This is a genomic window from Paracoccus aminovorans (assembly GCF_001546115.1).
Lineage (GTDB): Bacteria > Pseudomonadota > Alphaproteobacteria > Rhodobacterales > Rhodobacteraceae > Paracoccus > Paracoccus aminovorans_B.
In genome coordinates, this window is sequence record NZ_KQ955208.1 from 2,125,515 (window position 1) to 2,181,029 (window position 55,515).

A 55,515-nucleotide genomic window follows, 5' to 3' on the forward strand; every position below is an offset into this window, starting at 1 on the left:
ACCGATAATTTCGGTATGTGAATTTGTATCGACAAGTGCGATGGCACTCAAACTGCCCACGTCGGCTCGGGTTTTGCTACCACCGCGAATTTGATCGCAAGCTACCCGCTGGATGTTGACGATGATGCTGTTGATCTTCCGCATGTCGAAGATCAGGTAAAGCCTCGCTCTTTGTCCGTTTCTGAGATCCTCGATAATGCTCGCACTGAAATATCGAAGGTCACTGGAATCCCCGTTGAGGGTATCTCCCTCGATCTTCACATGAAAGCATAGGGCGGCATCGGGAGAGAGGTGGCTCCGGAAATCTGAACAGCCGGGATAAGTGGATTTTCCGCGTATGAGCCGGGCCAGAAATTGATCCAGTGGATCAATTTCCCGGCGATTGGGCAGCATGATGTTGCGAGCGAGGAGAAGACCATGGGAAGACGACCGCGCCGGAACCACACCCGGCCTTCAAGGCGAAAGTGGCGGCAGCTGCGATCAAGGGCGAGAAGACGCTGATCGAGCTGGCGCAGGATTTCGACGTGCATCCGAACCAGATCAAGCAGTGGCGTGACCAGCTGCTCGAGGGCGCGACCGGGGTGTTCGGCGAAGCCGCGAAAGCTGAGCCAGAACCGATCGTCGATGTGAAGACCCTGCATGCAAAGATCGGAGAGCTGACGCTGGAGAACGATTTTTTGTCCGGCGCGCTCGGCAAGGCGGGTCTGTTGCCGAGCGCAAAAAGATGATCGATCCCTCGGCCAAGCTGAGCGTCAGCCGACAGGCCATCGTGCTGGGGATCAGCCGGGGCAGCGTCTACTACAAGCCCCGCCCGGTGTCGGACGCGGACCTGAAGCTGATGCACCGCATCGACAAGCTGCACATGGAATTCCCCTTCGCGGGCAGCCGGATGCTGCAGGGCCTGCTGATCCAGGAAGGGTTCAAGGTCGGGCGGCTGCACGTTGCCACGCTGATGAAGCGCATGGGCATCGAGGCGCTCTACCCGACCTAACACCTCGAAGCCAGCGCCGGGGGCACAAGATCTACCCCTATCTGCTCAGGAAGCTGCCGATCACCCGCCCCAATCAGGTCTGGGCGATGGACATCACCTACATTCCCATGGCCCGCGGGTTCATCTATCTGGCTGCCGTGCTCGACTGGTTCACCGAAGCCGTGTCCTGGCATGCCGGGTGTCGATCACGCTGGAGGCCGAGTTCTGCAAGGAAGCCGTCGCGGAGGTACTGGCACGTCACGGCACGCCCGAGCTATTCAACACGGCTCAGGGAAGCCAGTTTACGTCCATCGACTTCATCAAGGTTCTGGCCGCCCGAGAGATCAAGTCCACATGGATGGCAAAGGCGCCTGGCGCGACAACGTCTTCGTCGAGCGTCTGTGGCGGACGGTCAAATACGAGGAGGTCTACCTGCGGGCCTATGCCAGCGTGTCTGAGCCCCGCGCCGGGATCGGCCGCTATCTCGGCTTTTACAACAGCCGCCGTCCGCATTCATCGCTTGACGGGAAAACGCCCGATCAGGCCTACTTCACCCCGCCAATGCCCGAAGCGGCAGCGGCATAACCGAGGCAGAAAACCACTTGGAAATCGCCCAGAACCTGTTCAGATCAATCGAACCACCTCTCTTCTACAACCCGCGCAAAGGTCATTCGAAACTGGGCTATCTCAACCCCATGGAGTTCGAGGCAAGCGCTATGCTGGCTTAACTCGCTGTCCACGAAACAGTCAGCAGGCCAGCATGGACGTGTCCGACGCCCAAAGGCTGGGCGCTGGAGGACGAGAACGGCAGACTGAAGCGCCTGCTGGCGGACGCGATGCTCGACAACATCGTGCTCAAGGCTCTGGAAACCGCCCCCGCAGGGCGGCCCCCGGCCCCGCGGCCGGAACGTCATCGCATTAATCTATGCGCAAACGGAATGACCAAGCCCCGATCGGCATTGGCCTTTCCGAAGCACTGCCTCTAAATCCTTGGCCACAAACACCGATCCGGCGCTATGCTGGACGGAACGCCAAGGCGTCAGCCGCAGGAGACCCCCGACCATGCCCCTAGACCGCGAGCCCAGCTTCCGCGAATCCGTCGACCTGATGTTCCAGCGTGCCGTGCGGCACATGGACCTGTCGCCGGGTCTTGCCGAAAAGATCCGGGTCTGCAACTCGACCTATACCGTGCGCTTCGGTGTCCGGCTGCGCGGCAAGATCGAGACCTTCACCGGCTACCGTTCGGTCCATTCCGAACATATGGAACCAGTCAAGGGCGGCATCCGCTATGCGCTTTCCGTCCACCAGGACGAGGTCGAGGCGTTGGCCGCGTTGATGACCTACAAATGCGCGCTGGTGGAAACCCCCTTCGGCGGCTCCAAGGGCGGGCTTTGCATCGACCCGCGGCAATGGGAGGTGCATGAGCTGGAGCAGATCACCCGCCGCTTCGCCTATGAGCTGATCAAGCGCGACCTGATCAACCCGGCCCAGAACGTGCCCGCCCCCGACATGGGCACCGGCGAGCGCGAGATGGCCTGGATCGTCGACCAATATGCGCGCATGAACACCACCGACATCAACGCCAAGGCCTGCGTCACCGGCAAGCCCCTGAACTCGGGCGGCATCCGCGGCCGGGTCGAGGCGACGGGCCGCGGCGTGCAATACGCGCTGCACGAATTCTTCCGCCACAAGGAGGACGTGACGCTGGCCAACCTGGAGGGCGCGCTCGAGGGCAAGACCGCCGTGGTCCAGGGCCTGGGCAACGTCGGCTATCACGCCGCGAAGTTCCTGTCCGAGGAGGATGGCGTCAAGGTCGTGGGAGTGATCGAGCGCGACGGCGCCGTCATCGACGAGCGCGGCCTCGACATCGAGGCGCTGAAGACCTGGATCGCCGAGACAGGCGGCGTGCGCGGCTTCCCCAATGCCACCTATGTCGAGGACGGCGCCTCGGTGCTGGAGCATGCCTGCGACATCCTGATCCCGGCGGCGATGGAGGGGGTGATCCACCTCGGCAATGCCGACCGCATCAAGGCCCGGCTGATCGTCGAGGCCGCGAACGGCCCGGTCACCTTCGGCGCGGACGAGATCCTGCGCAACAAGGGCGTGCTGATCATCCCCGACATGTATGCCAACGCGGGCGGTGTGACGGTCAGCTATTTCGAATGGGTCAAGAACCTGTCGCATATCCGCTTCGGCCGCATGCAGCGCCGGGCCGAGGAGGCGCGCTCGCGCCTGCTGGTGGCGGAACTGGAACGGCTTTCGGCCGACCGGGGCCTGGGCTGGGAACTGAAGCCGAATTTCAAGGAAAAGTTCCTGACCGGCTCGGACGAGCTGGCGCTGGTGCGCTCGGGGCTGGATGACACGATGCGGACGGCCTATCAGTCGATGCGCGAGCTGTGGCACAGCCGCAACGACGTGACCGACCTGCGCGTCGCCGCCTATATCGTCGCCATCGAGCGCGTGGCCAGCACCTATCGCTCGAAGGGGCTGTAAGGCTCGGGCCCGCGCGCGCCGTGCGGGACGCGCCGCGTCCTGCATGGAAATGCGGCCATCCTGATCTATGTTGTGACGGCGCCGGATCCTGGCGCGGATCCACGCAGGGCAGGGAGGAACGGCGCATGGCGATGATCACCGAGGTCGGGGATTTCTTCACCAAGGGCTGCGGCCGCTGTGCCCGCTTTGCAACCCCGGATTGCTCGGCCCTGGTCTGGAACGAGGGGCTGGTCGCATTGCGCCGGCTCTGCCAGGAGATGGGCTTGGCCGAGACGGTGAAATGGGCGCATCCGGTCTATATGCATGCCGGGCGCAATATCGCGATCCTGGGGGCGCTGCGGGGCGATTTCCGGCTGAGCTTCATGAATCCGGGCCTGCTTCGCGACACCGAGGGCGTGCTTGAGCCGCAGGGGCCGAACAGCGCCACGCCGGGCACGATCCGCTTCACCGATCCGGCGCAGGTCGCGGCGCTGGCGCCGGTGATCCGGGCCTATCTGCGGCAGCTGATGGACCACGCCGAGGCCGGGACCAAGCCGCCGAAGCCGGAAAGCCGGATCGAGATGCCGGACGAGCTGGCCGAGGCGCTGGACGCTGACGCGGAACTGGCCGAGGCCTTTCACGCCCTGACCCCGGGGCGGCAGAGAAGCTATTTCTTCAACCTGAACCAGGCCCGGCAATCCGCGACCCGGGTGGCGCGGATCGAGAAGTTCCGCGACCGCATCCTCGCCGGCAAGGGCGCGACCGAGCGTTAGGCGCCGGGTTCGGGGCTTTCCAGGAACGGCGCCAGCCGCGCGCGCAGCGCGTCGGGCACCCGCGTCGGCCGCATCGCGCTGTTGACGTGGACGAGGTCGATCTGGATCTCGACCAGCGCCTCGTCCCCCCGGAAGAAGGCGTGGCGGATGCGGATGCTGGCGCCGCGCGCATGCATCACCGAAGTCTCGCAGGTGATCAGGTCGTCCAGCCGCGCCGGCTTCTGCCAGGACAGCGCCGCCGCCCGGGCCACAAATTGCTCGCCCGCCGGGCCGACCAGCGGGTGGCCGACCTGGCGCAGCATCTCGGCCCGGCTGCGCTCGGCGAATTCCAGGTAGCGGGCGTGATAGACGATGCCGCCGGCATCGGTATCGGCGTAATAGATGCGGTAGGTCTGGGAAAACGCCCTGCCCGAGGGACGGGATGATGTCGGTTGCATGCCGGGCCTCCGTTCCGGTTGGCGATGGTGGCGGCGACCGGGTCGCGGCCGCATGCCGGTTCATGCCGCGAAGCTGTAAATTCTGCGCTAATATCCATGCGGGGCGGCAAGATGCCGCCAGATGCCGTGCTAGCCAGATCGCGCGCGCCGGTCAATGCGGCCCGGGGGCCGCGCGCCAGCCCCTGCGGCACTTGACGCAGATTTGACACCGGCAGGGTTTTGCCGCAGGCAGGCTTCTGCTACTTGCCCAAGGCAGAAGCCGCGCCGCAGCGGCCCAAAGGACAGGCCACATTCCATGGAACAACTCGCCGGAGCCGGGCAGCCGGTCGATTTCTCGCTGATCGCGCTGTTCGCACGCGCCTCGCTGACCGTGCAGATCGTCATGGTGATCCTGATCCTGGCCTCGTTCTGGGCCTGGTCGATCATTATCCAGAAATTCATCACCTATGCCGCCGCCCGGCGCGACGCCGACCGTTTCGACCGCGCCTTCTGGTCCGGCCAGCCGCTCGAGGATCTCTACGACCGCATCGGCGACACGCCCTCGGGCGCAGCCGAGCGGATCTTTTCCGCCGGCATGACCGAATGGCGCCGCAGCCACCGCGACGACGGCAATCTGATCGCCGGCGCCACCGCGCGCATCGACCGCGCCATGAACGTGGCGATCAACCGCGAGAACGACCGGCTGACCGGCGGACTGCCTTTCCTTGCCACCGTCGGCTCGACCGCGCCCTTCATCGGGCTGTTCGGCACCGTCTGGGGCATCAAGACCGCCTTCGAGGAGATCGCGATTTCGCAGAACACCTCGCTCGCCGTGGTGGCGCCCGGGATCGCCGAGGCGCTGGTCGCGACCGCGCTGGGCCTGCTCGCGGCCATTCCTGCGGTGATCTTCTACAACAAGCTCAGCACCGACAGCGACCGCATCACCGGGAATTACGAATCCTTCGCGGACGAGTTCTCGACCATCCTGTCGCGCCAGCTGGACGACGAATAGATGGGCGCCGGGGTCGTCAAGCGCGGACGCAAGGGCCGGGGCCGCGCCCGCAGCCAGCCGATGGCGGAAATCAACGTCACGCCTTTCGTGGACGTGATGCTGGTGCTCTTGATCATCTTCATGGTCGCGGCGCCGCTTCTGACCGTGGGCGTGCCGCTGGAGCTGCCCAAGACCGCCGCCCAGGCGGTGCCGGCCGAGCCCGAGGAGCCGCTCGCGGTCTCGATCACGCCCGAGGGGCCGATCCTGGTCATGACTTCGGAAGTGCCCGAGGACGAGCTGGTGTCGCGCCTGCGCGCCGTGGCCGAGGAACGGCAGAGCGACAAGATCTACCTGCGTGCCGACGGCGCCATTCCCTATGCCCGCGTCATGCAGGTCATGGGCGCGCTGAACGCCGCCGGCTTCAACAATATCGTGCTGGTCACCGATGCCGGCGGGCCGCGCATGGACGCGGGCGCCGGCGCGGGCGGGAATGGCTGAGCCCATGGAACGCGCGGATCGCATCGGCTACTGGGTCTCGGGCGTGGCGCATGCCTCGCTTCTGGGCGCGGCGCTGGTCGGCGGCGCGCTGTTCCGGCCGCAGCCGCTGGAAGCCGTGCGCATGGCCGAGGTCGCGACCATGACCGATGCCGAATTCCAGTCGCTGGCCGCCGCTGCCGCAGGCCACGGCCCGGTCAGCGACACCGCCTCGACCACCCCGGCCCAGCCGCGCGCGCCCGCCGACGAAAACCGCCCCGGCGCGGTCGAGGCCGTGAGCCCGCCCAGCCCGGACGGGCAGGCGGCCGATCTGGCCACGCCCGCGGACCGGCCCGAGGCGCGGCCGGACCTGTCGGATTTCCAGGGTGCCGCCCGGCCGGTCGCCGCCGCGACCGACGCGCCGCAGCCGGCCCAGCCCGACAATGCCGTCGAGCTGGCCGCCCTGCCGCAGCCCGCCGACCGCCCCGATCCGGTGCGCAATCCCGCGCAATCGCCGGCGCCGATCCCGCAGCGCTCGGCCCAGGCTCCGGTGGAATCGGCGCGCCCGCGCGGTCGTCCCGAGGGCTTGGCCGAGGCCGTGCAGGCCCGCCGTGCCAGCGCCGAGGCCGCCCGCCAGCGCGAGGCGGTGCTGGCCCGCGAGGCCGCGGAAGCCGCCGCCGAACAGGCCGCTGCCAAGAGGGCGCAGCAGGACGCCGCCCGCCGCGCCGCCGAGGAACGCGCCAGGGACGAGCGCCGCGAAGCCGAGGCGCGCGAGGCCGAAGCCGATGCCGCCCGCAAGGCCAGCCAGGCCAAGAAACGCGCCCGCCGCGAGGCCGAGGCGAAGGCCGAGGCAGAAGCCGCCGAGCAGAAGGTCGCCGCTGCCGAAAAGGCCGCCGAGCAGAAGGCCGCGGAACGCAAGGCCGCAGAACGCAAGGCCGATGCCGCCCGCCGCGCCGCCGCCGAAAAGGCCGCCGAGCAGGAGGCTGCCGAGAAGGCCGAGAAAGCCGCCGCCGAGAAGAAGGCCGCCGAGGCCAAGGCCAGGAAGGAGGCCGAGGAAAAGGCCGCCGCCGAGAAAGCCGCCGCAGCCAGGAAGGCTGCCGCCGAAGCCGCGGCAGAGGCCAAGGCCAAGGAAAAGGCCGAGGCCGAGCGCAAGGCCGCGGAGGCCGCCAAGAAGGCCCTGGCCGAGGCGCAGAAGAAGGGCGAGGGCTCGGCCGGTTCGGGCGGCGGAGGCGCCGCCGCCAGCGGCCCGCCGCTGAGCCAGGGCGAGAAGGACGGCTTCCGCGTCGCGGTCGAACAGTGCTGGAACCGCGGCTCGCTTTCGACCGAGGCCAGCCGGACCACGGTGTCGGTGCAATTCTCGATGGCGCCGGACGGCACGGTCGAGAAGGGCTCGCTGCGGATGATCGGACATGATGGCGGCTCGGACGCGGCGGCGAAACAGGCCTATGAGGCCGCGCGCCGGGCGATCCTGATGTGCGAGAAGGGCGGCTACAAGCTGCCGCCGGAAAAATACAACCGCTGGAAGGATGTCATCATCGACTTCAACGCCAGCGGCGGGGCGCGGGTCAAGTGACATGGCATCCCCGCCCGCGACACTCTATCCTGCAACCAAGACCTTACGAGGGCGATTCATGTTGCGACAATTTCTTCTGACTTCCGTCCTGGCCCTTGCCGGCCTTGGGCTTGCCGCGCCGGTCCTGGCGCAGGACGGTCCCCTGCGGATCGAGATCACCGACGGGGTGATCGAGCCGATGCCCTTCGCCATCGCGGCCTTCCACGACGAGGGCGGCGCCGGCGAATACCTGGGCCAGGTGCAAAAGCTGATCGCCGCCGACCTGACCGGCACCGGCCTTTTCCGCGAGATCCCGGCCTCGGCCCATATCGCGCGGCCCGAAAGCTTCGACGCGCCGGTCAGCTATGAGGACTGGAAGGCGATCAATGCCCAGGCCCTGATCACCGGCGCCGTCCGGGTCGAGGGCGGCAAGGTCATCGTCAAGTTTCGCCTGTTCGACGTCTTCGCCGGCCAGCCGCTGGGCGACGGCATGCAGTTCGACGCCGCGACCGGCAACTGGCGCCGCGCGGCGCACAAGGCCGCCGACCAGGTCTATTCCCGCCTGACCGGCGAGGGGCCCTATTTCGACAGCCGCGTCGCCTTCGTGCAGGAAAGCGGGCCCAAGGACGCCCGCAGGAAGCGCATCGGCATCATGGATTACGACGGCGCCAACGTGAAATGGCTGACCGACGATTCCGCGCTGGTGCTGAAGCCGCGCTTCTCGCCCGACGGCTCGCGGCTGCTTTACACCAGCTATGCGACCGGCTTCCCGCAGGCCATGCTGATGGACGTGAACAGCCTCGGCGCGCGCCAGCTTTCCGCCGGCGGCAACGGCTCGATGAGCTTCTCGCCCCGCTTCTCGCCCGACGGGCGCTGGATCGTCTATTCGCTGGAGCAGGGCGGCAATACCGACATCTACCAGATGGACGCGGCTTCGGGCGCGCAGCGGGCGCTGACCAACGCGCCCTCGATCGAGACCTCGCCCAGCTACAGCCCGGACGGCAAGCAGATCGTCTTCGAAAGCGACCGCTCGGGCACGCCGCAGCTTTACGTCATGGGCGCGAACGGCGGCGAGCCGAAGCGGATCAGCTTCGGCGACGGCCGCTATGGCACGCCGGTCTGGTCGCCGCGCGGCGACATGATCGCCTTTACCCGGCAGGTCGGCGGCAAGTTCCACATCGGCGTCATGCGCACCGATGGCTCGGAAGAGAAAATGCTGACAGAATCGTTCCTTGACGAGGGCCCGACTTGGGCCCCCAATGGCCGCGTGGTGATGTTCACCCGCGTGACGCCGGGCGGCAATGGCCAGCCCCGGCTGCATTCGGTGGACATCACCGGGCGCAACATGCGCCCGGTCGAGATCAGTGGCGCGGCATCGGACCCCGATTGGGGTCCGTTGCTGCCCTAAGCGCGTAAGATGGACAGGATCATGAAAACTTTCCTCAAGATTGCCGCAATCGGTGCCGTTCTCGCGCTGGCGGCCTGTGCCCGGCCGGCGCAGGACATGCAGGTGCAGGACCCCTATGCCGGGGCCGGCGGCCCGGGCGGGGTCGGCGCCTCGGCGCTGCCCGGCACGGCCGAGCATTTCAAGGCGACGGCGGGCGATACGGTGCTGTTCCCGCTGGACCAGTCGACGCTGACGCCCGAGGCCCGCACCACGCTGGCCAACCAGGCCGGCTGGCTGAACCAGAACGCCGGCTTCTCGGCCCTGATCGAGGGCCATGCGGACGAACAGGGCACCCGCGAATACAACCTCGCGCTGGGCGCGCGGCGGGCGAATTCGGTGCAGGAATACCTGATCTCGCAAGGCGTGCAGCCCGGCCGCATCCGCACCGTCAGCTATGGCAAGGAACGGCCGCTGGCGATCTGCTCGACCGAGGACTGCTTCACCAAGAACCGCCGCGCCGTGACGGTGGTCAGCCCCGGGGTGGGCATGTGATGCGCCGCTTGCTTCTTGCGGCCGGCTTCGCGCTGGCGGCGCTGCCGGTGGCGGCGCAGGACGCGCAGACCCTGGCCGATATCCGGGCCGAGCTGAACCAGCTTTCGGCCGATCTGCAGGGTCTGCGCGGCCAGCTGGTCGCCTCGGGCCAGGCCGGCTTTGCTGCGGCGGGCGGCGACAGCGCCATCGACCGCATGAACGCGATGGAGGCGCGGCTGGCGCAGCTGACCGGCCAGACCGAGCAGTTGCAGAACCGCATCGACCGCGTGGTCCGGGATGGCACCACCCGCATCGGCGACATCGAGTTCCGCCTGTGCGAGATGGAGGAGGGCTGCGACCTGGGCAGCCTGACCACGCCGACGCTGGGCGAGCAGGGCGGATCGTCCCTGCCGTCCTCGGACCAGCAGGGGGCGCTCGCGCCCGCCAGGACCCCCTCGGCCGGGGCCGCCACCGCGGCGGAAAAGGCCGATTTCGACCGGGCTCGGGAGGTGCTCGGTCAAGGTGACTTTCGCCGTGCTGCGGACCTCTTCGCGGCCGTCGCCAAGACCCATGCCGGCGGTCCGCTGACCGCCGAGGCGCTGTTCCTGCGCGGGGCGGCGCTGGATTCCGCCGGCGACCTGGACGGCGCCGGCATCGCCTGGCTGGAAAGTTTCGCCGCCAACCCGGATGGGCCGCAGGCGCCGGATGCGCTGCTGGGCCTGTCGCGGGCCATGTCCGCCAAGGGCGGGCCGGCCGAGGGCTGCTATTATCTTCAGGAAATCACCAGCCGCTTCCCCTCGGCGCCGCAGGCGGCCGAGGCCGAGAAGCGCATGGCCGAATCCGGTTGCGAGGCGCTGATCGAGGGCGCCGCCGACCAGGCGGTCGAGGACATGGACCCCGAGGCGGCCGCGGACCTGGCGGATGGCGGCTGAGCCGGGCACGGTCGAGCACCGCGCCCATGCCGCGCTGGACCGGCTGGCCGGCGCCTTGCCTAGCTTGGGCATCGCCCTGTCGGGCGGCGGCGATTCCACCGCGCTGATGCATCTGGCGCAGGGCTGGGGCCGAGCGCGGCTGATGGCGGCGACGGTCGACCACGGCCTGCGCCCCGGTTCCGCCGATGAGGCGCGCCGCGCCGGCCAAGGCGCTGCGGCGCTTGGCATCCCGCATGAGACCTTGGTTTGGCACCGCCAAGGTGGCGGCAACCTGATGGGCGCCGCGCGCGACGCCCGGCTGCGCCTGCTGGCCGATTGGGCGCGGCGGCACGGGCTTTCCGCCGTGCTTCTGGGCCATACGCTGGACGACCAGGCCGAGACGCTGCTGATGCGGCTGGCGCGCGGCGCCGGGCTGGACGGGCTTTGCGGCATGGCCGACCGGCGCGAGGCCGAAGGCGCGCTCTGGCTGCGGCCGTTGCTGACGATCTCGCGCGCGGAACTGCGCGACTGGCTGGCGGCGCGCGGCATCGGCTGGATCGACGACCCCTCGAACGAGCGTGACGATTTCCACCGCGTCCGCCTGCGCAAGGCCATGACCGGGCTGGACCTGCCGCTGCCGCAACTGGCGCAATCGCTGCAGAATCTCGGCATGGCCCGCGACGCGCTGGCGCATTACGCGGCCGAGGCGGCGCAGGGCGCGCAGTCCCGCGCCGGCGGGCTGGACCTGCCGCTGCCCGCCTTCCTGGCCGCCCCGGCCGAGATCCGCCGGCGACTTCTTGTCGCAGGGCTGCGCTTTGTCTCGGGCGCCGGCTATCCGCCGCGCCGCGCGCCGGTGCAGCACGCGCTGGCGGAACTGGCGCAGGGCCGGCAGGTCACGCTGGAGGGCGTCATCGCCCGGAGCCGTGCCGGCTGGCTGCACCTGATCCGCGAACCCGCCGCCAGCCTGCGCGCCGCCCCCGTCGCCGGCGATCCGGCGCTTTGGGACGGCCGCTGGCGCGTCACCGGCCTGCAACCGGGCCAGCAGGTCCGCGCGCTGGGCCACGCTCCGCTCTCCGGCCTCGGCTGGCGCGATTCGGGCCTGACGCGCGACGAGGCTGCCGCAACCCCCGGCATCTGGCAGGATCAGGCCCTGCTGGCCGCGCCGCTGCTGCAACCCGCCCCCGGCATCGCCGCGACACCGCTGCGCGGCCTGCCGGAATTCCGCGCCATGCTCTATGTGCATTGAACCTGACGCGGGAATCCCTATTTTCACTCGAAAGCCTGTTTACCCGCGGAGGACCTGCCTTTGGGCAACGCGCGCAATATCGCCTTCTGGGTCGTGCTGTTTCTGATGATCCTGGCGCTGTTCAACCTGTTCAGCGACGGATCTTCCCAGATGAACAGCCGCCAGATCAGCTATTCCGAGTTCATCGAGCGGGTGGACAAGGACGAGGTTTCCTCCGTCACCATCGACGGCGAGACGATCGGCATTCTCGGCAAGGACGGCAAGCAATATGCCACCGTCCGTCCGCAGGGCGAGGAAATCGCCGACCGGCTGATCGACAAGGGCGTCGAGGTCAAGGTCGAGCGCCAGCAGCAGTCGGGCTTCATGTCGCTCTTGGGCGTCTGGCTGCCCTTCATCCTGCTGATCGGCGTGTGGATCTTCTTCATGAACCGCATGCAGGGCGGCGGCAAAGGCGGGGCCATGGGCTTCGGCAAGTCGCGCGCCAAGCTGCTGACCGAAAAGCACGGCCGGGTGACCTTCGACGATGTCGCCGGCATCGACGAGGCCAAGGAAGAACTGGAAGAGATCGTCGAATTCCTGCGCAACCCGCAGAAATTCTCGCGCCTCGGCGGCAAGATCCCGAAAGGCGCGCTGCTGGTCGGTCCGCCCGGCACCGGCAAGACGCTGCTCGCCCGCGCCATCGCCGGCGAGGCGGGCGTGCCCTTCTTCACCATATCCGGTTCCGACTTCGTGGAAATGTTCGTCGGCGTCGGCGCCAGCCGCGTGCGCGACATGTTCGAGCAGGCCAAGAAATCCGCCCCCTGCATCGTCTTCATCGACGAGATCGATGCGGTCGGCCGCGCCCGTGGCGTCGGCATCGGCGGCGGCAATGACGAACGCGAGCAGACCCTGAACCAGCTTCTGGTCGAGATGGACGGCTTCGACGCCAACGAGGGCGTCATCATCATCGCCGCCACCAACCGCAAGGACGTGCTGGACCCGGCGCTGCTGCGCCCCGGCCGCTTCGACCGCCAGATCTATGTGCCGAACCCGGACATCAAGGGCCGCGAAAAGATCCTCTCGGTGCATGCCCGCAAGGTGCCGGTCGGCCCGGACGTCGACCTGCGCATCATCGCCCGCGGCACGCCGGGCTTTTCCGGCGCCGACCTGATGAACCTGGTGAACGAGGCCGCGCTGACCGCCGCCCGCATCGGCCGCCGCTTCGTCGCCATGGAGGATTTCGAGAATGCCAAGGACAAGGTCATGCTGGGCGTCGAGCGCCGCAGCATGGTCCTGACCCCCGAGCAAAAGGAAAAGACCGCCTATCACGAGGCCGGCCACGCCATCGTCGGCCTGTCGCTGCCGAAATGCGACCCGGTCTACAAGGCGACGATCATCCCGCGCGGCGGCGCGCTGGGCATGGTGGTGTCGTTGCCCGAGATGGACCGGCTGAACTATCATAAGGACGAGGCCAAGCAGAAGCTCGCCATGACCATGGCCGGCAAGGCCGCCGAAATCCTGAAATACGGCGAGGAAGGCGTCTCGAACGGCCCGGCGGGCGACATCCAGCAGGCCTCGGCCCTGGCGCGCGCCATGGTCATGCGCTGGGGCATGTCCGACAAGGTCGGCAACATCGACTATGCCGAGGCGCATGAGGGCTACCAGGGCAATACCGGCGGTTTCTCGGTCTCGGCCGCGACCAAGGAACTGATCGAGCAGGAGGTCCACGGGCTGATCGAGGAAGGCTATCGCGAGGCTTGGCGCATCCTGAACGAGAAGCAGGAGGAGTTCGAGCGCCTCGCCAAGGGCCTCTTGGAATACGAGACCCTGACCGGCGAGGATATCGGCCGCGTCATCCGCGGCGAGGCCCTGGGCGGCGACGACAACACGCCCAGCTCCTCGATCCCCTCGGTCAGTTCGATCCCGCGCGCCGGCAGCGCCGGACCGGCACCGGAGGTCGCGCCGCAACCGCAGGGCTGAACAGGAAAACCCCCGGATCGACGATCCGGGGGTTCTTTCTTGCCGCGGGATCGGTCAGGAGAGGGCTAGAGCAGCAGCAGCGCCACCGCGCCAAGCGCCAGACCCAGGCCGAAACCGATATTGATCACGAAACTGGCGGCCGTCATTCCTCAGATCCTTTCCCTGTAATGCGGAGAGCATGACCTCGCTCCCAGCTAAGAACGAAATGCGCATTCACGCCAGAATGTTCCGTCATAGGCGAAATTTCGCCCATGATGTGCGACATCTGCGCCACATTCCGCCGATGCCCCGGCTTGTCACGGCGCGCGCATCGGGGCATGGGAAGGCATGAGCACCTCCGACCCGCACCTGGCGCCCGACTCCGCGATGCATGATCTGCGCGCCCGCATCGACGCGCTGGACGCCCAGCTGATCGCCTTGCTGGCCGAGCGTTCGACGCTGATCGACGAGGCGGCGCGGATCAAGGCCCGCGAAGGGCTGCCGGCCCGCATCGACAGCCGCGTCGAGGAAGTCGCCGCCAATGCCCGCCGCCTTGCCGGCCCTGCGGGTCTGGATCCCGACCTTGCCGAAGCCCTGTGGCGGCTGATGATGGAGCATTTCATCGCGCAAGAGGATCGGGTGCTCTCGGCCGGCCCGCACGACTGATCGCCATGGGGGCTTTGCCCCCTGCGCGTACCGCGCTCCCCCAGGATATTTATGCAAGAAAGAACCAACCGTCTTATGGGCGGATCATTCTTTCTTGCGTAAATATCCTGCGGGGGTCCGGGGGCGCAAAGCCCCCGGTTGCGGCAATTCCGGAACTGCGACCTAGACCGGGATCATGGTGCCTTGCAGCATGGCGACATGCTTGCGCCCGCCGGCGGTTTCGGCCCAGACATCGGCGGCGACCACCATGATGCGGCGGCCGGGGCGGATGACCCGGCCCTCGGCCAGCAGCCGGTCGCCGAGCGCCGGCGACATCAGGTTGATCTTCATCTCGACCGTCATCACCTCGGAGCCCTCGGGCATCAGCGACAGCGCCGCATAGCCCGCGGCCGAATCGCCGATGCTGAAGGCCAGCCCGGCATGGCCGGCGCCATGCTGTTGCAGCGCCGTCGGCAGGATCGGTGCGGCGATGCTGACCTTGCCGGGCTCGACGCTCAGCAAGGTGGCGCCCAGCGTCTGCATCATGGTCTGGCGGTCGAAACTGTCGCGGATGCGGTCGGTCGGATCAGTCATCGAACAGGCTTTCCTGCGTGCGCGGCGCGTCGAGACCGAGGTGGCGCCAGCCCAGCCGGGCCAGCATCCGGCCGCGCGGTGTGCGGGCGACCAGGCCCTGCTGCATCAGATAGGGCTCGATCACCTCCTCGATGGCATCGCGGCTTTCCGACAGCGCGGCCGAAAGGGTCTCCACCCCGACCGGCCCGCCGCCGTAATGCTCGGCCATCAGCGTCAGATAGCGCCGGTCGGCGGCGTCAAGGCCGATATGGTCCACCCCCAGCCGGGTCAGTGCGCTGTCGGCGATCTCGCGCGTCAGCCTGCCGTCGCCCTCGACCAGGGCAAAGTCGATCACCCGGCGCAGCAGGCGCCCGGCGATGCGCGGCGTGCCGCGGGCGCGCCGCGCGATCTCGCGCGTGCCGGCGGGCTCGGAGGGGATGTCCAGCAGCCGCGCACCCCGGGTCACGATATGGTCAAGCTCGTCGATGGTATAGAATTGCAACCGGGTCGGGATGCCGAAACGGTCGCGCAGCGGCGTGGTCAAGAGCCCCAGCCGGGTGGTGGCGCCGACCAGGGTAAAGGGCTGCAGCTCGATGCGCACCGTGCGCGCCGCCGGGCCTTCGCCGATCACCAGGTCCAGTTCGAAATCCTCCATCGCCGGATAGAGGATCTCCTCGACCGCCGGGTTCATGCGGTGGATTTCGTCGATGAACAGCACGTCGCGGGCTTCCAGGTTGGTCAGGATCGCGGCGAGATCGCCGGCGCGGGCCAGCACCGGGCCCGAGGTCATCTTGAAATTCACCCCCAGCTCGCGCGCCATGATCTGCGCCAGCGTGGTCTTGCCGAGGCCGGGGGGGCCGTGGAACAGCGTGTGGTCCATGGCCTTGCCGCGCATGCGGGCGCTTTCGATGAAGACGCGCAGGTTGGCGCGGGCCTCGGCCTGGCCGACGAAATCCGCCAGCATCTGCGGGCGCAGCGCGCGGTCCTCGGTCTCGCCCTCGATCGGGTCGGGGCGCAGCATCGGGTCCGGCTGGCTCATCGGTCGCCCCAGGGACCGGCGCCGCCCGAGACGCCCGGCACGCGCGAGGCGGCAAAGCCGCCGGCCATGGCCTGCAGCCGGGCGATGCGCTCCTCGACCGGCGGGTGGGTGGCGAACAGCCTGTCCATGCGCAGCGCGTGCAGCGGGTTGACGATGAACAGCGCCGCCGAGGCCGGGTTCCGCTCGGCCGGGAGGTTCACCACCTGCCCGGCCGCGCGCGAGATCTTGGCCAGCGCTCCGGCCAGCGACATCGGCTGGCCGCAGATCTGGGCGCCCATGCGGTCGGCCTCGTATTCCCGGGTGCGCGAGATCGCCATCTGCACCAGCCCCGCCGCCATCGGGGCAAAGATCATCGCCAGGATGCCGGCGAGCCCGCCGCCGCGGTTGTCGTCGCGTCCGCCAAACAGGCTGGAAAACATCAGCATGTTGCCCAGCATGGCGATGGCGCCGGCCATGGTCGCGGTGACGGTCATGGTCAGCGTGTCGCGATGCTTGATATGGGCCAGTTCATGCGCGATCACGCCGGCCAGCTCGTCGCGGCTCAGCACGCGCATGATGCCCTGCGTCACCGCCACGGCGGCATTCTGCGGGTTGCGGCCGGTGGCGAAGGCATTGGGCTGCTCGGTCTCCAGCACATAGACCGCCGGCATTGGCAGGCCGGCGCGCTGCGCCAGCGCCGCCACCATGTCGACCAGTTCCGGCGCCTGCTGGCGGGTGACCGGATGCGCCCCTTGCTGGCGCAGCACCATCTTGTCGCTGTTCCACCAGGCGAACAGGTTGCCGGCGCCGGCCAGCACCAGCGCGATCACCGCGCCGCCCTGGCCGCCCAGCAGATAGCCCATGCCCATGACCAGCGCGGTCAGGGCGGCCATCAGGACGAAGGTGCGCAGGTTTCCGGTCATGGTCGTCACTCCTTGGGGGCCAGCAGCCGCAGGGCCGCGCGGATCAAAGCCGCCGTGGCCGCCTGCGGTTCCCGCGCCGCGGCCTCGGCCACCGCCGAGGCGGCCTCGGACGGAGCATAGCCCAGATTGCCGAGCGCCGAGAGCGCATCCGACGTCGCCTGGGCCGAGGATGGCGCCGCCGGTGTCGCCCGGGCGGCGGGCGCCTCGATCACCTCGGCCGAGGGCTCGGGCAGGGGGCCGGGATCGACGGTCAGGTTGCCGCCCATCGCCATGACGGCGGGGGCCTTGTCCTTCAGCTCCATGGTCACGCGCTGCGCCAGCTTCGGCCCGACGCCCGGCGCCTTGCGCAGCGCCGACCAGTCGCCAAGCGCCAGCGCGCGGGCCAGCCCCTCGGGGCCGAGCGTGCCGAGGATCGCGAGGCCGACCTTGGCGCCCACGCCCTGGACCGAGGTCAGCAGCCGGTGCCATTCCTTTTCCAAGAGCGTCGGAAAGCCGAAGAGCTGCAGCAGATCCTCGCGCACCAGCAGCTCGGTATAAAGTGCGGTCGCCTGCCCGGCCGGGGGCAGCGCGGCGGCGGTGCGTTCGCTGACATGGACGATATAGCCCACGCCGCGCACGTCGATCAGCACGTGATCCTGGGCCCGGTGCAGGATGATGCCGGCGATGCGGCCGATCATGCGAACCTCCTCATGCAGGCACCTTGATGCGGAGCGCCCGGCCCTGGCTGTGATGGGCATGGCAGATGGCGACGGCCAGCGCGTCGGCCGCGTCGGGGCCGGCGAATTCGACGCCGGGCAGCATGAAGCGGACCATATGCTGGATCTGCTCCTTGGCGGCATGGCCGACGCCGACCACGGTCTTTTTCACCGCGTTCGGGGCATATTCGCCGATCTCCAGCCCGGCCTCGGCCGGGGCCAGCAGGGCGATGCCGCGCGCCTGGCCCAGCTTCAGCGTGCCGGTGGCGTCCTTGTTGACGAAGGTCTGCTCGACCGCCGCCGCATCGGGGCGGAATTCGGCGATCACCGCGCAGAGCCCGCGATAGAGCGTCGCCAGCCGCGGCCCCAGCTCGCCCGCCTCGGAACGCACGATGCCATTGCCCAGATGGCGCAGGCGCGGGCCGTCCACCGCGATCACGCCCCAGCCCATGTTGCGCAGGCCCGGGTCTATGCCGATGATCTTCATGCCTCATTCCCTTTTTCGCCATGGCTAGCACGAAAGGCGAACATCGCCTAGCGACTTTGTCATGCGGTTGACAATCGGCGCCCCGACCCAGAGATAGACCGGAACCAGAACGAGGGACCATGTCGCCAGCACTGATCGCCGTCCTGCCCTTTCTGGGCGCCCTGCTGCCGGGGCTGCTTGCGCGCCAGGGGCGCGGGATCATCGCGCTGGCCTGCGGCGCGGTCACGCTGGCGGCGCTGATCGGCTTGTGCCTGCATATCCCCGCCATCCTGGCCGGCGAGGCTGTGGCAACGCGCATCGCCTGGCTGCCCGGCCTGGGGCTTGATGCGAATTTCCGGCTGGACGGGCTGGGGCTGCTGTTCGGCATCCTGATCCTGGGCATCGGGCTGCTCATCATCGCCTATGCCCGCTTCTATCTCGCGGCGCGCGATTCGGCGCCGGTGTTCTACAGCTGCCTGATGCTGTTCCAGGGCGCGATGACGGGGATCGTGCTGTCGGACAACATCCTGCTGCTGCTGGTGTTCTGGGAGCTGACCTCGCTGTCCTCGTTCCTGCTGATCGGCTATTGGAAGCACCTGCCCGAGGGGCGGCAGGGCGCGCGCATGGCGCTGACCGTGACCGGCATGGGCGGGCTGGCGATGATCGCCGGCATGCTGATCCTGGGCCGGATCGCCGGCAGCTATGACATCTCGCAGATCCTGCTGGCGCGCGAGGCGATCCAGGCAAGCCCGCTGTATCTGCCGGCGCTGCTGCTGATCCTGCTCGGCGCCTTTACCAAATCGGCGCAGTTCCCGTTCCAGTTCTGGCTGCCGCATGCCATGGCGGCGCCGACGCCGGTCTCGGCCTATCTGCATTCGGCGACCATGGTGAAGGCCGGGATCTTCCTGCTGGCGCGGCTCTGGCCGGTGCTGTCGGGGACGCCCGAGTGGTTCCACCTGGTCGCCGGCACCGGCCTTGTCACCATGGTGCTGGGCGCCTGGATCGCCATGTTCCGCGACGACCTGAAGTCGCTCTTGGCCTATTCCACCGTGTCGCACCTGGGGCTCATCACCATGCTGCTGGGCTTCGGCACCAAGGCCGCGGCGCTGGCGGCGATGTTCCACATCGTGAACCACGCCACATTCAAGGCGGCGCTGTTCATGGCCGCCGGCATCGTGGATCACGAGGCCGGCACCCGCTCGATCGCCCGGCTGGGCGGCTTGCGGCGGCTGATGCCGCTGACCTTCGCCATTACCACCGTCGCGGCGCTGTCCATGGCCGGCATCCCGCCGCTGAACGGCTTCCTGTCCAAGGAGCTGATGCTGGAAAACGCCGGCCATGCCGCCTGGCAGGGCAATCCCTGGCTGATCGGGGCCTTGGCGACGCTGGGGGCGGCGCTGTCGGTCTGCTATTCGCTGCGGCTGGTCTGGCAGGTGTTCCTGGGCCCTCAGCGGCCGGATTACCCGCACCGCCCGCATGATCCGGGGCTGGGGCTGTGGCTGCCGCCGGCCGTATTGGCGGTGCTGGTGGTGCTGATCGGGCTGATGCCCAACCTCGTGGCGGGCTGGCTGGTCGAGGCCTCGGCCAGCGCCACCACCGGGGCCGAGGCGCATCCGCATTTCGCGCTGTGGCACGGTGTCACGCCGGCGCTGCTGATGTCCTGCGCGGCGGTGGCGGCGGGCGTCCTGCTGCTGGCGCTGAACCGGCGCCTGATCGGCGTGCGCGACGGCATGGCGCGGCCGGACGGCAAGGCCGGTTTCGACGCGGTGACGCGGGCGGCGGCGACGGCATCGGGCTTCGTCACCGACCGGCTGACCAATGGCTCGATGTCGCGTGCCTTTGCCGCGCTGACCCTGACGGTGCTGGCCTGCGGGCTCTGGGCGTTTTCGACCGGAAACTGGCGCGGCGCCACCCGGCCCATGCTTCAGGTGCAGGCGGTGCCGCTGCTCGGCTGGCTGGCGCTGCTGGTCGCGACCGGCTGCATGGTGGCCTTTCACCGGCAACGGCTTCTGGCGCTGGTGCTGGTGGGCATCGTCGGGCTGATGGTCTCGGCCAGCTTCGTCTATCTTTCGGCCCCGGACCTGGCGCTGACCCAGATCTCGGTCGAGGTGGTCACGGTGATCCTGCTGCTGCTGGCGCTGAACTTCCTGCCCAAGCGCACGCCCATCGACAGCCGCGACCGCAAGCGCGGCATCGACGCCTTCATCGCCACGCTGGGCGGCCTGGGCTTCGGCGCGCTGGCCTATGCCATGATGCGCAGCGATTTCGCGCTGCCGCCGATCTCGGGCTACATGCTGGAAAACAGCCACAAGCTGGGCGGCGGCGACAATGTGGTGAACGTGATCCTGGTCGATTTCCGCGGCTATGACACCTTTGGCGAGATCACCGTGCTGGGCATCGCCGCGCTGACCATTTTCGCGCTGACCGAAAGCCTGCTGAAGGGCGCCGGCGGCTGGCACCTGGACGGCTGGCGGGCCGCGCGCCGCGCCGGCGATCCGCATCCGCTGCTGATGGTGGTGGCGACGCGGCTGGTGCTGCCGCTGCTGCTGGTCGCGGGGCTTTACATCTTCCTGCGCGGCCACAATGCGCCGGGCGGCGGCTTCATCGCCGGGCTGGTGGTCGCCATCGCGCTGGTCGCGCAATACATGGCCTCGGGCCTGGCCTGGGCGCAGCATCGCCAGCGCATCCCCTATCACGCGCTGATCGGCGCCGGCGTGATCGCGGCCGGGCTGACCGGCATCGGCGCCTGGGCCTGGGGGCTGCCCTTCCTGACCTCGACCTATGGCTATGTCACGCTGCCGGGGCTGGAGCCGTTCGAGCTGGCCTCGGCCATGGGCTTCGACCTGGGCGTGTTCCTGTGCGTGCTGGGCGCGGTGATGCTGGCGCTCGAGGCGCTGACGCGCGTGGCGCGGGCCGCCGGAACCAGGGGGCGCTGATGGAATTCCTGCTTGCCAGCGCCATCGGCGTCATGACCGCCGCCGGGATCTATCTGATCCTGCGCAAGCGCAGCTTTGCCGTGGTGCTGGGCACGACCATGCTGAGCTATGCGATCAACCTGTTCCTGTTCTCGACCGGCCGGCTGGTGGTCGACGCCCCGCCGGTGCTGCGCGAGGGCGCGGGTGTCTATACCGATCCGCTGCCGCAGGCGCTGGTGCTGACCGCCATCGTGATCTCGTTCGGGATGACCGCCGTGACGGTGATGATAGCGCTGGGCGCCTATCTGGCCGGAGGCGACGACCGCGTCGACATGCCCCGCGCCGACCGCCGCCCGCCCGAGAGCGACGAGAGGGGCGACGCATGAGCCACCTGCTGATCGCCCCCGTGCTGCTGCCCGCCGTGCTGGGCGCCGTCATCATCCTGGGCCTGCGCGGCGACCTGCGCTGGCAGCGCGGCCTGTCGCTGCTGGGCACCGCGGCGCTGGTCGGGCTGGCGCTGTGGCTGAACCTGCTGGCCGCGGACGACACGATCCGGGTCTATCGCCTGGGCAACTGGGCCGCGCCCTTCGGCATCGTGCTGGTGCTGGACCGGCTGGCGGCGCTGCTTCTGCTGCTGACCGCGGTGCTGGCGCTGGCCGTGCAGCTTTACGCCGTGGGCTCGGGCTGGGACCGGCGCGGCTGGCATTTCCATGCGCTGTGGCAGTTCCAGCTGATGGGGATCTGCGGCGCCTTCCTGACCGGAGACGCCTTCAACCTGTTCGTCTTCTTCGAGGTGCTGCTGATCGCCAGCTATGGGCTGATGGTCCATGGCGGGGGCGAGATGCGGCTGCGCGCGGGCGTGCAGTATATCGCCTATAACCTCGCCGGCTCGGTGCTGTTCCTGGCGGCGTTGGGGGTGCTCTACGCGGTGACCGGCACGCTGAACATGGCCGACATGGCGGCGCGGGTGGCGGCGATCCCGCCGGGCGATTCCGCGCTGCTGCGCACCGGCGCCGTGCTCTTGGTGCTGGTCTTTGCCATCAAGGCCGCGCTGGTGCCGCTGCATTTCTGGCTGCCCGCGACCTATGCCAATGCGCCCGGGCCGGTGGCGGCGCTGTTCGCCGTGATGACCAAGGTCGGCGCCTATGGCATCATGCGCTTCATGACGCTGGTCTTTCCGCAGGACACGGTGGTCGAGAGCGTGGTCATGGACCTGCTCTTGCCCGCCGCGCTGTTCACCCTGGCGCTGGGGCAGATCGGCGTGCTGGGCAGCCGGCACCTGGGGCGGCTGGCGGCCTTCGCGGCCATCGGCTCGGTCGGGACGCTGATGATCGCGGTGGCGCAGCAGAACCCGCAGTCCACGGCGGCGGCGGTCTATTACCTGGTGCATTCGACGCTGGCGGCAGGCGCGCTGTTCCTGGTCGTGGACCTGATCGGCGCGCGCCGGGGCGACCTGTGGCTGCGCCCGCGCCCGGCGATGCCCGGCAACGGGCTGGTCGCGGTGCTGTTCTTCGCCACCGCCATCGCGGTCACCGGCATGCCGCCGCTGTCCGGCTTCATCGGCAAGCTCTTGGTGATGCAGGCCACGGCCGAGACGCCGGCGGTCATCTGGGTCTGGGCGGTGATCCTGCTCGGCTCGCTCGTCGCGATCTATGGCATGACCTGCGCCGGCTCGCTGCTGTTCTGGAAGGGCGCCGAGGCCGGCTCTGCCGCGCCCCGCGCCCCGGCCGGGCAGGGTCTGTCGCTTGCCGCCATCGCCGCGCTGCTGGCGGGCATCGTCGCGCTGACCGTCTTTGCCGGCCCGGCCATGCGCCTGGCCCATGACACGGCGCTGCAACTGCACGACCAGTCGGCCTATCTCGAGGCCGTGCTCTCGGGGCAGGAGGGCACGAAATGATGCGCCGGCTGTTCCCGCATCCCGTGCTGTCCTTGGTGCTGGCGCTGGTCTGGCTGGGGCTGGTCAACCGCTGGGCCTGGGGCTCGCTGGTCTTTGCCGTGCTGGTCGGCATCGCCGTGCCGCTGCTGACCGCGCCCTATTGGCCGGGCACCCAGGGCTTTCGCCGGCCCTGGCGCATCCCGGCCTATCTGGCGCTGGTGCTTCTGGACATCGCCAAGGCCAATGTCACCGTGGCGCTGATCGTGCTGTTCAAGCCGCGCCGCGCGTTGCGCCCGGCCTGGATCGCCGTGCCGCTGGCGCTGCGCCGCCCCGAGGCCATCGCCACCCTGGCCGGCACCATCACCCTGACCCCCGGCACGGTCAGCTGCGACCTGTCGCAGGACGGACGCGCGCTGCTGGTGCATTGCCTGCACGCCCCCGACCCCGATGCCGTGCGGGACGAGATCAAGACCCGCTACGAGACCCGGCTGAAGGAGATCTTCGAATGATCCTTTATGCGCTTCTCTTCGCCTATGGCTGCTTCGGGCTGGCGCTGCTCTGCTGCCTTTACCGCGTGGTCTTTGCGCCGGGGCCGGCCGACCGGGTGCTGGCGCTGGACACGATGGCGCTGAACATGATCGCGCTTCTGGCGATCTTCGGCATCGACCGCGGCACCGGCATCTATTTCGAGGCGGCGCTGCTCTTCGCCATGGTCGGCTTCATCTCGACCGTGGCCTATGCGAAATTCGTCCTGCGCGGCGACATCATCGAATAGGAAGGGGTGGGCATGGTGGCCGAGATCATCGTTTCGGTGCTGCTGGTGGTGGGCGGCTTCTTCGGGCTAGTCGGCTCCTGGGGGTTGGTGCGGCTGCCCGACCCGATGACGCGACTGCATGCGCCGACGAAATCGGCGACGCTGGGGGTGGGGGCGGTGCTGATCGCCTCGATGGTCTGGTTTCCGGCGCGGACCGGGCAGTTCACCTGGCACGAGCTGCTGATCGCGCTGTTCCTGTTCCTGACCGCGCCGATCACCGGCTACATGATCGCCAAGGCGAACATGCACCTGGGCTGGCGGCCCGAGGATCTGCCGCCGCCCGCGCCGGGCCAGGTCTGGGCGACCCATGCCGAAGAGGATGAGCCCCGCGCATGAAAAAGGGCGGCCCGCCGCCGCCCCCTTGCCGCCCTGGCGAAGGCCGGCTCAGATCAGCCCGGCATGCGCCATGGCCGCGTCGATCCGGGCCTTGGTCGCGTCGGTCAGCCCGACCAGCGGCAGCCGCACCCGGTCGGTGCACAGCCCCAGCCGCGACATGGCGTATTTGGCCCCGGCGACGCCGGGCTCCAGGAAGATCGCCACATGCAGCGGCATCAGCCTGTCCTGGTATTCCAGCGCCTTGGCATAGTCGCCGGCCAGCGTCGCCTCCTGGAACTCGGCGCAAAGCTTCGGCGCCACGTTCGCGGTGACCGAGATGCAGCCCACGCCGCCATGGGCGTTGAAGCCAAGCGCGGTCGCGTCCTCGCCCGACAGCTGCACGAAATCGGCGCCGCAGGTGGCGCGCTGCATCGACACGCGCTCCAGCTTGCCGGTGGCGTCCTTGACGCCGATGATGCGCGGCAGCTTCGCCAGCTCGCCCATGGTCTCGGGGCTCATGTCGATGACCGAGCGGCCGGGGATGTTGTAGATGATGATCGGAATGTCGCTGGCGTCATGCAGCGCGGTGAAATGCGCGATCAGCCCGTCCTGCGTCGGCTTGTTGTAATAGGGCGTCACCACCAGCGCCGCGGCGGCGCCGGCGGCCTGGGCGTGCTGCACCAGCCCGATGCCTTCGCGGGTCGAGTTCGAACCGGCACCGGCGATCACCGGCAGGCGGCCGGCCGCCATGCGGATGACCTCCTCGATGACCTGGCGGTGCTCTTCGTGGCTGAGCGTCGGGCTTTCCCCGGTGGTGCCGACCGGGACCAGCCCATGGGTGCCTTGCGCGATATGCCAGTCCACCAGCTTCTCCAGCGCCGGGAGATCCAGCTCCCCGTCGGGGGTGAAGGGCGTGACCAGCGCGGGCAGGGAGCCTTTGAACATGTGGGTATCCTGAGCTTTGTGATGCACAGGGGCTTACATCCCGACGCGCGGCTTGCCAAGGATGTGAGTTGCAGGGCCCGTCCGAGTCCCGCAGAAATGAGGCCATGATGTATCCTTTCCGCGACAGGATTCTGGGACCGCTGCTGGCGCTGTGTCTGGGCTTTGCGACGCCGGCCGGGGCCGAGGATGCCGGCCACCTGGCGCGCGCGCTGGCCGCCGCCGGCGCCCGCGACTGGACCGCCGCCGGGCGCGAGGCCGCGCAATCCGGCCCCATCGCCCGCGATCTGGTCGACTGGCAGCGGCTGCGCGCCGGGCAGGGCAGCTGGTCCGAATACCGCGATTTCGCCGCCCGCCACGCCGATTGGCCCGGCATGGCGCTGCTCTACAAGCGCGGCGATGCGCTTTTGCGCGCCGACCTGCCGCCGGCCGAGGTGATCGCCTGGTTCGGTCCGCGCCGCCCCGACACGCTGACCGGCGCCATGGCGCTGATCGCGGCCCTGCAGCCGACCGATCCCGCCGCCGCCAAGGCCGAGGCGCAGCGCTTCTGGACCGAACAGGCGCTGGCCAAGCCCGAGACCGAGGTCTTTCTTGCCGCCCATGGCGCTGCGGTCGCCGGGCTGCATGACGCGCGGCTGATGCGGCTTCTGGACCTGGGCGAATGGCAGGCGGCGCAGGTGACGCTGCCCCTGGCCTCGGCACCGGCGCAGGCGCTGGGAAAGGCGCGGCTGGCGCTGCAATCGGGGCAGGCGGGGGTCGATGCGCTGATCCTGGCGCTGCCCGAGGCGCAGCGGGGCGATGCCGGCCTGGCGCTGGACCGTTTCCGCTGGCGGGTCTGGGCCAAGATGCCGGAGCTGGCGCGCGACCTGATGCTGGAACGCTCGACCAGTGCCGAGGCGTTGCGCGATCCCGCCGCCTGGGCGGCCAAGCGCGCCGATTACGCCAGGCTGGCGCTGCGGCAGGGCGACTGGGCGCTGGCCGAGAAACTGGCGGCCGGGCATTTCCTGGCCCCGGGCAGCGACGAATTTTCCGACCTGGAATGGCTTGCCGGCTATGCCGCGCTGCGGGCCGGGGCCCATGACCGGGCGCAGGCGCATTTCCGGGCGCTGGAACAGGCCGTCGCCAGCCTGATCTCGCTGTCGCGGGCGCATTACTGGCAGGGCCGGGCGCTGGAGGCCAAGGGCGACCGCGCCGGGGCCGAGGCCGCCTATGCCGCCGCCGCCGGCTGGCAATCGGCCTGGTATGGCCAGCTTGCCGCCGAAAAGCTGGGCCTGCCCATGCAGGAGGCGCTGGCGATCCCCGGCCGGTCCGAGACGACGCTGCCCGACTGGCGCGGCGCGGCCCTGCGCGGCAATGGCGTCTGGCAGGCCGGGGTCTGGCTGGTCGCGGCCGGCGCGCCCGACCAGGGCCAGCGCTTCTTCCTGCACCTGGCCGAGACCGCCGCGCCCGAGGATATCGGCCGCATGGCCCGGATGATGCTGGAGCTGCGCATGCCCTGGCACGCGCTGCGCCTGGCCAAGGCCGCCGCCGCCAAGGGCACGGTCTATCCCGCCGCCTATTTCCCGCTGACCGGGCTTGAACATACGCCGCTGGGCCTGCCGCCGGAACTGGTCATGGCCATCGCCCGGCGCGAAAGCGAGTTCAACCACACGGTCTCCTCGCACGTAGGCGCGCTGGGGCTGATGCAGGTCATGCCCGACACGGCGCGTTCCATGGCGAGGAAGCTGGGCGAGCCCTTCGACCAGGCGCGGCTGACCCGCGACGCGGCCTATAACGCCCGGCTGGGCGCGGCCTATCTGGCGGGCCTGCGCGACCGTTTCGGGCCCTCGGTGGCGCTGGTCGCGGCGGGCTACAACGCCGGGCCGGGGCGCTCGGCGCGCTGGCTTCGGGATTTCGGCGACCTGCGCGGCGCCGTCGATCCGGTGGATTGGGTCGAGATGATCCCCTTCGACGAGACCCGCAACTATGTCATGCGGGTGGCCGAGGCGCTGCCGGTCTATCGCGCCCGCATCAAGGGCGCGGCGGTGCCTCTGGTGCCAAGCTGGGACCTGACCGGCGGCGGCGCGCTGCCGGCGCCGGCGCCGCCGCCGATCCGGCTGGCGGGCTCGGCCCGGCCGGTGATGCCGGCGCGGACGTTGGTGGGCTATGCTTCGGGCGGGGTGCTGGCCGAGGTGCTGGGCCCGGTGCCGGTGATCGAGGCGGCGGTCAGCGGGACGCGGCCCGCTCGCGCTGGCGGGAACGCCACCAGGTGAACATGCCGGCAAAGACCACGATGCCGCCGCCGATGGCCACGTTCGGGGCCAGCGTCTCGCCGAAGATGGTCACGCCGAAGATGCTGATCCAGACGAGCTGCGTATAGGAGAACGGCTGCAAGGCCGAGGCCTCGGCCAGTTCATAGGCCTTGATGAGCAGGAAATGCCCCATGACGCTGGTCACGCATAGCGTCAGCAGCCAGGGAATGTCCGGGCCGGCGATGGGTTGCCAATACCAGACCCCGGCCAGGGTGCTGGCAAAGGCGCCGGCGATGCCGGTCCAGAAGAAGCTGACCATGGCGCTGTCGTCGCGCGCCACCAGCCGCGTCAGCAGCCCATAGACGGCATACATCAGCGCACCCACGAAGGGCAGGATGGCGTCATGGCTCAGCGCGCCGCTGCCGGGGTTCAGCACGATCATGATGCCGATGAAGCCGACCGCGACGGCGGCCCAGCGGCGCCAGCCGACCTTTTCGCCCAGGATCGGCCCCGACAGCGCCGAGATCAGCAGCGGATAGCAGGCAAAGATCGCATGGGTGTTGATCAGGCCCAGCCGGACGAAGGCCTCGATCACCACCACGACCTCGACCACCAGCAGCACGCCGCGGGCGATCTGCGCCACCGGCCGGCGCGACCGGATGACCCGAGACAGCCCGCCCTGGCTGCGCGCGCAGAGCAGGATCACGAAGAGCGCGAAGAACCAGTAGCGCAGCATGACGATGAAGATCGGCGAATAGACCGCGCCGAGATGGCGCGAGACGCCGTCCTGCGCCGCGAAGATGAAGGTCGAGCCGCAGATCATCAGGATCGCCGTGCCCTGCCGGTCGGCCCGGGGACGGGCCAGCGGCGGCGGGACGGCAGGGGGCTGCGAGGCCGGCGACATCAGCGGTCCGGTCTGGGACCCGGCCTGGGGCCCGGTCTGGGGATTGTCTGGCATGGCGCGATTCCAAGGCTGGACCCCCGCCATGCGCCCCGGCGGGGGAAAGGTCAACCGGGGGCTTAGTCCGGGCGGCGGATGATCTCGGCGAATTCGCCGAAAAGCTGCGGGTTCGCGGTCACGACCGAGCCGGTCTCCAGCGGGTTCTCGCCCCGGATCGGCTCCAGCCGGCCGCCGGCCTCTTTCACCAGCAGGATGCCGGCGGCGATGTCCCAGGGCTGGTTGCCGCGTTCCCAATAGCCGTCGAAGCGGCCGGCCGCGACATAGGCCAGGTCCAGCGAGGCCGCGCCCCAGCGCCGCACGCCCGCCGTCAGCGGCATCAGCCGGCCGAGGTCGCGCAGCGTCGCCGGCAGCATCGGCCGGCCGGCGAAGGGCACGCCGGTGGCGAAAATCGCCTCGATCATCTGCCGGCGGCCGGACACACGGATGCGGCGGTCGTTCAGGAAGGCGCCGTCGCCGCGCTCGGCGGTGAAGAGCTCGTCCTTGGCGGCGTCGAAGACGACCGAGGCGACGATCTCGCCCTTGTGCTCCAGCGCGATGCTGACCGCCCAATGCGGCAGGCCATGCAGGAAGTTGGTGGTGCCGTCCAGCGGGTCGACGATCCAGCGCCGGGTCGGGTCTTCGCCGGCTTCCTCGCCGGTCTCCTCGCCCAGCCAGCCATAGTTCGGGCGGGCGTTGCGCAGGTCTTCCTTGATGATGCGTTCGGCCTCGCGGTCGGCGCGGCTGACGAAATCGCCGGCGCCCTTGACCGAGACCTGAAGGTTTTCCACCTCGCGGAAGTCCTTGACGAGGCTGCGGCCCGCCTTGCGCGCGGCCTTGATCATGATGTTGAGATTGGCGCTGGCCATGGGGATTCCTTTTTCGGGATTGGCGCCCTCATAGGGCAAGGCCAAGCGGAAGTGAAGGTCAGGGTGTGGCGATCAGCATGTAACCCGGGTGAAAGGCCAGCCGGGCCGAGGTGATCGCGCCCAGGTCGTTGAAGGTGGTGCGCTGCAGGATCAGAAGCGCGGTGCCCTGCCGGGTTTCCAGCAGCCTTGCGTTGCGGGCATCGGCGTTCTCGGCCGAAAAGGCCATGTCGGCCCGCGACCAGGGGAAATTCCTGACCAGCCATTCGTTGGCGTTGATGCGCTGGAAGTCGATGGCCTCGGCGCCCGGCGCCGCCACCGGGTTGATCCAGCGGTCCTCGACCTGGAAGGGCCTGCCGTCGCCGTAATGCACGGTGCGCAGGTGGATCAGCACCCGGCCCTCGGGCAGGGCCATGCGGGCGGCGGCCTCGGCCGGCAGAGGCGAGCGCTTCTGCGCCACGACGCGGTGGCTGTATTCCATGCCGGCGCCCTCGATCTGCTCGCGCACGATGGGGATGGTCAGCGTGGCCTTGCGGGCCGGGTTCACCGTGACATGGGTGCCAGCCCGGCGCTTGCGGTCCAAGAGCCCCTCTTCGGCCAGCAGTTGCAGGGCCTTGTTCACCGTGGCGCGGGCGACGCCGAATTCGACGGCCAGTTCGGCCTCGTCCGGGATGCGGTCGCCCTGCCGCCATTCGCGGTCGACGATGCGGCGGCGCACCTCGCTGGTGATGGCTTGCGCCTTGCTGGCGGATTTCTCGGTCACATGCGGTCCTGAAGCCGGGCGATGGTTGCCAGATAATCGGCGATGATGCGGTCATGGTCCATATGTCTGCCGCCCTGCACGACATGGCGGCCGGCGGCCCAGACATCGCGGACCAGACCGTCATGGCCGGCAAAGACCAGGCTGTCGAGCATCTGGTCGCCCGTGCGGCCCGCCATCACCGGATTGGCGCGGTCGACGGCGACCAGATCGGCCCAGAGCCCGGGTGCAATCGCCCCGGTCTCGCGCCCCGCCGCCGTGGCGCCGCCGTCGAGCCCGGCCTGATACAGCACCCGGCCGGTCGAGCGTTCCGGGGTGGCCAGGATCGCCCTGCCGCGGTCGCGCAGGCGCTGGCTGTATTCCAGCGTGCGCAACTCCTCGACCAGCGAGATGCGGATGTTGCTGTCCGAGCCGAAGCCGTAGCGCGCGCCGGCCTCGGCCCAGATCGTGCCGTTGAAGATGCCGTCGCCAAGGCTGGATTCGGTGATCGGGCACAGGCCCGCCACGGCGCCGGTGGCGGCCAGGCGGCGGGTCTCGTCCTCGGTCATGTGGGTCAGGTGGATCAGGGTCCAGCGCCGGTCGGGGGCGTGGTTCTCCAGCAGCCATTCGACCGGGCGGCGGCCATAGGCGGCGCTGATCTCCTCGATCTCGGGCACTTGTTCGGCCAGGTGCATGTGCAGCGGGCGGCCGGGGCGCAGCGCCACGCATTCCGCCAGCCCCTCGGGCGAGACGGCGCGCAGGCTGTGCGGCGCGATGCCGATGCCGGCGTCGGCGGGCAGGGCGCTGAGCGCGGTCTCGGCGCCCTCGACCAGCCGCAGGAATTCCTCGGGCGTGGTGCCGAACCGGTTCTGGCCCGGCGCCAAGGGACGGCGGTCCACGCCGCCGAACTGGTAATGCACCGGCAAAAGCGTCAGGCCGATGCCCGAGCGCGCGGCGGCGGCGGCGATGCGTTCGGCCATCTCGGCAATATTGTCGTAGTGGCCGCCGCCGGGACGGTGGTGCAGATAGTGGAATTCGACATTGGTGGCATAGCCGGCCTCCAGCATCTCCATCTGCACCAGCGCCGCGATGGATTCGACGTCATCGGGCGTCAGGTGGTCGAGAAAGCGATACATGATCTGGCGCCAGGTCCAGAAGGTGTCGCGTGGCTCCGGCCCCCTGGCCTCGCTAAGCCCGGCCATGGCGCGCTGGAAGGCGTGGCTGTGCAGGTTCGCCAGCGCCGGCAGCAGCAGCGGCACGGCCGCGCCGCCGCTGACGCCGGCCTCAACGGCGGCGATTCGGCCCCGATCCACCGTCACGCAGACATTTTCCGCCCAGCCATCGGGCAGCAAGGCCCGTTCTGCCCAGATCTTTTCCATTGCGCCGCCCTTTTCTGTGCGAAAATAAGTTTAGACATAGACTGGAATTAAGTTTAGACATAGAAGCAACGAGAAATCAATCCGGGACGAATGGCCGATGCAGGTTTTCAGCAATGCCCAGATCGCGACCATGGCTGATCCGTCAGGGGGTTACGGGCTGATCGAGCGCGGCGCCATGGTCGTCGAGGATGCGCGAATCAGTTGGGTCGGCGCCGAATCCGATCTGCCGGCGCGCTATGCCGGCGCGACGCGGCAGGATCTGGGGGGGCGGCTGGTCACGCCGGGGCTGATCGACTGCCACACCCATATCGTCTTTGGCGGCGACCGCGCCCGCGAGTTCGAGATGCGGCTGGAGGGCGCCAGCTATGAAGAGATCGCCCGCGCCGGCGGCGGCATCCTGTCCAGCGTCCGCGCCACCCGCGCGGCGGACGAGGCCGCGCTGCTGAAAGCCGCGCTGACCCGCGTCGACCACCTGATCGCCGAGGGCGTGACTACCATCGAGATCAAGTCGGGCTATGGCCTGACCGTCGCCGACGAGCTGAAGATGCTGCGCGTCGCCCGGCTGATCGAGGCGCGCCGCCCGGTCCAGGTCCGCACCACCTGGCTGGCCGCCCATGCCCTGCCGCCGGAATACAAGGACGACCGCCAGGGCTATATCCGCGATGTGGTGCTGGCCGGGATGGACGCCGCCCATGCCGAGGATCTGGCCGATGCTGTGGACGGTTTCTGCGAGGGCATCGCCTTTTCCCGCGAGGAGATGGCGGTGATCTTCGATCATGCGAAAAGCCTCGGCCTGCCGGTCAAGCTGCATGCCGAGCAGCTGTCCAACCTGCATGGCGCGGCCATGGCGGCCGAGCATGGCGCGATTTCGGCCGATCATCTGGAATGGCTGGGCCAGGACGGCGTCGATGCCATGGCGGCATCCGGCACCGTTGCCGTGCTGCTGCCCGGCGCCTTCTATACGCTGCGCGAGACCAGGCTGCCCCCCGTCCAGGCGTTGCGTGATGCCGGGGTGGCGCTGGCGCTGGCGACCGATTGCAACCCCGGCACCTCGCCGCTGACCTCGCTGCTGCTGACGATGAATATGGGCGCGACGCTGTTTCGCATGACGCCCAGCGAATGCCTGGCCGGCGTCACCCGCAACGCCGCCCGCGCCCTGGGCCTGACCGACCGGGGCGTGATCGCCGCCGATCTGCGCGCCGACCTGGCGGTCTGGGACGCAGCCCATCCGGCGGAGCTGACCTATCGCATCGGCTTCAACCCGCTTCACTCCCGCATCTTCGGAGGCGACTTTGTCTGAACTGATCCTGATCCCCGGCGAAACCACACTGGCGCAGCTCGAGCGCGTCTGGCGCGAGGGCCTGGCCGTGCGGCTGGCCGACAGCGCCCGGCCCGGCATCGCCGCCTCTGCCGCCCGCATCGAAGCTGCCGCCAATGGCGACGTGCCGGTCTATGGCGTGAACACCGGCTTCGGCAAGCTCGCCTCGATCAAGATCGCGTCCAAGGACACCGCGACGCTGCAACGCAACCTGATCCTGTCGCATTGCTGCGGCGTGGGCGAGCCGGTCGAGCTGGAAACCGTGCGCCTGATCATGGTGCTGAAGCTTCTGTCGCTGGGCCGCGGCGCCTCGGGCGTGCGTCCCGAGGTCATCGCGCTGATCGAGGCGATGCTGGCCCGCGGCGTGCTGCCGGTGATCCCGTCGCAGGGCTCGGTCGGCGCCTCGGGCGACCTGGCGCCGCTGGCGCATATGGCCGCCGCCATGCTGGGCGAGGGCCGCGCGACTTATGACGGCCGCGAGATGCCCGCGGCCGAGGCGCTGGCCGCCGCCGGGCTCGCGCCCGTGGTGCTGGCCGCGAAAGAGGGTCTGGCGCTGATCAACGGCACCCAGGTCTCGACCGCCTTCGCGCTGGCGGGATTGTTCGATGCCTTCGCCAGCGCCCGGGCGGCGCTGGTCACCTCCTCGCTGTCGACCGATGCGATCATGGGCTCGACCGCGCCCTTCCTGGACGAGATCCACACCCTGCGCGGCCATCGCGGCCAGATCGTCGCGGCGCGGACGATCCGGGCGCTGATGGAGGGCTCCGAGATCCGCGAAAGCCACCGGATCGGCGATACCCGGGTGCAGGATCCCTATTGCATCCGCTGCCAGCCGCAGGTCACCGGCGCCTGCATCGACCTGCTGACCCAGGTCGGGCGCACGCTGGAGATCGAGGCCAATGCCGCGACCGACAACCCGCTGGTGCTGGTCGGGGCCGACCGCATCGTCTCGGGCGGGAACTTCCATGCCGAGCCGGTGGCCTTCGCCGCCGACCAGATCGCGCTGGCGATCGCCGAGATCGGCGCGATTTCACAGCGCCGCATCGCGCTGATGGTCGATCCGGCGCTGAGCCATGACCTGCCGCCCTTCCTGACCCCCGATCCGGGCCTGAATTCGGGGCTGATGATCGCGGAAGTGACCTCGGCGGCGCTGATGTCGGAAAACAAGCATCTGGCGACGCCCTGCTCGACCGACTCGACGCCGACCTCGGCCAACCAGGAGGATCACGTCAGCATGGCCGCGCATGGCGCGCGCCGGCTTCGCCGCATGAACGCGAACCTCGCGCATATCCTGGGGATCGAGGCGCTGTGCGCCAGCGCCGGCGTCGAGTTCCGCGCGCCGCTGAAGACCTCGGGCCCGCTGCAGAAGGTCATCGCTACGCTGCGCGCGACGATCCCGGCGCTGGACCAGGACCGCTACATGGCCCCCGACCTGGCCGAGGCGGCGCGGCTGATCCACGACGGCACCCTGGTCGCGGCTGTGCCGGCCGACCTGCTGGCCGACCTGCTGGCCGAGGTGACGGCATGATCCCGGTCGAGGTCGTCCAGGGGGACAGCCCGGTCATCCTGGGCCTGCCCCATACCGGCACCTGGCTGCCGGCTCATGTCGAGGCGGCGCTGAACCCGCGCGGCCGGGTGCTGGCCGATACCGACTGGCATATCGAGCGGCTTTACGACGGGCTGCTGCCCGGCGCGACCACGGTGCGGGCGACCTTCCACCGCTATGTCATCGACGCGAACCGCGGCCCGGACGACGCGAGCCTCTATCCCGGCCAGAACACCACCGGCCTGGTGCCGCTGACCGATTTCGACGGCGCGCCGATCTGGGAGGTGGAGCCGAGTGCCGAGGAGATCGCCACCCGCAAGGCGCAGTTCCACGCCCCCTATCACGCCGCGCTGGCCGCCGAGATCGCGCGGGTGAAGGCGAAGCACGGGGTCGCGATCCTTTACGACTGCCACTCGATCCGCTCGGTGATCCCGTTCCTGTTTCAGGGCGTGCTGCCGGATTTCAACATCGGCACCAACGGCGGGGCGTCCTGCGCGCCGGCCATCGAGGCCGCCACGCAGGAGGTCGCAGCCGCGACGGGCCGGACCCATGTTCTGAACGGCCGTTTCAAGGGCGGCTGGACGACGCGGCATTACGGCCAGCCGGGGCAGGGCGTCCACGCGATCCAGATGGAACTGGCGCAATCCACGCATCTGGCGACCGAGGCCCCGCCCTTTGCCTATGACGCGCAGAAGGCCGAGGCGCTGCGGGGGCCGCTGAAGGAGATCCTGACCCGCCTTGCGGCGCTGGCGCCGGAGCTGCGGGCATGAAGCCACTGGCCGGAATCAAGGTGCTGGACCTGTCGCGGGTGCTGGCCGGGCCCTATGCGACGGCGCTACTGGCCGACCTGGGGGCCGAGATCATCAAGCTGGAGCCGCCCGCGGGCGACGACTACCGCCATATCGGCCCGTTCAAGGACGGCGAAAGCGCGCTGTTCACGCTGAACAACCGCGGCAAGCAAAGCCTGGTGCTGGACCTGAAAAACCCGGCCGACCTGGCGCTGGCGCGTGCCATCGCGGCGCAGGTGGACGTGGTGGTGGAAAACTTCCGCCCCGGCGTCGCGGCCCGGCTGGGGCTGGGTGCCGAGGACTTGCGCGCGGCGAATCCGCGGCTGGTCTATTGCTCGATCTCGGGCTTTGGGCAGGACGGGCCGTTCCGCGACCTGCCGGCCTATGACCTGGTGGTGCAGGCCATGTCGGGCCTGATGGCCGGCACGGGCGAGGAGGGCGGCGCGCCGCTGAAGACCGGCGAAAGCATCGCCGACCTGCTGGCCGGCCTGTTCGCGAGCTGGGCCATCATGGCGGCGCTGGTGGGCCGGAATGCCAGCGGCCAGGGCGCGGTGCTGGACGTGGCGATGTATGACGCGCTGTTTTCCATGCTGACCACCAGCCATGCGCTGCATTTCTATGCCGGGAAGCTGCCGCAGCGGGTCGGGAACCGCCATCCCTTGTCGACGCCCTTCGGCTGCTTTGCCACCAGCGACGGGCAGGTGGTGATCGCGGTGCTGTCGGGCAAGCAATTCGCCGCGCTGGCACAGCTGATCGGCGCCCCCGAGGCGGCGGCAGACCCGCGTTTCGCCAGCGACGAAGCGCGCACCGCGCACGAGCCCGAGATCAAGGCGCTGATCGAGGCCTGGTCCTCGACGCAGAGCACCGAGGCCGCCGTGGCGGCGCTGGCCGGTGCAGGCCTGCCCGCCGCGCCGATCTGGGACATCGCCCAGGCGGCCGACAGTGACCACGCCCGCGCGCGCGGGTTGGTCAGCCTGCTGGGCCGCACCCCGGTCGTCGGCCAGCCGGTGCGTTTCGACGGCGAGAAACCCCTGGCCGGCAGCCCGGCCCCGCGGCTTGGCGGCGACCGTGCCGCCATCCTGCGCGCATTCGGATTGGAGGAAACCGCATGAGCGACGACTGGCCCATGCTGGCCGAAGAGGAACGGCTGTTCTGCGACGTGCTGGAGCGCATCTGCGCCGAGCGGATCGCGCCCAAGGCGGCGGAAACCGACGAGACTTCGGGTTTCGTCCATGACCAGCTTGCCGTGCTGGGCGAGGCCGGCATGATGGGCGCGAACCTGCCCGAAGCCTATGGTGGCAGCGGCATCTCGGCCCCGGCGCTGTTGCGCGCGGTCGCCATCGTGGCGGGGGCCTGCGGGTCCACGGCCTCGGCGCTGACGGCGCATTACCTGGCGACCGACTCGATCCTGATCGGCGGGTCGGAATCGCAGAAGCAGGAATGGCTGCAAAAGGCCGCGACGGGCGAGGCGCTGGGCGCCTTCGCCCTGACCGAGCCGACCGCCGGCTCGGACCCCGCCGACATGAAGACCCGCGCCCGCCGCACGGAAACCGGCTGGCACCTGAAGGGCACGAAATGCTTCATCTCGAACGGCGGCGTGGCGGATTTCATCGTCGTCTATGCGGTGACCGATCCCGACAAGGGCCATCGCGGCATCTCGGCCTTCATCCTGCCGAAAGGGACGCCGGGGCTGGAGCCGGGCGCGCCGGAAAAAACCATGGGGCTGAAGGGCGGGCATGTGTTCACCCTGAACCTCGACTGCCAGCTGCCCGAGGATGCCCTGCTGGGCGAGGAGGGCAGGGGCTTTCGCACCGCCATGCAGGTGCTGGACAACGGCCGCATCGAGGTCGCGGCGCAATGCCTGGGGCTGGCGAAAGCGGCCATGGACGCCGCCATCGCCTATGCCAAGGACCGCGTGATCGGCGGCGAGCGGCTGACCGACCGCCAGGGCATCCGCTGGATGATCGCCGACATGGGCGTCGCCTGGCGTTCGGCGCTGCTCTTGTCGCAGGATGCCGCGCGCCAGCGCCAGCACGCCCATGACCACGGCGGGCGCTTCTCGCTGGCCTCGAGCATGGCGAAACTGGCTGCCAGCGAGGCGGCGGGCAAGATCGCCGACACCGCGCTGCAACTGCATGGCGGCTATGGCTATACCCGCGATTTCCCCATCGAACGCATCGCCCGCGATCTGCGCATCATGCGGATCTACGAAGGTTCGTCCGAAATCCAACGCATCATCATTTCCGGCAACATGCTGGCCTGAACGGAGACCGAGATGGACAACCCCCAGACCAATCCGCGTCACAATACCCGCGACATCTTCCCGCCCACCGGCACCGAGATCACCGCGAAAAGCTGGCTGACCGAGGCGCCGATGCGGATGCTGATGAACAACCTGCATCCCGACGTGGCCGAGAACCCGCATGAGCTGGTGGTCTATGGCGGCATCGGCCGCGCCGCCCGCACCTGGAAGGATTTCGACCTGATCGTCGACAGCCTCAAGAAGCTGGAGACCGACGAGACCCTGCTGGTGCAATCCGGCAAGCCGGTCGGCGTGTTCAAGACCCACAAGGACGCGCCGCGGGTGCTGATCGCCAACTCGAACCTGGTGCCGCATTGGGCGAACTGGGACCATTTCAACGAGCTGGATAAGAAGGGCCTGGCCATGTATGGCCAGATGACCGCCGGTTCCTGGATCTATATCGGCAGCCAGGGCATCGTTCAGGGCACCTACGAGACCTTCGTCGAGGCCGGGCGCCAGCACTATGGCGGCGATCTGAAGGGCAAGTGGATCCTGACCGCCGGGCTTGGCGGCATGGGCGGCGCCCAGCCTCTGGCCGCGGTCATGGCCGGCGCCTGCTGCCTGGCGGTGGAATGCGACGAGACCCGCGCCGATTTCCGCCTGCGCACCCGCTATGTCGATGAAAAGACCCACAGCCTCGACGAGGCGCTGGAGATGATCGACCGCTGGACCAAGGCCGGCGAGGCGAAATCCGTGGCGCTGATCGGCAATGCCGCCGACGTGTTCCCGGAACTAGTCAAGCGTGGCGTGCGTCCCGACATTGTGACCGACCAGACCTCGGCCCACGACCCGGTGCATGGCTACCTGCCGCAGGGCTGGACCGTCGCCGAATGGCGTGCGCGGCAGGAGACCGATCCCAAGGCGGTGGCCGCCGCCGCCCGCAAGTCGATGCGCCAGCAGGTCGAGGCCATGGTGGCCTTCCATGACGCAGGTATCCCGACGGTCGATTACGGCAACAACATCCGCCAGATGGCGCTGGAAGAGGGCTTCGAGCGCGCCTTCGCCTTCCCGGGCTTCGTGCCGGCCTATATCCGGCCCTTGTTCTGCAAGGGCATCGGTCCGTTCCGCTGGGCGGCGCTGTCGGGCGATCCCGAGGACATCCTGAAGACCGACCAGAAGGTCAAGGAACTGGTCGACGACCCGCATCTGCACAACTGGCTGGACATGGCGCGCGAGCGCATCAGCTTCCAGGGCCTGCCGGCGCGGATCTGCTGGGTCGGCCTTGGCATCCGCCACAAGCTGGGCCTCGCCTTCAACGAGATGGTGCGCAACGGCGAACTGAAAGCGCCCATCGTCATCGGCCGCGACCATCTCGACTCGGGCTCGGTCGCCTCGCCGAACCGGGAAACCGAGGCGATGCAGGACGGCTCGGACGCGGTGTCCGACTGGCCGCTGCTGAACGCGCTGCTGAATACCGCCTCGGGCGCGACCTGGGTGTCGCTGCACCATGGCGGCGGCGTCGGCATGGGCTTTTCGCAGCATTCCGGCATGGTGATCTGCTGCGACGGCAGCGAGGATGCCGATGCCCGGCTGGCGCGCGTGCTGTGGAACGACCCGGCCACCGGCGTCATGCGCCATGCTGACGCGGGCTATCAGATCGCGCTGGACTGCGCGCGGGAGCACGGGTTGAATCTGCCCGGGATTCTCTGATCCAAGGGGCGCGGGTGCGCAACGCACCGCCCCCGCGCCCGTCACCTGTCCAACAACGGAGAAAGACATGAGTTTTCACATGAGCCTGAAAGCCGCCGCCATCAGCCTGATCGCGCTGGGCACCGCCGCGCAGGCCGACCAGCTGGCCGACATCAAGGCGGCGGGCAAGATCGTCACCGCGACCGACATGCACTATGCCCCCTTCGACATGCTGAACAATGGCACCTATGAGGGCATGACCAAGGACCTGTTCGACGAGGTTTCCAAGGAAATCGGCGTCGAGCCGGTCTATCAGGACATCCCCTGGACCGCCGAGCTGCCGGGCCTGGAAGTCAAGAAATTCGACATCGTCATCGCGCCCGTCACCATCACGCCCGAGCGGCTGGAGCGTTACACCTTCACCCTGCCGATCGCCGATGCCACCGTCTCGCTGGTCAAGGCCGCGAACAGCGACCTGAAGAAGCCCGAGGACATCAAGGGCAAGACCGTCGGCGTCCAGCAGGGCACCGCGCAGTTCAAGCAGCTGCAAGCCTATGGCGAAAGCCTGGGCGGCGTGAACGTCAAGGAATACGGCACCACCGACGAGGCCTATGCCGACCTGGTCGCCGGCCGGCTGGACGCGGTGGCGGGCTCGCTGCCGAACCTGACCTATCTGGTCAAGAACCGCCCCGAGAGCTTCGCGCTGTTCGAGCCGGCGCAATTCGGCCAGCCGACCTATTTCGCCTGGGTGCTGCGCAAGGATGCCGACAGCGACAGCTTCGCCAAGGCGATCAACGACGCCATCCTGAAGATGACCGACGACGGCCGCGTCAAGGCGATCCAGGAGAAATGGCTGGGCAGCTATACCGAACTGCCGCGCGAAGTCCCGGCGAACTGAGCCCCGCCCACGCAAACCGTGCCGGCGCGGGGCCAGCGCCCCGCCCGGACCTTCCGGCGCCCTGCCGCGCGCCGGACGCAAGACGCGGGCAACGGGGATGGTCCCCGCCCGCCATCGTCAGGACAAGGCGTGCATGTTTTCCATCCCTGTCTTTCTTGAAAGCTTCCAGCCGCTGTTCTGGGCCGCGCGCTATACGCTGCTGATCTCGGTCTTGGGCATCGGCCTGGGGCTGGTGATCGGCACGCTGGTCTGCGCGGCGCGGCTGTCGCCCTATCCGGCGCTGCGCGCCTTCGGCGGGCTCTGGGTCAGCTTCCTGCGCGGCGTGCCGCTGCTGGTGCAGCTTCTGGTCTTCTATTACTCGCTGCCGGTGATCGGGATCGACATCCCGGCCACCGCCGCCGCGGTGATCTGCGTCGGCGTCTGCGCCAGCGCCTATATCAGCGAGATCTGGCGCGGCGCCATCGCCGCCCTGCCGCGCGGCCAGACCGAGGCCGCCACCGCCATCGGCATGACCCCGCGCGACACCTGGATCCGGGTGATCCTGCCGCAGGCCTTCACCCTGTCGCTGCCGGCGCTGGTCAACGAGCTGATCCTGCTGGTCAAGGCCAGCTCGCTGGTTTCGGTCGTGGGCATCCTGGAGATCACCCGGGCGAGCCAGGCCCAGGCCGCGACCACCTTCCGCCCGCTGGAAGTCTATATCGCGGCGGCCTGCATCTATCTGGCGATCAACCTGTGCCTTGCGGCGCTGGGACGCTACCTTGAACACAGGACGGCCGTGTGATGGACCTGATCGAACAATACGGCCCGATGCTGCTGCGCGGCTTCGGCGTCACCGTGCTGTGCTGGATCCTCGGCACGATCTTCGGCATGGCACTGGGGCTGGTGATCGCGCTGGTCCAGCGTTACGCGCCGCGCCCGGTGCGCTGGCTGATCCAGGTCTATATCGAGGTGATCCGCGGCACGCCCTTCCTGGTCCAGCTCTTCGTGCTCTATTACGGCGGCCCGCTGGTCGGGCTGCGGCTGGACGCGCTGCCGGCGGGCCTTTTGGGCCTGACCATCTATGGCAGCCCCTATTTCGCCGAGATCTTCCGTTCCGGCTTCCGCGCCGTGCCGCATGGCCAGATCGAGGCGGCGCGTGCCATCGGCATGGCCGAGCCCGCCATCATCCGCCGCATCCTGCTGCCGCTGGGCCTGGTCTCGGCGCTGCCGGCGCTGGTCAATTTCTCGATCATCCTGACCAAGGAGACGGTGATCCTGTCGATCATCACCGTGCCCGAGCTGATGTATCAGGTCAGCCGCATGTCGACCGAGACCTTCCGCTATGTCGAGGCGAACCTGGTGCTGGCGCTGTTCTTCTGGCTGCTGGTCGAGACGATCAGCCGGCTCGGCCGCCGGTTCGAGCGCCGCATCACCCAACATCTGATCGAAAGGACCTGAGCGATGCAGGCATCCTCCGTCGAGATCCGCAAGGTCAACAAGTTCTACGGCCCCTTCCACGCGCTGAAGGACGTGGACCTGTCCATCCCGCCCGGCAAGGTGACCTGCCTGATCGGGCCCTCGGGCTCGGGCAAGTCGACGCTTCTGCGCTGCATCAACTTCCTCGAGGCATACGACTCGGGCGAGATCCGCATCGACGGGCAGCTGATCGGCTATGACAGCCCGGGCCGCAAGATGACCGGCCGCCGCTTGCGCGAGATGCGGCGCGGCATCGGCATGGTGTTCCAGCAGTTCAACCTGTGGCCGCATATGACCGCGCAGCAGAACGTGGCCGAGGGGCTGATCCGCGTGCGCGGCCTGGCGCGCAGCGAGGCCGAGCGGCGCGCCGCCGAGGCGCTGGCCAAGGTGGGCCTGGCCGACAAGATGGGCAACCACCCGGCGCGGCTGTCGGGCGGTCAGCAGCAGCGCGTCGCCATCGCCCGCGCCATCGCCATGGAGCCGCGGCTGATGCTCTTCGACGAGCCGACCTCGGCCTTGGACCCGGAGCTGGTGGGCGAGGTGCTGAACGTGATGAAGGCGCTGGCCGCCGAGGGCATGACCATGGTCGTGGTCACGCATGAGATGGGATTCGCCGCCCATGTCGCCGACCAGGTCGCCTTCATGGAAAAGGGCGAGCTGGTCGCGGTGGACAGCCCGCAGGGCATCTTCCAGGTGCCGAAGGATGCGCGCATCCAGAACTTCCTGCGCACCTATCACGAACGCAACAGTTTCTGAGTGGGGCGCGCGGGGGCTCTGCCCCCCGCCTGGCCGGCCCCTCGACGGGGCCGGCCAGGCGTCCCCCGGGATATTTCCACAAGAAAGAAAGCCGGGGTGCTGGGGTTGCGCCGGGGCGCGGGCGGCATAACTGACAGGGGCAACTTGCAGGAGCGCCTCATGTCCAAGCTATTCGAGCCGATCACCCTGGGTCGGCACAGCCTTCGCAACCGCATCGTCATCGCGCCCATGTGCCAGTATTCCGCCAAGGACGGCTGCATGACCGACTGGCACATGCAGCACCTGGGCAGCTTGGCGCAGTCCGGCGCCGGCATCCTGACCATCGAGGCGACCGCCGTGACGCCCGAGGGGCGCATCTCGCATGCCGATGTCGGGCTTTACGACGCGGCGACCGAGGCCGCGATGGGCCGGGTCATGCGCGCGATCCGCGACTGGTCGGACATGCCGGTCGCGATCCAGCTGGCCCATGCCGGGCGCAAGGCCTCGACCGCGCGGCCCTGGGACGGCGGGGCGCAGATCGCGCCGGATGCGGTGGACGGCTGGCAGACGCTGGCGCCCTCGGGCCTGGCCTATGCCGCCGATGACAATCCGCCCGAGGCCCTGGATGCGGCGGGGCTGGCCCGCATTCGCGAGGGTTTTGCCGAAGCCGCGCGCCGCGCCCTGCGGCTGGGTATCGACGCGATCCAGATCCATTGCGCGCATGGCTACCTGCTGCACGAATTCCTGTCGCCGCTGTCGAACCGGCGCGAGGACGACTACGGCGGCAGCCTGGAGAACCGGATGCGCTTTCCGCTGGAGGTCTTCGACGCCGTGCGTGCCGCCGTGCCCGAGGGCTATCCGGTCACGGTCCGGGTCTCGGGCACCGACTGGGTCGAGGGCGGCTGGGACGTCGAGAGCACCGTGGCCTTTGCCCGCGCGCTCGAGGCGCGGGGCTGCGACGCGATCCATGTCTCCTCGGCCGGGCTCGACCCGCGGCAGGCGATCCCGGTCGGGCCGAACTATCAGGTGCCGCTGGCGCGGGCGGTCAAGGCGGCCGTCTCGATGCCGGTCATCGCAGTGGGGTTGATCACCGAGCCCGAACAGGCCGAGGCGATCCTGGGCACCGGCGATGCCGACCTGATCGCCATCGGCCGCGTCGCGCTTTACGATCCGCGCTGGCCCTGGCATGCGGCGGCGAAGCTGGGCGACAGCCTGCCGGTGTCGCCGCAATACCTGACCGCCGCGCCGCGCCAGGCGCGCGGGCTGTTCCAGCGCGGCTGAGGCCGTGCGCCCCGCTCGCGGCGGCCCCGGGGGCTCAGCCCGCCAGGTCGCCCTGATGCGGGTCGTGCATGTCGAAGACCAGCATGCCGTCCTCGGGCAGCTTGCGGCCGGTCCAGGCCGGATGGCGCAGCGAGCGTTCCGCGTCGTCCAGCCCGTCGCGCCAATGGTCCAGCATCGACAGGCGCGAGAATTCGTAATCCTTGGAGGTGCCTTCGTAATCGGCGTGGCGATGGATCAGGTGCATCAGGCTGACCGGCTGCGAGGGGCCGGCCTCGATCAGCCGCTTCAGGTCGGGATCGTCGCGGAATTCGGCCGGCAGCCGGGCTTGTAGCCGGCGCGCGGCGCGGGCCAGCGCATGGCGGGCGCGGAATTCGTCGGTGTTGAGGCGGGTGCGGCTGGAGAAGCGGATCTCGCGCTCGCGCTGCTCGACATGGGCCATGGTATGGGGCAGGCCGTCGCGCGAGGGATAGAGATCGACCTGATAGATGCAGAGCGGGCGCTGGTGCGGCTTTTCCAGCACCACCTGCAGGGGCGAGTTCGACACCAGCCCGCCGTCCCAATAGTGCCGGCCGTCGATCTCGACCGCGGGGAAACCCGGCGGCAGCGCGCCCGAGGCCATGATGTGATCGACGGTGATCCGGGTCTCGCTGCTGTCGAAGCTGGTGAAATTGCCGGTCTGCACATCGACGGCACAGACCGTCAGCCGGGGGCCGGCACCGTTCAGCAGGTCGAAGTCCACCAGCTCCAGCAGCGTCTCGCGCAGGGGCGCGGTGTCGTACCAGCTGGTCTGGCGCATCAGCCCGGGCAGGAACGAGAACACGTCCGGCATGCGCGGGCGAAAGAAGCCCGGCGCGCCCAGCATGGTGGTCATCGTCGCCCGGCTTTCGTTGCAGAAGGCGCGCATCTGGTCGGGCAGCAGCGCGCCCTCCAGCGGCGTGCCCATCAGCCAGGGCGCGCCGGTCACGCCCTCCCAGAAGCGGCGCAGCGCCTGAAGCCGCTGGCTCGGCGGGTTGCCGGCGATCAGCGCCGCGTTGATCGAGCCGATCGAGATCCCGGCCAGCCATTCCGGTTCCTGCCCGGCCTTGCACAGCGCCTCATAGGCGCCGGCCTGATAGGCGCCCAGCGCCCCGCCGCCTTGCAGGACGAAGACGATTTTCTCGGGATCTCGGCTTTGGCTTGCGACCATCATGACACCATTCAACACGCATCTCGGGGTGGCAGGCTAGGGCGCCGGCAGGCGGATTTCCATAAGTCTCTGCAATCCGGGGGAAAGTCTTGCCGTAACGTCAACTTGCGCAAACCTCTGCCCGGCCGGGGCTTTCGGGCAAAAAAGCCGCGACAAGCGTTGCCCTGCGGCGCGGGCGGTCTATATTGGCGCATGACCCAAGCGGAGCCAGACGCCGATACGCGCATGATCGACGATCCTTGTGAGAGATGGGCGGCATTCCGCCGCGCTCTCGGCCCGGCCCATCCCAGAAAGCACCCGAGTCCCTCCCATGTGGATTGAGATTGCGATCGTCCTTGTCCTGACGTTGCTGAACGGCCTTCTGGCCATGTCCGAGCTAGCCATCGTCTCGGCCCGCCCGGCCCGGCTGAAGGTGATGGCCGAGCGTGGCGACCGGGGCGCGGCGACCGCGCTCGTGCTGGCCGAGGATCCGGGACGATTCCTGAGCTCGGTGCAGATCGGCATCACCCTGGTCGGTGTGCTGTCGGGCGCCTTTTCCGGCGCCACGCTGGGCGCGCGGCTGGCGGCGGCGCTGCCGGGCTGGGGCGTGCCGGCCTCGGTCGCGCAGCCCTTGGGCATGGGCGGCGTGGTGGTGGCGATCACCTATCTGTCGCTGATCATGGGCGAGCTGGTGCCGAAGCAGATCGCGCTGCGCGCGCCCGAGCAGATGGCGGCCCGCGTCGCGCCGCTGATGCGGACCATTTCCAAGGTGGCGGCGCCGCTGGTCTGGCTCTTGGACCGCTCGGGCAAGCTGGTGCTGGCCGCGCTGGGCCAGTCGGGCGGCGACCGCCAGGGCATCAGCGACGAAGAGATCCGGCTGATGATTTCCGAGGCCGAGACGGCGGGCGTCATCCACCGCGCCGAAACCGAGATGATCGCCGGCGTCATGCGCATCGCCGACCGCTCGGCCCGCGGGCTGATGACGCCGCGCCGCGACATCCCGGTGATCGATGTCGCCGACAGCTGGCAAGAGATGGCGCGCAAGTTCCACGAAAGCCGCCGCACCCGCCTGCCGGTGGGCGACGGCGATCCGAACAACCTGATCGGCGTGGTCGCAAGCGTCGACCTGATGTCGCAAAGCCGCGCCCAGGCCATCGACCTGCGCGAGGTCATGCATCCGGCCCCGATCATTCCCGAGACCATGGATGCGCCCGAGGTCATCGCCCGGCTGCGCGCCGCGCCGGGGCAGATGCTGCTGGTCTATGACGAATACGGCCATTTCGAGGGCGTGGTGACGCCGATGGACGTGCTGGAGGCGATCACCGGCGAATATGCCGGCCTGGACGACGACGAGCCCAAGATCGTCGAGCGCGACGACGGCAGCCTGCTGGTCGCCGGCTGGATGCCGGCGGACGAATTCGCCGACCGGCTGGGCGTGCCCTTGCCCGAGGATCACGATTATTCCACCGCCGCCGGGCTGGTGCTGGAGCTGGCCGGGCAATTGCCGCAGGCCGGCGACCGCGTGGACTGGCAGGGCTGGCGCATCGAGGTCGTGGACCTGGACGGCCGCCGCATCGACAAGCTGCTGGTGGACCGGCTGCCCGTTTAAGCCGGGATTGTCATTGCGGCTTCCGGTGATAGGCTGGGGTTATGAACTTCACCCTGCGCCAGATCACCTATTTCCTTGCCGTCGCCCGGATGGGCAATTTCGGCCGTGCGGCCGAGACGGTGCATGTCTCGCAGCCGGGCCTGTCGAGCCAAATCGCCCAGCTGGAGGGCCGTCTGGGCGGCGCGCTGTTCGAGCGGGGCGCCGGCGCCGGCCCGGTGCGGCTGACCGTCCTGGGCGAGCGGCTGCTGCCGCTGGCGCAAGAGTTGATCGACACCGCCAAGCGGCTGGATGCGGCTGCGCGGGCCGGGCGCTCGGCGCTGTCGGGGCGGCTGCGGCTGGCGATCATCCCGACCGTGGCGCCCTATCTGATCCCGCATCTGGTGCCGGCGCTGCGGGCCGGGCATCCGGCGCTGGAGCTGGAATTGCACGAGGTCGTCACCGACGATCTGACCGCCGGCGTCGCCAGCCACCGCTTCGACGCCGGCATCATGGCGCTGCCGGTGGGCGAGGCCGGACTCGAGGCCGTGCCGGTGCTGCGCGACAGCTTCCTGATCGCGCTGTCCGAGGATGACACCACCTATCTGTCCGGCCCGGCGCGGCCCGAAAGCATTCAGGCCGAGCGGCTGCTGCTGCTGGCCGACGGGCATTGCCTGCGCGACCAGGCGCTGGAGGTCTGCGGGCTGCGCAACCCGCGCCGCAAGCTGAACCTCGAGGCGGCCTCGATGGCGACGCTGATGCGGATGGTGGCCAGCGGCATGGGTATGACGCTGATCCCGCAACTGGCGCTGGCGGATGAAAATCGCGACGGGCGGCTGCGGATCGTGCCCTTTGCCGATCCGGCGCCCTCGCGCGACCTGGCGGTGGTCTGGCGCCGCAATGCCGAGGCCGGGGCCGATGCCCGCGCCCTGGCCGAGGTGGTGCGCGGCCTTGCGCCGGTGCTGGGCGTGGCGGCGATCCCGGCGGCGGGCGCGGCCTGAACGGAAAACGCCGGCCAGGGCGGCCGGCGGTTCGCGGTCTAGTCGATCCTGACCGGCAGGGACAGCGTGATGCTCCTGCCCGAGGGATGCGCGGGCAGGCGCGGCATCCGCGCGACCTGGCGGCTCAGCGCCGCGTCATTCGCCGCATTCCCGGTCGAGCTGGCCAGCCTGGTGCCCGCCACCCGGCCGCTGGGATCCACGGTGAAGTTCAGGTTCACCACGATCGCACCCTGTCCCTTGATCCGGGTGCGTCTCATGTGGCGCGACACGGCCGAGTTCACCTTGGACTGCCAGCTGGCGATCTGGCGAGGGCTGGCGACGCCGGCGTCGGCGGTGGGCGCGGCGGTGCGGTCGGATTTCGGCGCGCGCACCTGTGTGGTGGCCTTGCGGGCCTCCTGCTTTTCGGGCGCGCGCTCCTTGACCTCGCGCTTTTTCTCCACCGGCTTCTTTTCGACGATCTTCGGCTCGGGCTCGGGCTCCGGCTTCTCGGGGCGCTCGCGCGGGCGCTCGGACTTTTGCAGCACCAGCGCGTCGGGCGGCGGCGGGAACAGCGTGTTCATGTCCGGGATCTGTTCGAGCTCCGGCAGCGGCAGGTCGATCTCGGGCTCGGGCTCCGGTTCGGCCTCGGCCAGCTCGGGCATCTCTTCCTCTTCCGGCGGCGCGGCGGCCTCGGGCAGCGGGGCCAGTTCGACGAAGACCGGCTCGGGCAGGCCCGGCGGCGCGGCCGCCTCGGCGCTGTGCAAAAGCCACAGCGCGCCGCCCAGATGCGCCGCCAGGACCAGGACGGCCGCCCCGCCCCAAAGCGCACCGTCGCGCAGCGCCATGGCGGATCTGGTGGTCATGGCCGGGGTGCTCCTCCGGTTGCGGGCGCGGCAGCGGCGGGCGCGGCCGGGGCAGGGGCCGCCGCCGCATCAGGCGCGGTGCCGGGCGCCGCGGGCGCGGCTTCCAGCCCGACCAGCGCGATCTTCAGATAGCCGGTTTCGCGCAGCGTGTTCATGACGCCCATCAGGTCGCCATATTGCACTTCCTTGTCGGCACGCAGGAAGATGCGGGTTTCCTTGTTGTTCTCGGTCGCCGCGCCCAGGGCGGCGGCCATCCCGCCGGCGGGCACGTCCTCATTGCCGATCGCCAGCGTCAGGTCGGGCTTGACGGTGACATAGACCGGCTGGTCCGGGCGCTGCGCCGGGGTCGCGTTCGACACCGGCAGGTCCACGTTCACATCGACCGTCGCCAGCGGCGCCGCCACCATGAAGATGATGAGCAGCACCAGCATCACGTCGATGAAGGGGGTGACGTTGATCTCGTGGTTCTCGACCAGATCGTCGCCCTGGGTTTCGCGAATGCCGCCGGCCATGGCTCAGACCTCCGTGCGCGCGACGGCGCCGCGGAAATCGAGGTCGCGGCTGACCAGCCGGCGCACCCCGGCCGAGGCATTGGCAAGCCGAAGCCGGTAGCCGGTGATGGCGCGGGCGAAGACGTTGTAGATCACCACGGCCGGGATGGCCGCGACCAGGCCGATGGCGGTGGCGAGCAGCGCCTCGGCGATGCCCGGCGCCACCACGGCCAGGTTGGTGGTCTGCGCCTGCGAGATGCCGATGAAGCTGTTCATGATGCCCCAGACGGTGCCGAACAGCCCGACGAAGGGCGCGGTCGAGCCGATGGTGGCCAGGACGCCGGTGCCCCGGCTCATGCGGCGGCCGGCGACGGCCTCGATACGGTCCAGATGCGATTCGACGCGCTCCTTGACGCCGCTGTCGCCGGCCTGGTCCAGCGCCGGGGCCGAGCGGTCGTATTCGGTCGCGGCGGCGCGGATCATGCGCGAGACCGGGTCGCGGCGGCGGCCGGCGGCGCTGAGGGCCGAGGGCAGGCTGGTCGCGGTCTCGATCCGGCGGATCCCGGATTGCGCGCGCTTCATGGCGCCGGCCAGTTCCAGCATCTTGGCGACCAGCACGGTCCAGGTGATGACCGAGGCGAATGCCAGGCCGATCATCACGCCCTTCACCACCCAGTCGGCGGCCAGGAACATGCCCCAGGGCGACAGGTCGTGCGGCAAGGTCGGGTCGCGCGGGGCTGGGTTCAGCATCGGCTCGAGCGCGTCTTGCAGCGCCTGCGGCAGGATGCTGGAGCCGGCCGGCTCGGGCTGCGCCTGGGGCGCCGCGGCTTGGGCGGCAGGCGTTTCGGCCGGGGCGGCTGCGGGGGTCTCGGGGGCAGACGGGGCGGGGGTGGTGGCCGGGGCCGGGGTGGCCGGCGTCTCGGCGGCCGGGGTTCCGGCTTCCGGGGCGGTCGTCGACGGCGCGGTCGCCGGGGCGGGCTGGGTCTGGACCTCGGGCGCGGCCGGGGCCGGCTGGGTCGCCGTGCTGTCCTGGGCGGCGATGGGCGTGGCCAGCATCAGGCAGGCAAAGGCCAGGGCGGTCCCCGCGCGATGGCGCGGCAGCGTCAGGTTGGTCATGGTGATCCTTAGTCTTTCCGGCATTCGATCCGTCCGCTTCTTGCTTGGGCTCGGCACATGCGAAAACGCGCCGCCTTGACGCCTTTGGCCGCGGCTTGGCGTTCGTATCGAACAGCAAGGTAAAATTGTCAACTATTGCGCCCGACAAAGCGTTAATCTTTGTCGTTCCAATAGGCGGAGAGGTGGGTTTGCCCGCTATGGTGGTGCAATTCGCCCAAGATCACCGCCTTCAGCGAATCGATTCCCGAGCGGGCCGTGGCGATCCACAGGAAGCAGCCCGGGTCGGGCGGGCTGGCGCGCAGCCGCCGGCACAGCGCCGCCGCGCCCTGCGGCAGGTGGTGCCGCCGGATGCCGGGCGCGGCCGGGAAAGGATAGTCCGCGCGGGCGCCGAGCAGGAACAGGTCGCCCTCGGCGCTGCCGGCGCGGGCTTCCAGGATGCGGGCCAGCGCCGGATAGGCGGTCTCGTCGCCGGCCAGGACCAGGCGCGGCGCCTGCGGGATGCCGCCGCCGCTGGGGCCGAGCAGCCCGGCCGGCGCGCCCGCCGTTGCGGTGCGGGCCCAGGCGATGGCGCGGCCGCCGGCATGGTCGAAGATGTCCAGATCCAGCCAGCACCGGCCGGGGTCGATGGCGCGGGTGGTATAGACCGGGCGGTGCAGCGCCCTGGCGCCGCACGGCCAGACCACCTGGCCATTGCCACCCAGCACCGGCCATTCCGGCGCCGCGTCGCCGGGCTGGGGCAGCACCAGGCGGAAATGCAACGAATCGTCGCCGGCAAAGCGGTGCAGCCCCGGCGCCTCCAGCCGCACGCGCCAGAAATCCGCGCTGATCCGGCGCGAGGACACCAGCCGCGCCAGGCTGAAATTCGCCGGCGGCCGGCCGGCATCGGCGGCCGAGGGCCAGCGCAGCGCCGCAGCGGCCGCGGGCAGGTGATGCGCCAAGTGCTCGCCGATCGCCTGCTGCATCGCGGCCAGCGCGTCGGCGCGATGGGCGCGGGCAAAGACCAGCACGCCGTCGCCGCGCTTCCTGGCGCCGAACTCGCCCTGCTCGACCTGGCACCAGATCGAGCGGCCATTGCCGGTGTGCAGGTCCAGGCCATGCTGGGCGGCCTCGGCGCGGATCAGCTGCTCGACGGGGGCGAAGTCCTGGCCGGGCAACAGGGCCTCGGACTGGAATTCGGGCAGGGGCGTGGTGCGCATGGCGGGGTCCGTTCGCGGTTCGCCGTCAGGGTCGGGCCTGCGCGGGCGCCGCGCAAGCCCCCGATCTCAGGCCCGGTATCAGGCCAGCCGGGCGAGTTCCGCGGCGGCGGCCTCGACCGCGCCCGGGCCGTGCGGGATCCCGAGCGCGGTCAGCCCGGCCTCGATCACCGCCAGCACGCCCAGCAGCTGATGCGCATTGGCATGGCCCATATGGGCGATGCGCAGCGCATTCTCGGGGTCGGGCGCGCCGAGGCCGATGCCCAGCGTCACCCCGGCCTTGGCGGCGGTCCAGGCCCGCAATGCCTCGGCGCGCGGCAGCACGGCGGCGGTGACCGAGCGCGCCCGGCCGTCCGGGTCGGCAATCAGCGGACCGATGCCGTGGCCGCCCGCGTTCCAGCGCGCGAGCGCGGTCCAGGTGGCGCGGGCCAGTCCCTCGTGCCGGGCCCAGGCGGCGGGCAGGGTCTCTTCGTCCAAGAGCATCCGCATCGCCTCGTTCACGCCGAAGATGTGCTGGACCGGCGGGGTGCCGCCCCAGAACTGCCACAGCTGCTCGGCCTGCGTGCGCGGGGTCCAGTCCCAATAGGGCGTGGCGAGATCGCTGCGGCCGCGCGCCTTGACCCGGTCCGAGAACCAGACGAAGGCCAGGCCCGGCGGCAGCATCAACCCCTTCTGGCTGGCCGAGACCAGCAGGTCGATGCCCCATTCGTCCATCCGCATCGGCTCGCAGCCCAGCGAGGCGATGGCATCGACGGCGAAGAAGGCCGGGTGGTCGCCCATGGCGGCGCGCAGCGCGGGAATGTCGGCGCGGGCGGAGCTGGCGGTATCGATCTGGCAGACCAGCACGGCCTTGATGTCATGCACGCGGTCCTGTGCCAGCCGGTCGGCCAGGCGCTGCGGGTCGGGCGGTGCCAGGCCGAAGTCCAGCGTCTCGACCGCGATGCCGACGGCCGCTGCATTCTCGGCCCAGGCCTTGCCGAAATGGCCCGAGGTCAGCACCAGCGCCCGATCGCCGCGGTGAAACAGGTTGACGTTCGCCGCTTCCCACCCGGCATGGCCATTGCCGATATAGGGCGCGAGATGCGCCTGCGTGCCGGCGAGCCGCTTCAGCGCGGCGACCATGGCGCGGTTCTCGGCCGCCAGATCCTCGCCATAGATATCGGGCGAGGGGCGGTGCATGGCGCGCAGCACCCGCTCCGGCACCGGCGAGGGACCGGGAATGGCAAGGACGGCGCGACCCTGGGCAAAGCTCATGCGGGAAGCCTTTCTGATGATGCGCCATCGGTAGGACGGGCATTGTGCAAGGTCAACGGGGCGGCGGCGCGGCGCCGGAATGGCCGACCGGGGCGCGGGTTGCGCGGTGGGCGGAGTATTTGGGAAACGGTGAAACGCGCAAGGCAAGGCCCGGGCGGACCGGCGGCGGCTTGCCCCGGCGCGGCTTGCGCCTTATCCCTTGGCGCGACCGAGGACCGGGGACGCGATGGCGGACAAGTTTCAGAAAACGGCCAACCTGTTCGCCCGCATGTGGCGCGACTACCTTCGGCCCTATTGGCTGCGCATCCTGCTGGCGCTGTTCTTCCTGATCCTCGAGGGCTCGACCCTGGGGCTGCTCAGCTGGATGCTGAAGCCGCTGTTCGACCGCGTCTTCGTCGGCGGCGACACGGATGCGATCTGGTGGGTCGGCGGCTCGATCTTCGCGCTGTTCCTGGTGCGGGCCGCGACCTTCGTCATCAACCGCAGCCTGATGACCTCGGTCTCGCTGTCGGTCTCGACCCGGATGCAGACCGACCTGCTGTCGCATATCATGACGCTGGACGGCGGCTTCTTCCAGAAGAACCCGCCGGGCGCGCTGATCGAGCGGGTGCAGGGCGACACCCAGGCGGTGCAGGGGGTCTGGACCACGTTCATTTCCGGCGCCGGGCGGGACATGGTGTCGCTGGTGTCGTTGTTCGGCGTGGCGGTGGCGGTGGACCCGTGGTGGACGGCGACGGCGCTGGTCGGGGCGCCGCTCTTGATCGTGCCCACGGTGCTGGTCCAGCGCTATATTCGCCGCAAGGTGCGGCAGAACCGCGTCAATGCCAGCCAGCGCGCCACAAGGCTGGACGAGGTGCTGCACGGCATCAACGCCGTCAAGCTGAACCGGATGGAGGCGTATCAGACCGGCCGCTTCGACCAGATCGTCAGCCGCATCCGCCGGGCCGAGATCAAGATGTCGGGCATCGGCGCCACCGTGCCGGCGCTGGTCGATGTGGTGACCGGCATCGGCTTCGTCGGCGTGCTGGCCCTGGGCGGGGCCGAGGTCACGCGGGGCGAGCGCACGGTCGGCGACTTCATGTCCTTCTTCACCGCGCTGGCGCTGGCCTTCCAGCCGCTGCGCCGGCTCAGCGGGCTGACCGGCACCTGGCAGGCCGCCGCCGCCTCGCTGGAGCGGATCTATGAGGTGCTGGACATGCGGCCCTCGATCGTTTCCGGGCCGCGGCGCGCGCCGCCGCCGGACACCACGATCCGGCTTCGGGACGTGCACATGGCCTATGACGGCCATCCGGTGCTGAACGGGCTGAGCTTCACCGCCGAGGCCGGCCGGACCACGGCGCTGGTCGGGCCGTCGGGGGCGGGCAAGTCCACGGTCTTCAACCTGCTGACGCGGATGGTCGACCCGGCCTCGGGCGAGATCACGCTGGGCGGCGTGCCGCTGCGCGAATTCGACCTGGCGGTCCTGCGCGACCAGTTTTCCACCGTCGCGCAGGAGGCGGCGCTGTTCGACGAGACACTGCGCGAGAATATCCTGCTGGGCCATGCCCGCGACGACGAGGCGCTGCGCCGCGCCATCGTCGCCGCCCATGTCGCGGATTTCACCGATGCGCTGCCGATGGGCCTCGACACGCCGGCCGGGCCGCGGGGCTCGGCCCTGTCGGGCGGCCAGCGCCAGCGCGTCGCCATCGCCCGCGCCGTGCTGCGCGATGCGCCGATCCTGCTCTTGGACGAGGCGACCAGCGCGCTCGACGCGCAAAGCGAGCGGCTGGTGCAGCAGGCGCTGGACGAACTGTCGGCCGGGCGCACCACGCTGGTCATCGCGCACCGGCTCTCGACCGTGCGCCAGGCCGACAAGATCGTCGTCGTAGATCACGGCCGGGTTGTGGAACAGGGCAGCCATGACCAGCTTATGGCCCAGGGCGGCGCCTATGCCGCGCTGGTCAAACTGCAATTCGGAGACAAGTGATGCGGCGGATTCTGGCGGTCTCGGGCCCGGATCGGGTGGATTTCCTGCAAGGGCTGGTGACGAACAAGGTCGGCGCTGCGCCGGCCTGGGCGGCGCTGCTGACGCCGCAGGGCAAGTATCTGGCGGATTTCCTGGTGGTGCCGCAGGGCGACCGCTTGCTGATCGACGTGGACGAGCGGCTGACGGATGACCTGCTGAAGCGGCTGGCGATGTATCGGCTGCGCTCGCAGGTGGTGATCGAGCCGACCGATCTGGCCGTGGCCCGTGGCACAGGTGCCGCGCCCGAGGGCGCCATCGCCGACCCGCGCCACGAGGCGCTGGGCTGGCGGCTTTACGGCGCCGAGGGTGACGATGGCAGCGACTGGGATGGCATCCGCGTCGCGCATTGCATCCCCGAAAGCCTGGTCGAGCTGATCCCGAACGAAACCTTCATTCTGGAAGCCGGGTTCGAGCGGCTGCATGGCGTCGATTTCCGCAAGGGCTGCTATGTCGGGCAGGAGGTCACCGCGCGGATGAAGCACAAGACCGAGCTGCGCAAGGGCCTCGTCACCGTCGGCATCGCGGGCGCGGCCCCGGTCGGCACGCCGATCCTGATGCCCGACGGACGCGAGGCCGGCACGCTCTTCACCCAGTCCGGCGGCCGGGCCATCGCGCATATGCGCTTCGACCGCATGGGTCCGTTTCAGGGGGGCGAGGGGCTGGCCGCGGGCGAGGCGCGCATCACGCCCTAGAACAGCCGCAGCTGCTCGGGCTCCTCGGGTTCGGCATGGTCGAAGCCCGAAAGCGTGATGCCTAGCAGGCGCACGCCGCGCCGGTCGGGCAGGACCAGCGTCGCCAATTCGCATGCGATGGAAAGTATCTCGGCCTCGCCGCCGACCGGGCGGGGCAGGGTGCGGGCGCGGGTGTTGATCTGGAAATCGGCGAACTTGACCTTCAGCGTCACGGTGCGGCCGTGCAACTCGTGGCGCGCGACATGGCGCCAGACCTTCTCGGCCAGCGGCGCCAGCGCCTCGGCGGCCTCCTCCAGCGTCATCAGGTCGGTGAAGAAGGTGTTCTCGGCGCCCACCGACTTGCGGATGCGGTCGGGCCGGACCTGCCGGTGGTCGATGCCGCGCGCGATGTTCCAGTAATACTGCCCCGACTTGCCGAAGCGCCGGGTCAGGAATTCCAGTTCCTGCGCGCGCAGGTCGGCGCCGGTGCGGATGCCCAGCGCCTCCATCTTGGCCGCGGTGGCGGGGCCGACGCCGTGGAACTTGCCGACCGGCAGCGTCAGCACGAATTCCGGGCCGCGTCGCGGGGTAATGACGCACAGCCCGTCCGGCTTGTTCTGGTCCGAGGCGAGCTTCGCCAGGAACTTGTTGTAGCTGACCCCGGCGCTGGCGGTCAGGCCGGTCGTCGCGCGGATGCGGGCGCGGATCTCGCGCGCGATCTGGGTCGCGGTCTGGCCGGGCCGCAGCTGCGCGGTCACGTCCAGATAGGCCTCGTCCAGCGACAGCGGCTCGACCAGCGGGGTATAGTCCAGCATGATGGCGCGGATCTGGGCGCTGACGGCGCGATAGACCTCGAAGCGCGGCTTGACGAAGACCAGCGCCGGGCAAAGCCGCGCTGCGGTGACCGAGGGCATGGCCGAGCGCACGCCGAAGACCCGCGCCTCATAGCTGGCCGCCGCCACCACGCCGCGCAGGGACGAGCCGCCCACCGCCACCGGCCGGCCGCGCAGGGCCGGGTCGTCGCGCTGCTCGACCGAAGCATAGAACGCATCCATGTCGACATGGATCACCTTGCGATCTGCCGGAATTGCCGAAATCTCATCCATCGCGTCGCGGCAAGGGCTCCTTTGGCAGGCGGTTCGGAACAAAGCGTAAACGATTCCGACGCCGGAGCCAACTTTCCATATACACGATTGATCCTATCGTGTAATTGAGGAATAAGAGATCGGCAAACCCCCGAGTCTT

Annotated in this window: 52 protein-coding genes and 1 pseudogene; 34 read left to right on the plus strand and 19 right to left on the minus strand. The window is 69.4% G+C overall.

Annotated features, from left to right (window positions below):
* Positions 1–393 (minus strand): hypothetical protein (locus ASV56_RS23950; RefSeq protein ID WP_172823743.1); only part of this gene is annotated, 393 nt, incomplete at its 3' end.
* Positions 394–417: 24 nt separating this feature from the next.
* Here ASV56_RS23950 and ASV56_RS10880 point away from each other — a divergent pair.
* From ASV56_RS10880 to ASV56_RS10890, 3 genes and pseudogenes are all read left to right on the plus strand, one after another.
* Positions 418–1,555, plus strand: a pseudogene (locus ASV56_RS10880) (IS3 family transposase).
* 477 nt (positions 1,556–2,032) lie between these two features.
* Positions 2,033–3,463, plus strand: a complete 1,431-nt coding sequence (locus ASV56_RS10885; RefSeq protein WP_062561987.1) for a Glu/Leu/Phe/Val family dehydrogenase — start codon at positions 2,033–2,035, stop codon at positions 3,461–3,463.
* A gap of 125 nt (positions 3,464–3,588) precedes the next feature.
* Complete coding sequence (locus ASV56_RS10890) at positions 3,589–4,215, plus strand: YdeI/OmpD-associated family protein (protein ID WP_156429126.1); 627 nt, start codon at positions 3,589–3,591, stop codon at positions 4,213–4,215.
* Here ASV56_RS10890 and ASV56_RS10895 read toward each other — a convergent pair.
* On the minus strand, positions 4,212–4,652 hold the full coding sequence (locus ASV56_RS10895; protein WP_062561988.1) for a YbgC/FadM family acyl-CoA thioesterase: 441 nt from the start codon (positions 4,650–4,652) through the stop codon (positions 4,212–4,214). The two genes, ASV56_RS10890 and ASV56_RS10895, sit on opposite strands and share 4 nt — an antisense overlap.
* A gap of 295 nt (positions 4,653–4,947) precedes the next feature.
* On the opposite strand from ASV56_RS10895, the gene tolQ reads away from it, so the two are divergent.
* The 9 genes from tolQ (at position 4,948) to ASV56_RS10940 (ending at position 14,327) form a co-directional block, all read left to right on the plus strand.
* The gene (gene tolQ / locus ASV56_RS10900; RefSeq protein ID WP_062561989.1) at positions 4,948–5,643 is read left to right on the plus strand and encodes a protein TolQ; all 696 of its coding nucleotides are present in this window, start codon (positions 4,948–4,950) and stop codon (positions 5,641–5,643) included.
* On the plus strand, positions 5,644–6,120 hold the full coding sequence (locus ASV56_RS10905) for an ExbD/TolR family protein (RefSeq protein ID WP_062561990.1): 477 nt from the start codon (positions 5,644–5,646) through the stop codon (positions 6,118–6,120).
* 4 nt (positions 6,121–6,124) lie between these two features.
* Positions 6,125–7,669 carry a hypothetical protein gene (locus tag ASV56_RS10910; RefSeq protein WP_062561991.1) on the plus strand — a complete coding sequence of 515 codons (1,545 nt, stop codon included), beginning with the start codon at positions 6,125–6,127 and terminating at the stop codon, positions 7,667–7,669.
* A 76-nt stretch (positions 7,670–7,745) separates the two neighbouring features.
* On the plus strand, positions 7,746–9,056 hold the full coding sequence (tolB, locus tag ASV56_RS10915; RefSeq protein WP_437435917.1) for a Tol-Pal system beta propeller repeat protein TolB: 1,311 nt from the start codon (positions 7,746–7,748) through the stop codon (positions 9,054–9,056).
* 21 nt (positions 9,057–9,077) lie between these two features.
* Positions 9,078–9,587 carry a peptidoglycan-associated lipoprotein Pal gene (gene pal, locus ASV56_RS10920; protein ID WP_062561993.1) on the plus strand — a complete coding sequence of 170 codons (510 nt, stop codon included), beginning with the start codon at positions 9,078–9,080 and terminating at the stop codon, positions 9,585–9,587.
* Entirely contained in the window at positions 9,587–10,498 is a 912-nt protein-coding gene (locus ASV56_RS10925) for a tetratricopeptide repeat protein (protein WP_062561994.1), read from the plus strand. Before pal ends, ASV56_RS10925 begins: the two co-directional genes overlap by 1 nt.
* Entirely contained in the window at positions 10,488–11,723 is a 1,236-nt protein-coding gene (tilS, locus tag ASV56_RS10930) for a tRNA lysidine(34) synthetase TilS (protein ID WP_062561995.1), read from the plus strand. The genes ASV56_RS10925 and tilS overlap by 11 nt, the downstream gene beginning before the upstream one ends.
* Positions 11,724–11,783: 60 nt before the next feature.
* Complete coding sequence (ftsH, locus tag ASV56_RS10935; protein WP_062561996.1) at positions 11,784–13,682, plus strand: ATP-dependent zinc metalloprotease FtsH; 1,899 nt, start codon at positions 11,784–11,786, stop codon at positions 13,680–13,682.
* A gap of 327 nt (positions 13,683–14,009) precedes the next feature.
* The gene (locus ASV56_RS10940) at positions 14,010–14,327 is read left to right on the plus strand and encodes a chorismate mutase (RefSeq protein WP_062561997.1); all 318 of its coding nucleotides are present in this window, start codon (positions 14,010–14,012) and stop codon (positions 14,325–14,327) included.
* Between the two features lie 162 nt (positions 14,328–14,489).
* Here ASV56_RS10940 and ASV56_RS10945 read toward each other — a convergent pair whose 3' ends face one another.
* The 5 genes from ASV56_RS10945 to ruvC are packed head-to-tail and all read right to left on the minus strand — an operon-like array spanning position 14,490 to position 18,002.
* The gene (locus ASV56_RS10945) at positions 14,490–14,900 is read right to left on the minus strand and encodes a PaaI family thioesterase (protein ID WP_062561998.1); all 411 of its coding nucleotides are present in this window, start codon (positions 14,898–14,900) and stop codon (positions 14,490–14,492) included.
* Positions 14,893–15,918: a Holliday junction branch migration DNA helicase RuvB gene (gene ruvB / locus ASV56_RS10950; protein WP_062561999.1), complete on the minus strand. Its 1,026-nt coding sequence runs from the start codon at positions 15,916–15,918 to the stop codon at positions 14,893–14,895. Before ruvB ends, ASV56_RS10945 begins: the two co-directional genes overlap by 8 nt.
* Positions 15,915–16,820 carry a zinc metalloprotease HtpX gene (gene htpX, locus ASV56_RS10955; protein ID WP_062562000.1) on the minus strand — a complete coding sequence of 302 codons (906 nt, stop codon included), beginning with the start codon at positions 16,818–16,820 and terminating at the stop codon, positions 15,915–15,917. The genes ruvB and htpX overlap by 4 nt, the downstream gene beginning before the upstream one ends.
* Before the next feature lie 5 nt (positions 16,821–16,825).
* Complete coding sequence (gene ruvA, locus ASV56_RS10960) at positions 16,826–17,497, minus strand: Holliday junction branch migration protein RuvA (RefSeq protein ID WP_062562001.1); 672 nt, start codon at positions 17,495–17,497, stop codon at positions 16,826–16,828.
* Between the two features lie 10 nt (positions 17,498–17,507).
* Positions 17,508–18,002: a crossover junction endodeoxyribonuclease RuvC gene (gene ruvC / locus ASV56_RS10965; RefSeq protein WP_062562002.1), complete on the minus strand. Its 495-nt coding sequence runs from the start codon at positions 18,000–18,002 to the stop codon at positions 17,508–17,510.
* Between the two features lie 119 nt (positions 18,003–18,121).
* Between ruvC and ASV56_RS10970 the strand changes: the two genes are divergently transcribed.
* The 6 genes from ASV56_RS10970 to ASV56_RS10995 are packed head-to-tail and all read left to right on the plus strand — an operon-like array spanning position 18,122 to position 23,922.
* Complete coding sequence (locus tag ASV56_RS10970; RefSeq protein WP_062562003.1) at positions 18,122–20,917, plus strand: monovalent cation/H+ antiporter subunit A; 2,796 nt, start codon at positions 18,122–18,124, stop codon at positions 20,915–20,917.
* Entirely contained in the window at positions 20,917–21,282 is a 366-nt protein-coding gene (locus ASV56_RS10975; protein ID WP_062562004.1) for a Na+/H+ antiporter subunit C, read from the plus strand. The genes ASV56_RS10970 and ASV56_RS10975 overlap by 1 nt, the downstream gene beginning before the upstream one ends.
* Positions 21,279–22,793, plus strand: coding sequence for a monovalent cation/H+ antiporter subunit D (locus ASV56_RS10980; protein WP_062562005.1), 1,515 nt, complete (start codon positions 21,279–21,281; stop codon positions 22,791–22,793). Before ASV56_RS10975 ends, ASV56_RS10980 begins: the two co-directional genes overlap by 4 nt.
* A complete protein-coding gene (locus ASV56_RS10985) occupies positions 22,790–23,281 on the plus strand; it encodes a Na+/H+ antiporter subunit E (protein ID WP_062562006.1) in 492 nt (163 codons plus the stop codon). The genes ASV56_RS10980 and ASV56_RS10985 overlap by 4 nt, the downstream gene beginning before the upstream one ends.
* Entirely contained in the window at positions 23,278–23,547 is a 270-nt protein-coding gene (locus ASV56_RS10990) for a K+/H+ antiporter subunit F (RefSeq protein ID WP_062562007.1), read from the plus strand. The genes ASV56_RS10985 and ASV56_RS10990 overlap by 4 nt, the downstream gene beginning before the upstream one ends.
* A gap of 12 nt (positions 23,548–23,559) precedes the next feature.
* Positions 23,560–23,922, plus strand: a complete 363-nt coding sequence (locus ASV56_RS10995; RefSeq protein WP_062562008.1) for a Na+/H+ antiporter subunit G — start codon at positions 23,560–23,562, stop codon at positions 23,920–23,922.
* A gap of 48 nt (positions 23,923–23,970) precedes the next feature.
* On the opposite strand, the gene dapA is transcribed toward ASV56_RS10995, so the two are convergent.
* Positions 23,971–24,846 (minus strand): 4-hydroxy-tetrahydrodipicolinate synthase, encoded by an 876-nt coding sequence (gene dapA, locus ASV56_RS11000; protein ID WP_062562009.1) that lies wholly within the window; start codon positions 24,844–24,846, stop codon positions 23,971–23,973.
* A gap of 104 nt (positions 24,847–24,950) precedes the next feature.
* Here dapA and ASV56_RS11005 point away from each other — a divergent pair, with 104 nt between their 5' ends.
* The gene (locus ASV56_RS11005; protein ID WP_253879956.1) at positions 24,951–27,095 is read left to right on the plus strand and encodes a lytic transglycosylase domain-containing protein; all 2,145 of its coding nucleotides are present in this window, start codon (positions 24,951–24,953) and stop codon (positions 27,093–27,095) included.
* Here the strand turns inward: ASV56_RS11005 and ASV56_RS11010 are convergent.
* The 4 genes from ASV56_RS11010 to ASV56_RS11025 form a co-directional block, all read right to left on the minus strand.
* Positions 27,049–28,032 (minus strand): DMT family transporter, encoded by a 984-nt coding sequence (locus tag ASV56_RS11010; RefSeq protein ID WP_062562011.1) that lies wholly within the window; start codon positions 28,030–28,032, stop codon positions 27,049–27,051. The two genes, ASV56_RS11005 and ASV56_RS11010, sit on opposite strands and share 47 nt — an antisense overlap.
* Before the next feature lie 62 nt (positions 28,033–28,094).
* A complete protein-coding gene (locus tag ASV56_RS11015; RefSeq protein WP_062562012.1) occupies positions 28,095–28,880 on the minus strand; it encodes an inositol monophosphatase family protein in 786 nt (261 codons plus the stop codon).
* A gap of 58 nt (positions 28,881–28,938) precedes the next feature.
* Positions 28,939–29,640 carry a GntR family transcriptional regulator gene (locus ASV56_RS11020; RefSeq protein WP_062562013.1) on the minus strand — a complete coding sequence of 234 codons (702 nt, stop codon included), beginning with the start codon at positions 29,638–29,640 and terminating at the stop codon, positions 28,939–28,941.
* Positions 29,637–30,995, minus strand: coding sequence for a formimidoylglutamate deiminase (locus ASV56_RS11025; RefSeq protein WP_062562014.1), 1,359 nt, complete (start codon positions 30,993–30,995; stop codon positions 29,637–29,639). Before ASV56_RS11025 ends, ASV56_RS11020 begins: the two co-directional genes overlap by 4 nt.
* Positions 30,996–31,092: 97 nt before the next feature.
* On the opposite strand from ASV56_RS11025, the gene hutI reads away from it, so the two are divergent.
* From hutI to ASV56_RS11080, 11 genes are all read left to right on the plus strand, one after another.
* Positions 31,093–32,295 (plus strand): imidazolonepropionase, encoded by a 1,203-nt coding sequence (gene hutI, locus ASV56_RS11030; RefSeq protein WP_062562015.1) that lies wholly within the window; start codon positions 31,093–31,095, stop codon positions 32,293–32,295.
* Positions 32,288–33,841, plus strand: coding sequence for a histidine ammonia-lyase (gene hutH / locus ASV56_RS11035; protein ID WP_062562016.1), 1,554 nt, complete (start codon positions 32,288–32,290; stop codon positions 33,839–33,841). The genes hutI and hutH overlap by 8 nt, the downstream gene beginning before the upstream one ends.
* Complete coding sequence (hutG, locus tag ASV56_RS11040; RefSeq protein ID WP_062562017.1) at positions 33,838–34,629, plus strand: N-formylglutamate deformylase; 792 nt, start codon at positions 33,838–33,840, stop codon at positions 34,627–34,629. Before hutH ends, hutG begins: the two co-directional genes overlap by 4 nt.
* The gene (locus ASV56_RS11045; protein ID WP_062562018.1) at positions 34,626–35,759 is read left to right on the plus strand and encodes a CaiB/BaiF CoA transferase family protein; all 1,134 of its coding nucleotides are present in this window, start codon (positions 34,626–34,628) and stop codon (positions 35,757–35,759) included. The genes hutG and ASV56_RS11045 overlap by 4 nt, the downstream gene beginning before the upstream one ends.
* The gene (locus ASV56_RS11050) at positions 35,756–36,910 is read left to right on the plus strand and encodes an acyl-CoA dehydrogenase family protein (RefSeq protein WP_062562019.1); all 1,155 of its coding nucleotides are present in this window, start codon (positions 35,756–35,758) and stop codon (positions 36,908–36,910) included. The genes ASV56_RS11045 and ASV56_RS11050 overlap by 4 nt, the downstream gene beginning before the upstream one ends.
* Positions 36,911–36,922: 12 nt before the next feature.
* On the plus strand, positions 36,923–38,599 hold the full coding sequence (gene hutU, locus ASV56_RS11055) for a urocanate hydratase (RefSeq protein ID WP_062562020.1): 1,677 nt from the start codon (positions 36,923–36,925) through the stop codon (positions 38,597–38,599).
* Between the two features lie 67 nt (positions 38,600–38,666).
* On the plus strand, positions 38,667–39,476 hold the full coding sequence (locus tag ASV56_RS11060; protein ID WP_062562021.1) for a transporter substrate-binding domain-containing protein: 810 nt from the start codon (positions 38,667–38,669) through the stop codon (positions 39,474–39,476).
* Positions 39,477–39,609: 133 nt separating this feature from the next.
* Positions 39,610–40,257: an amino acid ABC transporter permease gene (locus ASV56_RS11065; RefSeq protein WP_062562325.1), complete on the plus strand. Its 648-nt coding sequence runs from the start codon at positions 39,610–39,612 to the stop codon at positions 40,255–40,257.
* Positions 40,257–40,913, plus strand: a complete 657-nt coding sequence (locus ASV56_RS11070) for an amino acid ABC transporter permease (RefSeq protein WP_062562022.1) — start codon at positions 40,257–40,259, stop codon at positions 40,911–40,913. The genes ASV56_RS11065 and ASV56_RS11070 overlap by 1 nt, the downstream gene beginning before the upstream one ends.
* A gap of 3 nt (positions 40,914–40,916) precedes the next feature.
* Positions 40,917–41,687, plus strand: coding sequence for an amino acid ABC transporter ATP-binding protein (locus tag ASV56_RS11075; RefSeq protein WP_062562023.1), 771 nt, complete (start codon positions 40,917–40,919; stop codon positions 41,685–41,687).
* Positions 41,688–41,846: 159 nt separating this feature from the next.
* The gene (locus ASV56_RS11080; RefSeq protein ID WP_062562024.1) at positions 41,847–42,947 is read left to right on the plus strand and encodes an NADH:flavin oxidoreductase/NADH oxidase; all 1,101 of its coding nucleotides are present in this window, start codon (positions 41,847–41,849) and stop codon (positions 42,945–42,947) included.
* A 34-nt stretch (positions 42,948–42,981) separates the two neighbouring features.
* Here the strand turns inward: ASV56_RS11080 and ASV56_RS11085 are convergent, their stop codons facing one another.
* On the minus strand, positions 42,982–44,133 hold the full coding sequence (locus tag ASV56_RS11085; protein WP_253879957.1) for a DUF3734 domain-containing protein: 1,152 nt from the start codon (positions 44,131–44,133) through the stop codon (positions 42,982–42,984).
* Between the two features lie 310 nt (positions 44,134–44,443).
* Here ASV56_RS11085 and ASV56_RS11090 point away from each other — a divergent pair, with 310 nt between their 5' ends.
* Positions 44,444–45,721: a hemolysin family protein gene (locus ASV56_RS11090; RefSeq protein ID WP_062562026.1), complete on the plus strand. Its 1,278-nt coding sequence runs from the start codon at positions 44,444–44,446 to the stop codon at positions 45,719–45,721.
* 41 nt (positions 45,722–45,762) lie between these two features.
* Entirely contained in the window at positions 45,763–46,698 is a 936-nt protein-coding gene (locus ASV56_RS11095; protein ID WP_062562027.1) for a hydrogen peroxide-inducible genes activator, read from the plus strand.
* A gap of 38 nt (positions 46,699–46,736) precedes the next feature.
* Here the strand turns inward: ASV56_RS11095 and ASV56_RS11100 are convergent, their stop codons facing one another.
* From ASV56_RS11100 to ASV56_RS11120, 5 genes are all read right to left on the minus strand, one after another.
* Complete coding sequence (locus tag ASV56_RS11100) at positions 46,737–47,540, minus strand: energy transducer TonB family protein (RefSeq protein ID WP_062562028.1); 804 nt, start codon at positions 47,538–47,540, stop codon at positions 46,737–46,739.
* Positions 47,537–48,052 (minus strand): TonB system transport protein ExbD, encoded by a 516-nt coding sequence (gene exbD / locus ASV56_RS11105; protein WP_017999516.1) that lies wholly within the window; start codon positions 48,050–48,052, stop codon positions 47,537–47,539. The genes ASV56_RS11100 and exbD overlap by 4 nt, the downstream gene beginning before the upstream one ends.
* A 3-nt stretch (positions 48,053–48,055) precedes the next feature.
* Positions 48,056–49,147, minus strand: coding sequence for a tonB-system energizer ExbB (gene exbB, locus ASV56_RS11110; protein WP_062562029.1), 1,092 nt, complete (start codon positions 49,145–49,147; stop codon positions 48,056–48,058).
* 152 nt (positions 49,148–49,299) lie between these two features.
* Positions 49,300–50,343, minus strand: a complete 1,044-nt coding sequence (locus ASV56_RS11115) for a siderophore-interacting protein (protein WP_062562030.1) — start codon at positions 50,341–50,343, stop codon at positions 49,300–49,302.
* Between the two features lie 78 nt (positions 50,344–50,421).
* Positions 50,422–51,594, minus strand: a complete 1,173-nt coding sequence (locus ASV56_RS11120; RefSeq protein ID WP_062562031.1) for a pyridoxal-phosphate-dependent aminotransferase family protein — start codon at positions 51,592–51,594, stop codon at positions 50,422–50,424.
* Positions 51,595–51,820: 226 nt separating this feature from the next.
* On the opposite strand from ASV56_RS11120, the gene ASV56_RS11125 reads away from it, so the two are divergent.
* Both ASV56_RS11125 and ygfZ read left to right on the plus strand, forming a co-directional pair.
* Complete coding sequence (locus ASV56_RS11125) at positions 51,821–53,560, plus strand: ABC transporter ATP-binding protein (protein ID WP_062562032.1); 1,740 nt, start codon at positions 51,821–51,823, stop codon at positions 53,558–53,560.
* Complete coding sequence (gene ygfZ, locus ASV56_RS11130) at positions 53,560–54,291, plus strand: CAF17-like 4Fe-4S cluster assembly/insertion protein YgfZ (protein ID WP_062562033.1); 732 nt, start codon at positions 53,560–53,562, stop codon at positions 54,289–54,291. The genes ASV56_RS11125 and ygfZ overlap by 1 nt, the downstream gene beginning before the upstream one ends.
* Here ygfZ and dinB read toward each other — a convergent pair.
* A complete protein-coding gene (gene dinB, locus ASV56_RS11135) occupies positions 54,288–55,340 on the minus strand; it encodes a DNA polymerase IV (RefSeq protein WP_253879958.1) in 1,053 nt (350 codons plus the stop codon). The genes ygfZ and dinB overlap by 4 nt on opposite strands.
* Positions 55,341–55,515 lie beyond the last annotated feature (175 nt).

Bases quoted from the DNA above. Each gene is read 5' to 3' on its own strand.
- ASV56_RS10975 (WP_062562004.1), top strand. From the start codon at position 20,917: ATGGAATTCCTGCTTGCCAGCGCCATCGGCGTCATGACCGCCGCCGGG.
- tilS (WP_062561995.1), top strand. From the start codon at position 10,488: ATGGCGGCTGAGCCGGGCACGGTCGAGCACCGCGCCCATGCCGCGCTG.
- ASV56_RS10925 (WP_062561994.1), top strand. From the start codon at position 9,587: ATGCGCCGCTTGCTTCTTGCGGCCGGCTTCGCGCTGGCGGCGCTGCCG.
- ASV56_RS10885 (WP_062561987.1), top strand. From the start codon at position 2,033: ATGCCCCTAGACCGCGAGCCCAGCTTCCGCGAATCCGTCGACCTGATG.
- ASV56_RS11125 (WP_062562032.1), top strand. From the start codon at position 51,821: ATGGCGGACAAGTTTCAGAAAACGGCCAACCTGTTCGCCCGCATGTGG.
- ASV56_RS11080 (WP_062562024.1), top strand. From the start codon at position 41,847: ATGTCCAAGCTATTCGAGCCGATCACCCTGGGTCGGCACAGCCTTCGC.
- ASV56_RS11025 (WP_062562014.1), bottom strand. From the start codon at position 30,995: ATGGAAAAGATCTGGGCAGAACGGGCCTTGCTGCCCGATGGCTGGGCG.
- htpX (WP_062562000.1), bottom strand. From the start codon at position 16,820: ATGACCGGAAACCTGCGCACCTTCGTCCTGATGGCCGCCCTGACCGCG.
- ASV56_RS10995 (WP_062562008.1), top strand. From the start codon at position 23,560: ATGGTGGCCGAGATCATCGTTTCGGTGCTGCTGGTGGTGGGCGGCTTC.
- exbD (WP_017999516.1), bottom strand. From the start codon at position 48,052: ATGGCCGGCGGCATTCGCGAAACCCAGGGCGACGATCTGGTCGAGAAC.
- ASV56_RS10980 (WP_062562005.1), top strand. From the start codon at position 21,279: ATGAGCCACCTGCTGATCGCCCCCGTGCTGCTGCCCGCCGTGCTGGGC.
- tolQ (WP_062561989.1), top strand. From the start codon at position 4,948: ATGGAACAACTCGCCGGAGCCGGGCAGCCGGTCGATTTCTCGCTGATC.
- ASV56_RS10940 (WP_062561997.1), top strand. From the start codon at position 14,010: ATGAGCACCTCCGACCCGCACCTGGCGCCCGACTCCGCGATGCATGAT.
- ASV56_RS11060 (WP_062562021.1), top strand. From the start codon at position 38,667: ATGAGTTTTCACATGAGCCTGAAAGCCGCCGCCATCAGCCTGATCGCG.
- ASV56_RS11005 (WP_253879956.1), top strand. From the start codon at position 24,951: ATGATGTATCCTTTCCGCGACAGGATTCTGGGACCGCTGCTGGCGCTG.
- ASV56_RS11085 (WP_253879957.1), bottom strand. From the start codon at position 44,133: ATGGTCGCAAGCCAAAGCCGAGATCCCGAGAAAATCGTCTTCGTCCTG.
- ASV56_RS11065 (WP_062562325.1), top strand. From the start codon at position 39,610: ATGTTTTCCATCCCTGTCTTTCTTGAAAGCTTCCAGCCGCTGTTCTGG.
- ASV56_RS11115 (WP_062562030.1), bottom strand. From the start codon at position 50,343: ATGCGCACCACGCCCCTGCCCGAATTCCAGTCCGAGGCCCTGTTGCCC.
- ASV56_RS11070 (WP_062562022.1), top strand. From the start codon at position 40,257: ATGGACCTGATCGAACAATACGGCCCGATGCTGCTGCGCGGCTTCGGC.
- ASV56_RS10970 (WP_062562003.1), top strand. From the start codon at position 18,122: ATGTCGCCAGCACTGATCGCCGTCCTGCCCTTTCTGGGCGCCCTGCTG.
- ASV56_RS10985 (WP_062562006.1), top strand. From the start codon at position 22,790: ATGATGCGCCGGCTGTTCCCGCATCCCGTGCTGTCCTTGGTGCTGGCG.
- ASV56_RS11120 (WP_062562031.1), bottom strand. From the start codon at position 51,594: ATGAGCTTTGCCCAGGGTCGCGCCGTCCTTGCCATTCCCGGTCCCTCG.
- ASV56_RS10945 (WP_062561998.1), bottom strand. From the start codon at position 14,900: ATGACTGATCCGACCGACCGCATCCGCGACAGTTTCGACCGCCAGACC.
- ASV56_RS11095 (WP_062562027.1), top strand. From the start codon at position 45,763: ATGAACTTCACCCTGCGCCAGATCACCTATTTCCTTGCCGTCGCCCGG.
- ASV56_RS11015 (WP_062562012.1), bottom strand. From the start codon at position 28,880: ATGGCCAGCGCCAATCTCAACATCATGATCAAGGCCGCGCGCAAGGCG.
- ASV56_RS10990 (WP_062562007.1), top strand. From the start codon at position 23,278: ATGATCCTTTATGCGCTTCTCTTCGCCTATGGCTGCTTCGGGCTGGCG.
- ASV56_RS10905 (WP_062561990.1), top strand. From the start codon at position 5,644: ATGGGCGCCGGGGTCGTCAAGCGCGGACGCAAGGGCCGGGGCCGCGCC.
- ASV56_RS10895 (WP_062561988.1), bottom strand. From the start codon at position 4,652: ATGCAACCGACATCATCCCGTCCCTCGGGCAGGGCGTTTTCCCAGACC.
- ASV56_RS11050 (WP_062562019.1), top strand. From the start codon at position 35,756: ATGAGCGACGACTGGCCCATGCTGGCCGAAGAGGAACGGCTGTTCTGC.
- ruvA (WP_062562001.1), bottom strand. From the start codon at position 17,497: ATGATCGGCCGCATCGCCGGCATCATCCTGCACCGGGCCCAGGATCAC.
- ASV56_RS11075 (WP_062562023.1), top strand. From the start codon at position 40,917: ATGCAGGCATCCTCCGTCGAGATCCGCAAGGTCAACAAGTTCTACGGC.
- exbB (WP_062562029.1), bottom strand. From the start codon at position 49,147: ATGACCAACCTGACGCTGCCGCGCCATCGCGCGGGGACCGCCCTGGCC.
- hutU (WP_062562020.1), top strand. From the start codon at position 36,923: ATGGACAACCCCCAGACCAATCCGCGTCACAATACCCGCGACATCTTC.
- ruvB (WP_062561999.1), bottom strand. From the start codon at position 15,918: ATGAGCCAGCCGGACCCGATGCTGCGCCCCGACCCGATCGAGGGCGAG.
- hutG (WP_062562017.1), top strand. From the start codon at position 33,838: ATGATCCCGGTCGAGGTCGTCCAGGGGGACAGCCCGGTCATCCTGGGC.
- ASV56_RS10910 (WP_062561991.1), top strand. From the start codon at position 6,125: ATGGAACGCGCGGATCGCATCGGCTACTGGGTCTCGGGCGTGGCGCAT.
- dapA (WP_062562009.1), bottom strand. From the start codon at position 24,846: ATGTTCAAAGGCTCCCTGCCCGCGCTGGTCACGCCCTTCACCCCCGAC.
- ruvC (WP_062562002.1), bottom strand. From the start codon at position 18,002: ATGAAGATCATCGGCATAGACCCGGGCCTGCGCAACATGGGCTGGGGC.
- ASV56_RS11010 (WP_062562011.1), bottom strand. From the start codon at position 28,032: ATGCCAGACAATCCCCAGACCGGGCCCCAGGCCGGGTCCCAGACCGGA.
- ASV56_RS11045 (WP_062562018.1), top strand. From the start codon at position 34,626: ATGAAGCCACTGGCCGGAATCAAGGTGCTGGACCTGTCGCGGGTGCTG.
- ASV56_RS11100 (WP_062562028.1), bottom strand. From the start codon at position 47,540: ATGACCACCAGATCCGCCATGGCGCTGCGCGACGGTGCGCTTTGGGGC.
- ygfZ (WP_062562033.1), top strand. From the start codon at position 53,560: ATGCGGCGGATTCTGGCGGTCTCGGGCCCGGATCGGGTGGATTTCCTG.
- ASV56_RS11090 (WP_062562026.1), top strand. From the start codon at position 44,444: ATGTGGATTGAGATTGCGATCGTCCTTGTCCTGACGTTGCTGAACGGC.
- hutI (WP_062562015.1), top strand. From the start codon at position 31,093: ATGCAGGTTTTCAGCAATGCCCAGATCGCGACCATGGCTGATCCGTCA.
- ASV56_RS10890 (WP_156429126.1), top strand. From the start codon at position 3,589: ATGGCGATGATCACCGAGGTCGGGGATTTCTTCACCAAGGGCTGCGGC.
- pal (WP_062561993.1), top strand. From the start codon at position 9,078: ATGAAAACTTTCCTCAAGATTGCCGCAATCGGTGCCGTTCTCGCGCTG.